The organism is Blautia sp. HCP3S3_D9 (assembly GCF_052063845.1).
In the GTDB taxonomy this organism is placed as follows: Bacteria; Bacillota; Clostridia; order Lachnospirales; family Lachnospiraceae; genus Blautia_A.
The window spans coordinates 1-57,671 of record NZ_JBQHWS010000006.1; the positions used below are offsets into that span (position 1 = coordinate 1).

At 41.2% G+C, this 57,671-nt stretch carries 51 protein-coding genes and 2 pseudogenes (1 of these 53 running past the window's edge); 38 read left to right on the plus strand and 15 right to left on the minus strand.

The genetic code is table 11. The features are described 5' to 3' along the window. Positions 1-646 precede the first annotated feature (646 nt). From ACTNES_RS02545 to ACTNES_RS02560, 4 genes are all read left to right on the plus strand, one after another. Positions 647-1,849 carry a TlpA family protein disulfide reductase gene (locus ACTNES_RS02545; RefSeq protein WP_441038462.1) on the plus strand — a complete coding sequence of 401 codons (1,203 nt, stop codon included), beginning with the start codon at positions 647-649 and terminating at the stop codon, positions 1,847-1,849. Beyond that, complete coding sequence (locus tag ACTNES_RS02550; protein ID WP_118408479.1) at positions 1,850-2,014, plus strand: CD1871A family CXXC motif-containing protein; 165 nt, start codon at positions 1,850-1,852, stop codon at positions 2,012-2,014. It abuts the gene before it with no gap. Further along, on the plus strand, positions 2,015-2,929 hold the full coding sequence (locus ACTNES_RS02555; protein ID WP_441038463.1) for a 4Fe-4S binding protein: 915 nt from the start codon (positions 2,015-2,017) through the stop codon (positions 2,927-2,929). A 136-nt stretch (positions 2,930-3,065) separates the two neighbouring features. Beyond that, positions 3,066-6,212 carry a response regulator gene (locus ACTNES_RS02560; RefSeq protein WP_441038464.1) on the plus strand — a complete coding sequence of 1,049 codons (3,147 nt, stop codon included), beginning with the start codon at positions 3,066-3,068 and terminating at the stop codon, positions 6,210-6,212. Between the two features lie 287 nt (positions 6,213-6,499). Here the strand turns inward: ACTNES_RS02560 and ACTNES_RS02565 are convergent, their stop codons facing one another. Next, on the minus strand, positions 6,500-7,543 hold the full coding sequence (locus ACTNES_RS02565; RefSeq protein WP_320813032.1) for a LacI family DNA-binding transcriptional regulator: 1,044 nt from the start codon (positions 7,541-7,543) through the stop codon (positions 6,500-6,502). Between the two features lie 319 nt (positions 7,544-7,862). Here ACTNES_RS02565 and ACTNES_RS02570 point away from each other — a divergent pair, with 319 nt between their 5' ends. The 8 genes from ACTNES_RS02570 to ACTNES_RS02605 all read left to right on the plus strand — a co-directional run bounded on the left by ACTNES_RS02570 (position 7,863) and on the right by ACTNES_RS02605 (position 16,067). Then, complete coding sequence (locus ACTNES_RS02570) at positions 7,863-8,657, plus strand: sulfite exporter TauE/SafE family protein (protein WP_291815067.1); 795 nt, start codon at positions 7,863-7,865, stop codon at positions 8,655-8,657. A gap of 384 nt (positions 8,658-9,041) precedes the next feature. Beyond that, positions 9,042-10,208 (plus strand): diphosphate--fructose-6-phosphate 1-phosphotransferase, encoded by a 1,167-nt coding sequence (locus ACTNES_RS02575; protein WP_055200301.1) that lies wholly within the window; start codon positions 9,042-9,044, stop codon positions 10,206-10,208. 54 nt (positions 10,209-10,262) lie between these two features. After that, complete coding sequence (locus tag ACTNES_RS02580) at positions 10,263-11,045, plus strand: ABC transporter permease (protein WP_118569765.1); 783 nt, start codon at positions 10,263-10,265, stop codon at positions 11,043-11,045. Further along, positions 11,024-11,815 (plus strand): ABC transporter ATP-binding protein, encoded by a 792-nt coding sequence (locus tag ACTNES_RS02585; protein WP_055152213.1) that lies wholly within the window; start codon positions 11,024-11,026, stop codon positions 11,813-11,815. Before ACTNES_RS02580 ends, ACTNES_RS02585 begins: the two co-directional genes overlap by 22 nt. Before the next feature lie 93 nt (positions 11,816-11,908). Continuing rightward, positions 11,909-12,919 carry an ABC transporter substrate-binding protein gene (locus ACTNES_RS02590; protein WP_291815084.1) on the plus strand — a complete coding sequence of 337 codons (1,011 nt, stop codon included), beginning with the start codon at positions 11,909-11,911 and terminating at the stop codon, positions 12,917-12,919. 96 nt (positions 12,920-13,015) lie between these two features. Beyond that, complete coding sequence (locus ACTNES_RS02595) at positions 13,016-14,041, plus strand: LacI family DNA-binding transcriptional regulator (RefSeq protein WP_173744768.1); 1,026 nt, start codon at positions 13,016-13,018, stop codon at positions 14,039-14,041. A gap of 52 nt (positions 14,042-14,093) precedes the next feature. Then, positions 14,094-14,945 carry a class II fructose-bisphosphate aldolase gene (locus ACTNES_RS02600; protein ID WP_025578020.1) on the plus strand — a complete coding sequence of 284 codons (852 nt, stop codon included), beginning with the start codon at positions 14,094-14,096 and terminating at the stop codon, positions 14,943-14,945. A gap of 60 nt (positions 14,946-15,005) precedes the next feature. Then, on the plus strand, positions 15,006-16,067 hold the full coding sequence (locus ACTNES_RS02605; protein ID WP_291815090.1) for an SIS domain-containing protein: 1,062 nt from the start codon (positions 15,006-15,008) through the stop codon (positions 16,065-16,067). Positions 16,068-16,182: 115 nt separating this feature from the next. On the opposite strand, the gene ACTNES_RS02610 is transcribed toward ACTNES_RS02605, so the two are convergent. Continuing rightward, positions 16,183-17,241, minus strand: coding sequence for a LacI family DNA-binding transcriptional regulator (locus ACTNES_RS02610; RefSeq protein ID WP_216460895.1), 1,059 nt, complete (start codon positions 17,239-17,241; stop codon positions 16,183-16,185). A gap of 210 nt (positions 17,242-17,451) precedes the next feature. Here ACTNES_RS02610 and ACTNES_RS02615 point away from each other — a divergent pair. From ACTNES_RS02615 to ACTNES_RS02655, 9 genes and pseudogenes are all read left to right on the plus strand, one after another. Further along, a pseudogene (locus ACTNES_RS02615) lies at positions 17,452-18,309 on the plus strand (LarC family nickel insertion protein); the annotation flags it as partial. A 132-nt stretch (positions 18,310-18,441) separates the two neighbouring features. Further along, positions 18,442-19,263, plus strand: coding sequence for a glucosamine-6-phosphate isomerase (locus tag ACTNES_RS02620; RefSeq protein ID WP_118566950.1), 822 nt, complete (start codon positions 18,442-18,444; stop codon positions 19,261-19,263). A gap of 36 nt (positions 19,264-19,299) precedes the next feature. Continuing rightward, on the plus strand, positions 19,300-20,448 hold the full coding sequence (gene nagA / locus ACTNES_RS02625) for an N-acetylglucosamine-6-phosphate deacetylase (protein ID WP_118566949.1): 1,149 nt from the start codon (positions 19,300-19,302) through the stop codon (positions 20,446-20,448). A gap of 12 nt (positions 20,449-20,460) precedes the next feature. Beyond that, entirely contained in the window at positions 20,461-21,615 is a 1,155-nt protein-coding gene (locus ACTNES_RS02630; protein WP_055200284.1) for a class II fructose-bisphosphate aldolase, read from the plus strand. Between the two features lie 17 nt (positions 21,616-21,632). Then, positions 21,633-22,346, plus strand: coding sequence for a sulfite exporter TauE/SafE family protein (locus ACTNES_RS02635; protein ID WP_118566948.1), 714 nt, complete (start codon positions 21,633-21,635; stop codon positions 22,344-22,346). A gap of 86 nt (positions 22,347-22,432) precedes the next feature. Further along, positions 22,433-23,281, plus strand: a complete 849-nt coding sequence (locus ACTNES_RS02640; RefSeq protein ID WP_055200325.1) for a triose-phosphate isomerase family protein — start codon at positions 22,433-22,435, stop codon at positions 23,279-23,281. A 26-nt stretch (positions 23,282-23,307) separates the two neighbouring features. Then, the gene (locus ACTNES_RS02645; protein WP_320813049.1) at positions 23,308-24,795 is read left to right on the plus strand and encodes a lactate racemase domain-containing protein; all 1,488 of its coding nucleotides are present in this window, start codon (positions 23,308-23,310) and stop codon (positions 24,793-24,795) included. A 128-nt stretch (positions 24,796-24,923) separates the two neighbouring features. Then, a complete protein-coding gene (locus tag ACTNES_RS02650; protein ID WP_291815101.1) occupies positions 24,924-25,463 on the plus strand; it encodes an ECF transporter S component in 540 nt (179 codons plus the stop codon). Then, entirely contained in the window at positions 25,454-26,068 is a 615-nt protein-coding gene (locus tag ACTNES_RS02655) for a shikimate kinase (protein WP_291815103.1), read from the plus strand. Before ACTNES_RS02650 ends, ACTNES_RS02655 begins: the two co-directional genes overlap by 10 nt. 4 nt (positions 26,069-26,072) lie before the next feature. Here ACTNES_RS02655 and ACTNES_RS02660 read toward each other — a convergent pair whose 3' ends face one another. Next, positions 26,073-26,957 carry an aldose 1-epimerase family protein gene (locus ACTNES_RS02660; RefSeq protein ID WP_291815105.1) on the minus strand — a complete coding sequence of 295 codons (885 nt, stop codon included), beginning with the start codon at positions 26,955-26,957 and terminating at the stop codon, positions 26,073-26,075. A 279-nt stretch (positions 26,958-27,236) separates the two neighbouring features. Here ACTNES_RS02660 and ACTNES_RS02665 point away from each other — a divergent pair, with 279 nt between their 5' ends. Both ACTNES_RS02665 and ACTNES_RS02670 read left to right on the plus strand, forming a co-directional pair. After that, positions 27,237-28,955, plus strand: a complete 1,719-nt coding sequence (locus ACTNES_RS02665; RefSeq protein ID WP_300334964.1) for a purple acid phosphatase family protein — start codon at positions 27,237-27,239, stop codon at positions 28,953-28,955. A gap of 25 nt (positions 28,956-28,980) precedes the next feature. Beyond that, positions 28,981-30,126 (plus strand): YibE/F family protein, encoded by a 1,146-nt coding sequence (locus ACTNES_RS02670; protein ID WP_320813048.1) that lies wholly within the window; start codon positions 28,981-28,983, stop codon positions 30,124-30,126. Between the two features lie 265 nt (positions 30,127-30,391). On the opposite strand, the gene ACTNES_RS02675 is transcribed toward ACTNES_RS02670, so the two are convergent. From ACTNES_RS02675 to ACTNES_RS02685, 3 genes are all read right to left on the minus strand, one after another. Then, positions 30,392-30,937 carry a biotin transporter BioY gene (locus ACTNES_RS02675; protein ID WP_300334963.1) on the minus strand — a complete coding sequence of 182 codons (546 nt, stop codon included), beginning with the start codon at positions 30,935-30,937 and terminating at the stop codon, positions 30,392-30,394. Positions 30,938-31,017: 80 nt separating this feature from the next. After that, on the minus strand, positions 31,018-31,989 hold the full coding sequence (bioB, locus tag ACTNES_RS02680) for a biotin synthase BioB (protein WP_291815116.1): 972 nt from the start codon (positions 31,987-31,989) through the stop codon (positions 31,018-31,020). Between the two features lie 177 nt (positions 31,990-32,166). Beyond that, entirely contained in the window at positions 32,167-32,352 is a 186-nt protein-coding gene (locus ACTNES_RS02685) for a DUF5684 domain-containing protein (RefSeq protein WP_291815119.1), read from the minus strand. Between the two features lie 278 nt (positions 32,353-32,630). On the opposite strand from ACTNES_RS02685, the gene ACTNES_RS02690 reads away from it, so the two are divergent. Both ACTNES_RS02690 and ACTNES_RS02695 read left to right on the plus strand, forming a co-directional pair. Next, positions 32,631-33,095, plus strand: a complete 465-nt coding sequence (locus ACTNES_RS02690; protein ID WP_441038465.1) for an Hsp20/alpha crystallin family protein — start codon at positions 32,631-32,633, stop codon at positions 33,093-33,095. Positions 33,096-33,161: 66 nt separating this feature from the next. Then, positions 33,162-34,310 carry a DnaJ C-terminal domain-containing protein gene (locus tag ACTNES_RS02695; RefSeq protein WP_330636045.1) on the plus strand — a complete coding sequence of 383 codons (1,149 nt, stop codon included), beginning with the start codon at positions 33,162-33,164 and terminating at the stop codon, positions 34,308-34,310. Between the two features lie 116 nt (positions 34,311-34,426). Here the strand turns inward: ACTNES_RS02695 and nudC are convergent, their stop codons facing one another. Beyond that, complete coding sequence (gene nudC, locus ACTNES_RS02700; protein WP_291807397.1) at positions 34,427-35,275, minus strand: NAD(+) diphosphatase; 849 nt, start codon at positions 35,273-35,275, stop codon at positions 34,427-34,429. Positions 35,276-35,332: 57 nt separating this feature from the next. On the opposite strand from nudC, the pseudogene ACTNES_RS02705 reads away from it, so the two are divergent. After that, positions 35,333-35,422: pseudogene (locus ACTNES_RS02705) on the plus strand (DUF6783 domain-containing protein); the annotation flags it as partial. Between the two features lie 552 nt (positions 35,423-35,974). On the opposite strand, the gene ACTNES_RS02710 reads toward ACTNES_RS02705, so the two are convergent. Next, positions 35,975-36,316 carry a cupin domain-containing protein gene (locus ACTNES_RS02710; RefSeq protein ID WP_291807394.1) on the minus strand — a complete coding sequence of 114 codons (342 nt, stop codon included), beginning with the start codon at positions 36,314-36,316 and terminating at the stop codon, positions 35,975-35,977. A gap of 318 nt (positions 36,317-36,634) precedes the next feature. Here ACTNES_RS02710 and ACTNES_RS02715 point away from each other — a divergent pair, with 318 nt between their 5' ends. Beyond that, the gene (locus ACTNES_RS02715) at positions 36,635-37,765 is read left to right on the plus strand and encodes an Ldh family oxidoreductase (protein WP_291807391.1); all 1,131 of its coding nucleotides are present in this window, start codon (positions 36,635-36,637) and stop codon (positions 37,763-37,765) included. Between the two features lie 233 nt (positions 37,766-37,998). Here ACTNES_RS02715 and ACTNES_RS02720 read toward each other — a convergent pair whose 3' ends face one another. The 3 genes from ACTNES_RS02720 to ACTNES_RS02730 all read right to left on the minus strand — a co-directional run bounded on the left by ACTNES_RS02720 (position 37,999) and on the right by ACTNES_RS02730 (position 40,543). After that, positions 37,999-38,442, minus strand: coding sequence for a transporter (locus ACTNES_RS02720; protein ID WP_216460903.1), 444 nt, complete (start codon positions 38,440-38,442; stop codon positions 37,999-38,001). Between the two features lie 17 nt (positions 38,443-38,459). Beyond that, positions 38,460-39,440 (minus strand): SH3 domain-containing protein, encoded by a 981-nt coding sequence (locus tag ACTNES_RS02725; RefSeq protein ID WP_253292559.1) that lies wholly within the window; start codon positions 39,438-39,440, stop codon positions 38,460-38,462. 110 nt (positions 39,441-39,550) lie between these two features. Continuing rightward, the gene (locus ACTNES_RS02730) at positions 39,551-40,543 is read right to left on the minus strand and encodes a serine hydrolase (RefSeq protein ID WP_291816950.1); all 993 of its coding nucleotides are present in this window, start codon (positions 40,541-40,543) and stop codon (positions 39,551-39,553) included. Positions 40,544-41,057: 514 nt separating this feature from the next. On the opposite strand from ACTNES_RS02730, the gene ACTNES_RS02735 reads away from it, so the two are divergent. From ACTNES_RS02735 to ACTNES_RS02770, 8 genes are all read left to right on the plus strand, one after another. Continuing rightward, positions 41,058-42,092: a uroporphyrinogen decarboxylase family protein gene (locus ACTNES_RS02735; protein WP_216460905.1), complete on the plus strand. Its 1,035-nt coding sequence runs from the start codon at positions 41,058-41,060 to the stop codon at positions 42,090-42,092. Between the two features lie 100 nt (positions 42,093-42,192). After that, entirely contained in the window at positions 42,193-43,011 is an 819-nt protein-coding gene (locus ACTNES_RS02740) for a methyltetrahydrofolate cobalamin methyltransferase (RefSeq protein WP_441038466.1), read from the plus strand. A gap of 120 nt (positions 43,012-43,131) precedes the next feature. Further along, positions 43,132-43,770 carry a corrinoid protein gene (locus tag ACTNES_RS02745; protein ID WP_291807377.1) on the plus strand — a complete coding sequence of 213 codons (639 nt, stop codon included), beginning with the start codon at positions 43,132-43,134 and terminating at the stop codon, positions 43,768-43,770. A gap of 320 nt (positions 43,771-44,090) precedes the next feature. Beyond that, positions 44,091-45,824 carry an ASKHA domain-containing protein gene (locus tag ACTNES_RS02750; RefSeq protein ID WP_300335644.1) on the plus strand — a complete coding sequence of 578 codons (1,734 nt, stop codon included), beginning with the start codon at positions 44,091-44,093 and terminating at the stop codon, positions 45,822-45,824. 124 nt (positions 45,825-45,948) lie between these two features. Continuing rightward, positions 45,949-46,485: a DUF2284 domain-containing protein gene (locus ACTNES_RS02755; protein ID WP_291805689.1), complete on the plus strand. Its 537-nt coding sequence runs from the start codon at positions 45,949-45,951 to the stop codon at positions 46,483-46,485. 256 nt (positions 46,486-46,741) lie between these two features. Beyond that, positions 46,742-47,377 (plus strand): cobalamin B12-binding domain-containing protein, encoded by a 636-nt coding sequence (locus tag ACTNES_RS02760; protein WP_291805686.1) that lies wholly within the window; start codon positions 46,742-46,744, stop codon positions 47,375-47,377. Positions 47,378-47,553: 176 nt separating this feature from the next. Next, positions 47,554-49,134: a PucR family transcriptional regulator gene (locus tag ACTNES_RS02765; RefSeq protein ID WP_441038467.1), complete on the plus strand. Its 1,581-nt coding sequence runs from the start codon at positions 47,554-47,556 to the stop codon at positions 49,132-49,134. A gap of 267 nt (positions 49,135-49,401) precedes the next feature. Beyond that, positions 49,402-49,956, plus strand: coding sequence for a histidine phosphatase family protein (locus tag ACTNES_RS02770; protein WP_216460911.1), 555 nt, complete (start codon positions 49,402-49,404; stop codon positions 49,954-49,956). 59 nt (positions 49,957-50,015) lie between these two features. On the opposite strand, the gene mscL is transcribed toward ACTNES_RS02770, so the two are convergent. From mscL to ACTNES_RS02790, 4 genes are all read right to left on the minus strand, one after another. Continuing rightward, a complete protein-coding gene (mscL, locus tag ACTNES_RS02775) occupies positions 50,016-50,417 on the minus strand; it encodes a large conductance mechanosensitive channel protein MscL (RefSeq protein ID WP_291805674.1) in 402 nt (133 codons plus the stop codon). A 494-nt stretch (positions 50,418-50,911) separates the two neighbouring features. Further along, positions 50,912-51,505: a 50S ribosomal protein L25 gene (locus ACTNES_RS02780; protein WP_291805672.1), complete on the minus strand. Its 594-nt coding sequence runs from the start codon at positions 51,503-51,505 to the stop codon at positions 50,912-50,914. Positions 51,506-52,172: 667 nt separating this feature from the next. Beyond that, on the minus strand, positions 52,173-53,288 hold the full coding sequence (gene glgD, locus ACTNES_RS02785) for a glucose-1-phosphate adenylyltransferase subunit GlgD (protein ID WP_320813205.1): 1,116 nt from the start codon (positions 53,286-53,288) through the stop codon (positions 52,173-52,175). A gap of 1 nt (position 53,289) precedes the next feature. Further along, complete coding sequence (locus ACTNES_RS02790) at positions 53,290-54,429, minus strand: glucose-1-phosphate adenylyltransferase (RefSeq protein ID WP_291805668.1); 1,140 nt, start codon at positions 54,427-54,429, stop codon at positions 53,290-53,292. 459 nt (positions 54,430-54,888) lie between these two features. Between ACTNES_RS02790 and ACTNES_RS02795 the strand changes: the two genes are divergently transcribed. From ACTNES_RS02795 to ACTNES_RS02805, 3 genes are all read left to right on the plus strand, one after another. Next, positions 54,889-56,289: a sugar transferase gene (locus ACTNES_RS02795; protein WP_216460753.1), complete on the plus strand. Its 1,401-nt coding sequence runs from the start codon at positions 54,889-54,891 to the stop codon at positions 56,287-56,289. A 2-nt stretch (positions 56,290-56,291) separates the two neighbouring features. Further along, positions 56,292-57,041 carry a glycosyltransferase family 2 protein gene (locus tag ACTNES_RS02800; protein ID WP_320813206.1) on the plus strand — a complete coding sequence of 250 codons (750 nt, stop codon included), beginning with the start codon at positions 56,292-56,294 and terminating at the stop codon, positions 57,039-57,041. A 317-nt stretch (positions 57,042-57,358) separates the two neighbouring features. After that, positions 57,359-57,671, plus strand: partial view of an acyltransferase family protein gene (locus ACTNES_RS02805; RefSeq protein WP_300334298.1) — the 5' end (the start) only. The gene runs 1,193 nt beyond the window's last position; the window shows 313 of its 1,506 coding nt (coding positions 1-313); it begins with the start codon at positions 57,359-57,361; its stop codon lies off the right edge, out of view.

Here is a 57,671-nt window from a genome sequence, read left to right on the forward strand (position 1 = left end):
TCGGAGATGTGTATAAGAGACAGGCCTGTAACAGTACAGTCACCTTCTGTCTGAATAAGCCGGATCTGATGCTTGTCTGCAACCGGATCCAGATCGCAGAAAACTTCTTCTGTGAGTGCTGCAAGAGAAATAGTGTCAGAACGCTCTACAGTCTGAAGGCCTGTCATGTCCAGCAGGATTTCCGCAAGATGGGAAAGCCGTCCGGTCTGTTCAGGGGACTTACTTGATTCGGTTAAAATTTTGACTCTGATATATTATCAATTTTATCATAGCACACGAAGTATAAAATTCGTGTAAAAAAAAGAAAATGTTTCATATTATAGCAATCCTCTAAAATATCCGATTACAAAGTTCTTTTAACAAGTTTCAGATTTGTCTGTGATTGGCCATGAAATAAAATTTTGAAAAGTTATTTTCTTAACACAGATTTTATTTCTCAGATGCTATAATGTGTGCATATCAATAAAACAGTGTCTGTCATGCGGGGATGAAATCCAGATCTGCAGACAGACATAAGGAATTAACCAATTAAACTGTGAAGCAGTTATTTGGTTAGGAGCAGGTAGAGAAGTGTATGTTTTTATCGGCTTGGCTTAAAAGTAATATAAAAATCATAGCAGTAAAAAATGAAGGGAGCTTACTTATAATGAAAAACAGAAGAATGAGATTAATGGCGATTTTTGCAGCAGGTGTATTAAGTGTGACATCTATGGGAGGTATTGTAACTGCACATGCAGAGGAAACTCTTTCAGTGCCTGCAGAGGAAGCCGGTGCAGGTGCGGTTCAGATGGATGGAAAGGATGCTCAGGCAGTAGAAGATGCCAGTGTGGCAGCTTCCGAAGGTCTGATCGCAGGATCTTTCAAACCGTCAGAGATTGCTCAGCCGGCACAGGATACTTATGAATATCCATTCCTTGGAATGAAATTAGGGATTTCCAAAGATCTGAAAGAGCAGATGGAGAAGAAGAACATTTCCATGTTTACAGATGAGAGATGGAATGACAATGCAGATGCAGTCACATATGCCATAGCAAGCTGGTGCACCCTGACAGATGAGCAGAAGGATGCAGAGGTGGACAAGATGGGCACCGGATATGACGACTGGCTGAAAAGTCTCAGCAGAGTAGGTGTGATCGGAATGTATGATGAGGAATCCCAGAAAGATCTGGATAGGATTACCGGCTGCACAGAGCATAAAGAACTGTGCACCAGCAGTGATGGCAAATATAAATATTATCTCAGCACAAACAAGGATGCGGATGCAGATCTGTTAAAGGATGTGGAGGGGATTGAGGTAACACTTACAGAAATGACCCCGTTCCAGATGCTTTCTGCATTTGATCAGCCGCAGGATACTTCTGACAGTACAGAGGCAGCTGAAGGAACAAATGTAGGAAAATTTGAAACAACAGGAGTTGATGGAAAAACTTACACACAGGATATCTTCAGCAAATATGATCTGACTATGGTAAATATTTTCACCACCTGGTGTTCTCCATGTGTCAATGAGATTCCTGATCTGGAGAAGCTTTATCAGGAGATGAAGGATAAAGGAGTAGGAGTAGTAGGCGTGACACTGGATACAGTAGGCAGTGATGGAAAGCAGGATGAGGAAGCAGTGAAAAAGGCTCAGGTACTTCAGGAGAAAACAAAGGCATCCTATCCATTCCTGATCCCGGATTCCGGAATGATGAACGGACGTCTCAATGGAATCTCTGCTTTCCCGGAAACCTTCTTTGTTGACAAAAACGGAAATATTGTAGGTGAGACCTACTCCGGAAGCCACAGTCTGGACGAGTGGAAAGAGATCGTGGAAAAAGAGCTGGAGAATGTCACAGAGGGAAAATAAATGAATAAATTAAAAACCAGCAAAATATGGAACAGTAAATGGCCGGCTGTGATTCTTATGCTTGTGGGAGTCTGCTTTATGGGATATGGGATTTTCCGCGGAGAGCTGGCAGTGGTGTTTACAAAAGCCATTAATATCTGTATGGAATGTGTAGGAATAGGATAAATGAGTAATCAAAAGAACAGCGATAACAAAAGTAATAAGAAACAAAACACAAAAAATATGAAGATCAATGAGTGGCCCCGCCACGGAATCCAGGCACTGTGGGCGTTTATTACAAACAGTCATGTTACCGGCTTTGTCACAGGCAAAATTTACACAGGCAAATTGAAAAATGCCTGTGTTCCGGGCCTGAACTGCTATTCCTGCCCCGGTGCTGTTGGCGCCTGTCCTATCGGTTCTCTTCAGGCTGTGATAGGGAGCTGGAATTTCAAGATGGCTTATTATGTGGTGGGATTTCTTATCTTCATCGGAGCTATGGTGGGAAGACTGATCTGCGGTTTTCTCTGTCCCTTTGGATTGATCCAGGATCTGCTGAATAAGATTCCATTTCCTAAGAAAATCCGCACATTCAAGGGAGATAAACTGCTTCGTAAGCTGAAATATGTGATTTTTGCAGTATTTGTGATCGTGCTTCCATTGTTTGTGGTGGATATTATGGGACAGGGGGCACCCTATTTCTGCAAACTGATCTGCCCGGCAGGAACACTGGAGGGCGGACTGCCACTGGTACTTCTGAATAAATCCATGCGCAGTGCACTGGGCTGGCTGTACATATGGAAGAATGTGATCCTTGTCATAACGATCATTCTCTCTATTTTGATCTACCGTCCGTTTTGCAAATATATCTGTCCCCTGGGAGCACTTTATTCCGTATTTAATCCCATTTCCCTGTATAAATACAGAGTGGATAAGGATAAGTGTATAAAATGCGGAAAATGTGCAAAGGCATGCCAGATGATCGTAGACCCTGTGGAAAACTCCAACAGTCCGGAATGTATCCGCTGCGGCAGGTGCAAGAAAGTTTGCCCGACAGATGCAATCCAGTGTGGAATCAGAAGAACACCTGACAGACTATAAAAAGTAGTCTGCCAGGTGTTTTTGCCTGTTTATAAATAAATACATTCAAATTTTAGTAGGCATAACGAAAAAAGTACGGTAAAATAGTTAGAGTGCAGAAAGTATTTTTCCAAAATAAAACAAAAGGGGGAGGGCCATGTCCGAAGTAAAGAATAAGAAAAAGAAATCAAGTATTATTCAGGTCAGTATTGGTGTTCTGGCAGTTATTCTGGCTATCCTTATTATCATAATGATGGGAATTGTCTCAGATATTCAGGGAACGGCCCGTATTGTAAATTATACCGGTTTAGTCAGGGGAGAGACACAGAGACTCATAAAACTGGAGCTTTCCACGCAGCAGGAAAATGAGATGATGCATGAGATAAGAACTTTTATTGACGGTTTGCGAAATGGAAATGATGAATTAAATCTTGTACGTCTCAATGATGTTGATTTTCAGAATAAAATGCAGGAACTGGATGATAAATTCTCTGACCTGTATAAGAAAATTTATCTTGTGAGGTTCAAAGGAGCCAGAAACACAGATATTATTCCGGAAAGTGAGGAGTTTTTTGTGATCTGCGATGAAGCAACAGGCCTGGCTGAAAAATATTCGCAGAAAAAAGCCACATCCTTATCATTGCTTGAGAAATATATCGCAGCAGATATTGTTGTGCTGATGCTGTTGATCGGATATGAATTCATCAAAGCAATACAATATGCTGCAATGAATCGTTTACTGCAGCGAAAGGTATATCTGGATGATGCGACAGGGCTTCCGAACAAAAATAAATGTGAAGAATTACTGAGTGAGGAAGAACCGGGTGCAGATACCGGTGTCTGCAGTTTTGATCTTAATAATCTCCGGCGTATTAATGACAGCAGAGGTCATGAAGCCGGTGATGCCTATATTCGTAGATTTGCCATCTGCCTGCGGGCTTCCATGCCGGCAGAGCAGTTTGTGGGAAGAGCAGGTGGAGATGAGTTTCTTGCAGTTACCCATGGACTGGACAGGGAACAGCTTACACAGTGCCTTGAAAAGGTGCGCAGGGATATGACAGAGGAATCCAGAGTGTATCCGGATACTCCCCTAAGCTATGCGGTGGGATTTGCACTGGCCGGCGATTTTCCCGGAAGTACAATGAGAGAGCTGTTTAATTGCGCAGACAAGAACATGTATATTAATAAAAATCATGTGAAATGGGAAGAAGCTGCTGCAGAAAAACATCAGGGATATCAGCTGTTAAAGCTGCTTAATCAGCATGGCAGTAATTTCTCGGATTGTCTGTACTGTGATGCCAGGATGGATACTTATCGGGCAATCCGTTCCAGTGAAAATTTTTTCCTGGCCTCTGATGGTGCATATTCCGGAGCAGTGGAACAGATCATAGAGGAACAGGTTGAAAAATCCAGTCAGGCAGATATCCGCGAAGGACTGCAGATTTCGGAACTTCAAAAGAAGATGCATACGAAGAAAGATGTGCTGGAATATGAGTATAATGTCGGGAAACAGGAGGCATATAACCGTCTGACACTGATTCCGGTGGACTGGGATGAGGACAAAAAGCTGCATCATTTTCTTCTGGCATTTGAAACCATCCGAAAGACTTCTGAAGGTCAGACAGGTGCAAAAGAGCAGCTTCAGCTCTATTATGAACAACTGAAACAGTCAATCCTGGAAAATGACAGCTATGTGGATGCACTTCTGGAATTGTCAGATGTGATCTATACAGTAAATCTGACAAAGGATGTTCTGGAAAGAAGAATCGCACTGAATGGAAAAGAACAGAAGAGCCGGGAACTTTTTATGGACTACCCGCTTCCATGTTCTTATCAGGATTATTGCTGGGAATATGAGAAAAAAATCACTCAGGAAACAATTGCCGGTTACTGTATGACAGATAATTGTGAAAAGCTTCGTAAGAGATTTGAGAACGGAGAAACAAATATGTCTGTGGAATATTGTGCCCGCGAAGACGATGGAAGTATCCGCTGGGTACAGAAAACAGTTCTGATGACCAGAATGGTGGTGTTTGATACAGAAATTCTTGCTGAGGTACCCATGATCTATGCGATCATTCTGCTGCAGGATACCACACAGAGACATGAACGGGATGAGCAGGAACAGGCGCGCCTTCAGGCAGCATTCAATGAGATGCGTGCCGAGAGCAGGGCAAAAACCAATTTCCTCAGCTGCATGAGCCATGATATCAGGACACCTTTGAATGGTATTATTGGTCTGTTAAAGATTGATGAGACTCATATTGAGGATAAAGCACTGATACGGGAAAATCATAAAAAGATGAAGATAGCAGCGGATTACCTGCTTTCCCTTATCAATGATGTTCTGCAGATGAGCAAAATAGAGGAGGGTCATATTGTTCTGACACATGAATATATCTGCCTCAAAGACCTGATCTATGAGATTGAGAGCATTATCACGCACAGGGCAGCAGATGGGGATATTCAGTGGATTTATGAGAAAAATAAGGAGGATATTCCTTATCCGTATGTCTATGGAAGCTCACTGCATCTTCGTCAGATTTTTCTGAATATCTATGGAAACTGTATTAAGTATAACCGACCGGGAGGAAAGATTACTACGGTAATGGAGGCAGCAGATGTACATGATGGAATCTGTACATACAGATGGACGATTTCTGATACAGGTATAGGGATGAGTGCAGAGTTCCTGAGTCATATTTTTGATCCGTTCTCACAGGAAAAAACAGATGCCCGTAGTGTTTATCAGGGAACCGGTCTGGGAATGGCGATCACTAAAGGCTTGATTGAGCAGATGAATGGAAGTATTGAAGTGACAAGTCAGGTGGGAGTTGGATCTGTGTTTGTCATTACCATTCCCTTTGAGATTGCCCAGGAACAGAAAAAGGATGAGGAAATTGCTGAGAAATATGATATTCGTGGATTGCATCTGCTGGCAGCCGAGGATAATGAGCTTAATGCTGAAATCATAGAAATGCTGCTGACAGATGACGGTGCGAAGGTTACAGTTGCAAAAAACGGCAGACAGGCGGTGGAGCACTTCGAAAATAATCCTCCGGGAACCTTTGATGCCATATTGATGGATGTCATGATGCCTGTTATGGATGGTATTGCAGCAACAAAAGCCATACGTGCCATGGACAGGGCAGATGCAAAAACAATTCCGATCATTGCAATGACTGCAAATGCATTTGAGGAAGATGCCAAAAGATGTCTCGCAGCCGGCATGACTGCACATCTGGCAAAACCTTTCCAGATAGAAGATGTGGAGAAAACCATTGTGGAGTGCTGTGGAAAGTGATGTTATCTGTAAGGTTTGTTGCCATGAGTAAATTACATAATCAGAGTTAATAGTCTGGATGATGAAAATATGAGCAGAGAAAGGCGTGAGTCACAGAACTGACAGTCATCACAGGAAGGCTGATAAGACTGATTGCTGAAAGAGTTTTCTCTGAGATTGAACTACTGACATAGAATAAGAGAAGGTGCAAATCATAGAAATGTGGTTTGCACCTTCTTTTTTGCGTTCATCTACTGCAGAATTAATTGGATTAAGATACATTATTTACGAGGATTGCTATAAGCAAATTATTTTTGAGGGTTGCCATGGATTTTACGGAAGGCAGCAGTACTCTTACGTTCGATGATATCATAAGGAAATAATATTTTTAAATGCTTTTCATGACCGCCCTCAATACGGTCAATCAGTATTTTGGCTGCCATTTTTCCCATTTCATCAAGAGGAATGTGTGCTGTTGTTAATGAGGGAGTCAGATATTGTGCTGTATCGATATCATCAATGCTGGCAACAGATACGTCTTCCGGAATGCGAAGCCCGTGCTCCTTGATAGCTTTCATTGCACCAATCGCAGTAATATCATCAGCACAGAAGAAGGCGGTTGCGTCACAATCATTGTCAAGAAGCTGATTAACTGCCTTATATCCTTCTTCTGTAGAATGTATAATGCTTATAATATGTTTTGAATCAACAGAAATACCGGCATCTGCCAGGGCAGAACAATATCCGGTATAGCGGTTTTCGTTCTGTGTTTCGCCGATATAGGCAATTTTGGTGTGTCCTTGTTCTATAAAACGAGTTGTTATATCATAACTGATCTGTTCTCCGTCACATATAATCTGATCATATTTTGCGTTTAGATTATTCAGCCCGGAATAAACAACATACTGAAAATGTTCTTTAAGAAATTTAAGAAGTTCTTTGTCACAACGTCCCAGAACAGCAATACCGTCAATATTATTAGTTGCAATCAATTGTAAAGTAAGAGGATCATCAATATCAAAGGCAGAAAAGGTGTATCTTAAAATGTAGTTATGGCGAAATGCTTCCTGCTCAATACTTTTGGCCAATGTAGAGAAAAAATAATCAGATGCTCCATCTGGAACTCTTGCAAAGAGGCAGGCAATGGAATGAAGCTGTTCTGTAGAAGACAGGTCAGATGATTTTGAAATATGCTTTTTTGAGTGTTTTGGAACATAATGAGTACGTTTGGCTATTTCCCATATGCGATCCCGGACCTCCTTGCTTACAGTACTGTTTGTATTCTGATTGATTACACGTGAGACTGTTGAAATCGATACACCTGCTTCTACTGCGATTTCTTTTAGAGTCATAAAAAACTCCTTTCTTAGTAGTGTTTTAATCCTAACATCTTTAGAAATATTATGTTGAACTCAGGTTGCTATGTTATATTATCATATTGCAGCGGAAGGGAAGTATGCCGAAAAAGTAATTCGCTGCAGGAAAAGAATACAGATGATAGAATTTTTTCTAACATAAGTATAGCGAATTTGGGAGCAAAAATACAGATATAATAAAAAATTGTAATAAATATAGAGCAAACGTTTGCTGATAAATGGAATGATTTTTTATGAATACATGATAAGATAAAAATAGAATTTTAAAAGTGTATCAAAAAATGGGGGAAACAAAATGAATGCATATTTGTATGTGATTTTTCTGGGAGTTAGTTTCTGTGCTTCTGTTGTGGGGGCAATCTGCGGAATTGGAGGAGGGGTATTGATAAAACCGCTTCTGGATGCATTTGGCGTTTTGAGCGTTGCATCTATCAGTTTTTTGTCGGGTTGTACTGTTCTGGCAATGTCTTGCTATTCTGTCATTAAAGCGAAAAAAAGCGGCGACTCTCTGGTAGATATGAAAACGGGAACACCGCTTGCTATAGGTGCTGCGCTGGGAGGTGTGGCAGGAAAGATGGTGTTCCAGTTTCTTTCAGATTTTTCAGGTAACAAAGACAAGGTGGGGGCTATTCAAGGAATCTGTCTTCTTATTATTACTTTTGGAACTATGGTTTATACATTAAAGAAGGACAAAATAAAAACACATCATGTACAGAATGCCATTGCCTGTATCCTGATTGGTGTTGTGTTGGGAATCTGCTCTTCTTTTCTTGGAATAGGTGGAGGTCCTATTAACTTGGTTGTTCTGTTTTTCTTTTTTTCCATGGACACCAAGACTGCAGCGCAGAATTCACTGTATATTATTCTGTTTTCACAGATTACCAGTCTTATTAATACAATAGTGACAGGAACGGTTCCGGAATTTACAGCAGAGCTTTTGATATTAATGGTAGCCGGCGGAATTTTAGGGGGTATGGTTGGCCGGAAGATTAATAAAAAGATTGATGGTGAAACAGTAAATAAATTGTTTATTGGGTTAATGGCGATCATTATGCTGATCTGTGTATATAACATTTATCGTTTATGGTAAATCAAACGTTTGCGTAATATTGATTTGCAAATATATCAAAATTACTATATTATTGAGTTAAATTGATAAAGCAAAAAAATAATCGGAAAACAAAGAGGTTGAAAAGATTAGTATCTTTTTGACCTCTTTGTTTTTTATACGAAAGCAAAAATCAGTGGAAATCCTGTGAAAGAGAAAAAAATGGAAAAAAACACAAAAAAATACACAAAAATTGAAATGACAAATTATACAAAATATCCAGATAACGTTTTCATTAATTGTGCTTTTGTTTTTGTGAAAATATGTTAAGATAAGAGTACAAAGTGAAATTGAATAAAACACATTCAAGAAAAATAAAAAGTTTATTGTAAGATGCACAATAAACAGTAGAAAGGAAAGCGGAATATGTCACAAAATGTATTAGTGGTACATGGAGGTGGGCCTACAGCAGTCATCAATGCATCCCTTTACGGTGTGATCGAAGAAGCAAAACGAAATCCGGAGGTTGGAAAAGTTTACGGAGCGATTGGTGGAACCGGAGCAATTTTTTCAGAAACTTTCATAGATTTGACTTCGTTTGATGATGAAAAATTGAAACTTCTTTTGCATACACCTGCTTCGGCAATTGGATCTTCCAGATATCCTCTATATGAAAAAGATTATGAAAAAATGGTGGATATCTTTAAAAAACATGATATTAAATATGTTCTTCTGAATGGCGGAAACGGAACTATGGATGCATGCGGACATATTTATGAGGTCTGTAAGGATCAGGATATCAAAGTTGTTGGAATTCCAAAAACGATTGACAATGATATCGCAATGACAGATCACTCACCAGGATATGGAAGTGCGGCAAGATTTATTGCAGCTTCTACCCAGGAAGTTGGTGAAGATGTAAAATCTCTTCCCATTCATGTATGTATTATGGAAGCCATGGGAAGAAATGCAGGATGGATCACAGCAGCTTCCGCACTTGCAAGAAGGAAACAGGGAGATGCTCCTCACCTGATCTATCTGCCGGAACGAAACTTTAATGAAGATGAGTTTCTTGAGGATGTATCCAGACTTCAGAAAAAACAGGGTGGAGTAGTGGTTCTGGTAAGTGAGGGACTTCATGATGCAAATGGAGAATCTATTGTTCCTCCGATCTTTAAATCAGAAAGAGCTGTTTATTATGGAGATGTAAGTTCACATCTTGCGAATCTGGTAGTTAAGAAACTTGGCGTAAAAGCAAGAAGCGAAAAACCCGGACTTTGCGGAAGAGCTTCTGTAGCACTTCAGTCACCGGTGGACAGAGAAGAAGCAAGACAGGCTGGCACAGTTGCACTGAGGAGTGCTGTTGAAGGAAACAGCGGAGTGATGGTAGGTTTTGAACGGGTCCCGGGAACGGTGTATCAGATGAAAACAAAGCTTGTTCCTATCAAAGAAGTTATGCTTTATGAACGGAAGATGCCTGACAATTTTATAAATGAAAGAGGTAACGATGTAACACAGGAATTTGTTGACTGGTGTCGCCCGCTGATCGGAGATCCACTTCCGGAATTCCTGAATTTCAAGGATTATCTTTAAAATGAAAAATATACAAAACAAAAATGAAAATGTTCCATTGAAAGGAGAGTAACTATGGAAAAAAAGAAAAAAGGAGTAATGCAGTCTATCCCGGGATGGGCATGGGTACTGATTTCCCTTGCAGCAGCAATCCTGTTATGGTATGCATTATCCATTAATCCAAAAACAGCACGAAGCTTCCCATTTATTCCGGCTATTCTTGAGGCAGCCAAACGAATGATTGATAATGGGGCACTGGGACAGGATTTTTGTAGTTCAATGATTTCAATCCTGGCCGGATTTGCACTCGGCTTTATAACCGCAGTACCGGTTGCATTTCTTATGGCATGGTACCTGCCGGTCAGAGGAGTTCTGGAACCATGGATTCAGTTTATTCGTAACATCCCACCTCTGGCATATGTACCGTTGGTAGTTATTACAGCTGGTGTTGGTAGAAAACCACAGATCATCGTTATCTGGATCGCAACATTCCTGATCATGACAGTTACAATCTATCAGGGTGTAAGAAACATTGATAATACTTTAGTAAAAGCAGCCAGAGTTCTTGGCGCAAAAGACAGAGATATATTTGTAAAAGTTATTTTCCCGGCAACAACCCCGTTTATTTTAACAGCTGTTCGACTTGGTATTTCCGTTGCACTGACAACATTGATCGCAGCAGAAACAACAGGAGCTACTGCCGGACTTGGAATGAGAATCCGTTCTCTGGCAAACAGTTTTGAAACAGCAGGCATGCTGATGTATATCATCATCATTGGTATCATCGGACTGGTAATGGAAAAAATCATTAAATTCTTAGAAGGAAGGTTAACAGGATGGCAGGAGAAGAGAGAGTGACAAAACTTAAGATTGATAACGTTAAAAAGATTTATCAGACCCGTAAGGGCGAGATGACTGCATTAAACGGAGTTAATCTTGATATTAAAGAAAATGAATTTATCTGTGTGGTAGGACCTTCCGGATGCGGTAAATCTACATTGCTGAATATTATCGCAGGACTGGATACTCCAACCAGTGGAGCTGTATACATTGACGGCAAAAAGATCGAGGGAACAGGTACAGAGAGAGGCGTTGTATTCCAGCAGTATGCATTGTTCCCATGGCTGACAGTTCTGAAAAATGTTATGTTTGGATTGAAACTGCAGGGCAAGAGCGATGCTGAAGCAAAAGAAATCGCAATGAAATATATCAAGATGGTACAGCTTGAAGATTTCGTAAATCATTATCCGAAGGAACTTTCCGGTGGTATGAAACAGCGTGTTGCAATTGCAAGAGCCTATGCTGTAAAACCTGAAGTTCTTCTTATGGATGAGCCATTCGGAGCTCTGGATGCCCAGACAAGAACCCAGCTGCAGACAGAACTTCTGAAAACATGGGAAAGTGAAAGAAAAACATGTTTCTTCATCACACATGATGTAGATGAGGCGATCATTCTGGCTCAGAGAGTTATCGTTATGAGTGCCAGACCTGGACGTATCAAAGATATCGTAGATATCGATATTCCGTATCCACGTGATCAGGAAACTAAGATGAGTCCGAGATTTATGGAGTTGAAAAATCATATCTGGAGTCAGGTATATCAGGAGTATCTGGAAGTAAGAAAATAATGAATTTTGGCTGTTGCCGGTATGGAACGGTTCAGAATAAAGAGAAAATATTAAATACTACCCTAAAAAATGGAAAAGAAAGGAAGTAGAACTATGAGAAAAACATGGAAAAAGTTAGCAGCAATGGCAGTAACCGCATCTATGGTCATTTGTGGCGGAGCAATGGGCGTAAGTGCAGCAACAGAGGAAGAATCGGAAAAAGTAACTGTAAATGTAGCTTATATGCCTGATTATGCAAGTTTAAATGGTCTTATCTCTGCAATTGAACTTGGATATTTTGATGATGAGAATATTGATGTACAGCTTACAGAGTTCTCCGATGGACCAACAATCATTCAGGCTATGGAATCTGGATCTATTGATGTTGGATACATCGGACAGGGAGCCCACAAACTTTGCATCAACGGTAAAGCTGATATTTTTGCACTTGCACATGTATCTAATGGTGATGCTGTAATCGGAAGTAAGGAAAAAGGAACAGATACAATTGAAGGATTAAAAGGAAAAACAATTGCTTATTCTTCAGGAACATCCAGTGAAGATATCCTGAATAAAACCCTTGCAAAAGGAGGTATGACAATGGATGATATCACAGCAATGGATATGGATGCAACAAACATTGTAACAGCAATGCTTTCTGGCAGTGTTGATGCGTGTGCAACATGGGTACCGAACTCTTTGAAAGTTCTTGAGGAACTTGGAGATGATGGTGTACAGCTGACAGATAACAAAACATTTATTGATCAAACTGTATCTCTTGCAAGTTGGATTGCAATGCCGAAATATGCTGAAGAAAATCATGACGTACTTGTAAGATTTGCAAGAGCTCTTTACAAAGGATTTGACTATCGTGCAGACCACAGCCATGATGATGAAGTGTGCGGCTGGATTGCTGACAAGATTAAACTTGAAAAAAATTCCCTTCTTGATCAGGTAGAAGTAGCAGACTGGACAACAAGTGAATTCATCAGGGATCATATGGATGATGTCAAAGGCTATTATGAACTGCAGCAGAAATCATTTGTTGAGAGCGGTGACTGTGAAGAAACACCAGTTGATAATTATGTTCTTTTCGATGTAATGGAAGAAGCTTGCGCAGAATAATAAGAAAGATTACACAGGCAGAGATGTCTGTGTAATCTTTGAAAAAATATACACTCGTGTGTATATTAAGAAAGTCATTCGGAAAGGAACAGAACAGTGGAGAGTGGACGACAGAAAGTAACAAGAAAAGATGTTGCAAGAGAAGCAGGAGTGTCGGAAACAATAGTTTCTTATGTACTTAACAAAAATCGTTATGTGAAAGAGGAAAAAAGGCAGCGTGTTCTTGAGGTTGTGGAAAAACTTCAGTATCATCCCAACAATATTGCAAGGGCTCTTCATGGAAAAGGCAGCTTGCAGATTCTTTTTATTGCGGAAGAACTGAGCAGCGGTTATTTTTCCGAGCTGGTAAGCCAGATGAGCAGGGATGCTTACAGACGGGGATATATGATCTCTCTTTGTGAGAGCCAGGAGGAAGATGAGTTTGTAAGTCAGATTCTAAGCAGACAGTTTGATGGTTTATTTGTCAGTGCTTCCGGTGTAACGGACAGGGAACTGAAGCTTCTGGTGAAGTCAGGGATCCCTATGGTACTGTTTTTAAACAGAGAGATCAGCTGTGATCTTCGGGATACGGTTGTGGTAGATACAGGGCTTTATGAAGGCAGCAGAGAATGTGTCAAACATCTTGTGAAAAACGGATGCCGAAATTTTGTTTATCTTGATAAAACAGGAAAACAATGTGACAGGGATATTCACTGGAAGGGATTTTTTGATCAGATAAAAGAATCAGAAATTACTTTTGCACAGGAGCAGAGGATTTCCGGATGTGAGGATATAAAAAAACTGGAAAAGAGGCTGCAGTTACTGCTGGAAAAAAATCCTTCTGTTGATGCAATAGTGGCAAGATATGATAATCTGGCTGCAGTGGCACTTTCTGTGGCAGGAAGAACCGGGAGAAAAGTCCCGGATGATCTGATGGTGACTGGATTTGATAATGATTTTATAAGTAATTATGTAAGCCCGGCTCTTACTACAGTGGAGATACAGAAAGAAGAAGTGGCAAAATCTGCAATGGAAGCACTTCTGTCACTGATCCGTCATGATGGGGTGGATAAAAAAATAAGCTTTACAGCCAGACTGGTCATCAGGGAAAGCACAGGGAAAAAATGTTATTGTAAACAGTAATGAAAAGATAAATAAATATAACCTGCCGGGAGCAGGGGAAAGAAGTGAAAATATGTTAGTTACAAGTAAGGAAATGCTTGAAAAGGCACGAAGAGAACATTATGCAGTGCCTGCAATGAACACGCAGGGTGGAAACTATGATATTATCTGGGCGATCTGCAGAGCAGCGGAAGAAATGCATTCACCTGCGATCCTGGCTCATTATGTAGCTACAGGAGCATATTCCGGAGATGACTGGTTTGTAGAAGTATGTAAATGGTGTGCAAATAAAGTAAGTGTACCGATCGCGATCCATCTGGACCATGGTGACAGCTTTGATATCTGCATGAAATCATTAAAGAATGGATTTACGTCCCTGATGATCGATGGTTCCACAAAACCGATCGAAGAAAATGCCAGACTTACAAATGAAGTGATCAAAGTGGCAAAATGTTTCGACGTTCCTGTAGAAGCAGAAATCGGAGAACTTTTAAGATTAGATGAAGCCGGTGCTCAGATGGAGAATAAAAATGTAGCAAATCCGGAGCAGGTCCGTCAGTTCCTGGATCTGTGCCAGCCGGATTCCCTGGCTATCGGAATCGGAAATGCTCATGGATATTATAAGGGTGAACCGGATATTAAACTGGAAGTTCTGGAAGAAGTAAGGAAATTTACAGATATTCCATTTGTTCTTCATGGATGTACAGGTATGAGAGAAGATATCATCAAAGAAGCTATTAAGCTTGGTGTTGCGAAGATTAACTTTGGTACAGAAATCCGTTATAAATATGTAGAACATTATGAAGAAGCATTGAAGACAAATCATCAGGGACATTCATGGAAACTGTCACAGCTTGCAAATGATGCTCTGACAGAAGACATCAAAAAGATCATCCGTCTTGCAGGTTCAGAAGGAAAGGCCTGAGAAGATAAAAGCAATTAAAATAAAATCACAAGGGAAAATTAAATTCAGGAGGAAATATAAATGAAAAAAAACAGTGAACTGACCTATAAAGAAATGTACCGGCAGCCGGCTTCTTTTCAGGCTGTCAATGATACTCTGGAGGATATTTTCAAAACTCTGGACAAGGTATTTTTCAGTGAGAAAAAATATGATGAGCTGATCTTTACAGGATGTGGAACTTCTCTTTATCTGGCACAGGCTTCAGCAGCAGCATTTTCCACTTATACAGGAATTCCGTCAAAGGGAGTTCCATGCTCTGAGCTGTATTATTTCCCGGAAACTTATGTAAAAGAAGGAAGAAATGTGCTGATCCTTCCGATCACCAGAAAAAGCTATACTACAGAAGTAAGAATGGCTATTGATAAAGTTCGTACTTATCCTCAGGTTACTACACTGGCTATTACCTGTGACAAAGACAGTGAAAAATATAATGACTATTACATTCTTTCACCGGATACAGCTGAAGACAGTGTTATCATGACACGTTCTTTTACAAGTATGTTATATATGGCTGTTATCATGGCTATGTATGTAGGCGGTAAGAAAGATGAAATTGCTGCAATGAAAGATTATGCTCCATATTCTGAAAAGGTTCTGAAAGAAATGGATGAACTTTCTACAAAAATCATGAATGAGCATAAAAACCTGAATCTCTACATTATTCTTGGACAGGGTATTTATTATGGTGTCGCCAATGAATGTATGAATAAGATGAAAGAAATGGGACTCAGCAATTCTGAAGGATATTATGATCTGGAATACCGTCATGGACCAATGAGTCTTGTAGATGAAAATACACTGATCGTGTGCTTAAGCAATAAAGCCTGCAGAGATGGTGACAAAGCACTTATGGAGCAGATGAAGAGTTACGGTGCAACAGTTGCAGTTCTTGGCGGAGAACTGGGAGATACCTTTGATCAGATCGCTGATTATGTATATTCCATGGATAAAGGCTGGAATGATATACAGTACAGTGCGATCATCGGATTTATCGGACAGCTTCTGGGATATTATATTGCAGACAGCAAGAATCTGGATGCAGATTCACCGAGACACCTGACACAGGCTATTGTATTGAAATAATTTAAGAAAACTGAGGAGCAGATTGCGAATATCTGCATGATTCAAACTGCAAAGCAGTTATAGTATTAAAGAAAAGACTCCCGGCAGGAAGAAGTGCTGCCGGGAGTCTTTTCTATTACTGAGGAGGAAGACTTGCAAAAGTCTTACGTCTTCTGTTAAGTTTTCCGCAACTGTCTCTTTTGGCAATGTAAAATGGAAGAGAGATACGCATGGGAAGGCGATGTCCGCCGTTAATACGATCGATCAGGGTTTTGGCAGTTATTCTTCCAAGTTCCTCCAGAGGAATATGTACTGTGGTCAGCATGGGAGAAAGATACTGAGCTGTCTCTATATCATCTACGCTGATAACAGAAATATCTTCCGGTATTCGAAAATTTTTTTCCTTTAATGCGTGAATGACTCCGATAGCAGTGGTATCGTTTGCACAGAAAATTGCAGAGATATCTGCCTTATTGTGCATCAGGATATTAGCACCTTTGTAACCGCCATCTGCAGAAAGATGTACATTACTGGTATTTTTCTGCAAAAACGGAAGCCCAAGTTTGGCAAGTGCATCTTTATAACCGCTGAAACGTACTTCATTATTCTGTTCACCTACATAACCGATTTTCGTATGTCCGAGCTCCACAAGATAGGAAAGAGCACTATAGGAAATATCACTTCCGTCACAAACTACCTGGTCATATTGGGTTCCCATTGGATTCAGACCTGTATAAATCACATTTTTATAATTTTGAGTAAAGAAGCGTAACAGCTGTTTCTCATATCGTCCCAGAATTACGATTCCGTCTACAGGAAATTGAGCAAGCTGTCGTGCCATATCGGGATTTGCAATATCCATGGCTGTAAATGACTGACGGATAAAATAGTTGCTCTTGAAGGCCTCCTGTTCAATCGCTTTTGCAATCTGTGAGAAGAATGGATCGGAAACAGCGGAATTACTTCTTGCATAAATACAGGCAATGGATTTGGGCGTTGTATTCTGAATTTGAGCTTTTTGTCCTAATTTGAGGCTTCGGGCTGTTGCATTGGGAGTATAACCGCTTTTGCGTACGATTTCCCATATACGTTCCTGAACTTCCGGACTTGCCGCTTTTGTATTTTTCTGGTTTATTACTCTGGAAACCGTAGAAACAGAGACATTTGCCTGCCTGGCAATTTCTTTTAATGTCATAATAACTCCCCGCAATCTTTTATACGACTATTTTCTAAAACTATGTGCAAAACATAATTATACAGTAAATTTATAAAAAAAAACAATAAAAAGAAGGAAAACGTTTGCGTACTTTGAATGCAAAATCAACTCAAAGTTATTGATAAAAAAGTAAAAACTTATATAATTTTTGATAGAGTACATAAAACTAAAGTGGAGGTGCTTAAATTTATGGGGAAAACATTGTATTTAGAGTGCTATTCAGGGATTAGTGGTGATATGACTGTCGGTGCACTTCTTGATCTGGGGGCGGATAAGGCAGTTTTGGACAGGGTACTGCAAAGTCTTCCTGTATCAGGGTTTCAGATAAAAACCGGCAAAGTGGTAAAATCCGGAATTGAAGCCTGTGATTTTGACGTTATGTTAGATAAAGATCATGAAAACCATGATCATGATATGAAGTATCTGCATGGTCATAATGAGAATACTGAGGGAGAGTCTGAGATTCATACACATGAACATGTTATTGCAGACCATGCATGTGCACATGAGAGAGAAACTGCACATTGTCACCATCACCATGAACATAGAGGGGTGAAAGAAATTGCGCATATTATAGAACATAGTGCAATGACTGACAATGCAAAAAAGATTGCTTTGAGAATATTTGAGATTCTTGCAAAAGCAGAGAGCAAGGCACATGATGTGCCTGTGGAGCAGGTACATTTTCATGAAGTCGGGGCAGTTGATTCCATTGTAGATATTGTATCTGTGGCAGTCTGTCTGGATAATCTGGATATTACGGATGTAGTTGTACCTGTACTTTATGAAGGCTGCGGAACTGTCCGCTGTCAGCATGGAATTTTACCAATTCCTGTTCCTGCAGTTGCGAATGTGATAAGCGAAAATCATTTGTGTATAAAGGTGACAGCTGTTGAGGGGGAACTTGTAACACCTACAGGTGCTGCTATTGTGGCAGCAATAAGAACGAAAGATAAGCTTCCGGAGGAATTTGAAATAAAGAAAATAGGGATTGGAGCCGGAAAACGTCAGTATGAATGTCCCGGAATACTCAGAGCAATGATTATTTCTTAGAAAACGTTTGCGCAGATTCCAGGCAAATTTGCATGGAATTCGTTGATTAAAAAAATTTTATCTACTATAATAAATACAACAATAAAGGTAACGAGCTGGATAATAAATGAAAGGAAGTAAAGCAATATGGGACATAGTTATTATAGCTATACAAAGGAAGAGTTAGTGGGTAATGGACCGAAGCTTCCGGTAATTGTTATGGAAGACAATGCAGAAGTATTTCATTCTATGGCAGTTGAAATGGTGGATGAGATCAGAAAACATAACGAAAATGGAGAAAAAACAGTATTTATCTGTCCTGTAGGTCCTGTAGGACAGTATCCATATTTTGTAGATATGGTTAATGAGCAGAATATCAGCCTGAAAAATGTATGGTTTATTAACATGGATGAATATCTGGATGATGAGAAACAATGGATTTCAAAAGATCATCCGTTAAGCTTCAGAGGCTTCATGCAACGTACAGTTTATGATAAAGTTCGCCCGGAATTGGTAATGCCGGAAGATCAGAGAGTATTTCCGGATCCGAATCATCCGGAATATATTTCTGAACTGATTGAAAAACTGGGGGGCGTTGATATCTGTTTCGGTGGAATTGGAATTAATGGTCATGTAGCATTTAATGAAGCAGATCCATCCCTTACAAATGAAGAATTTCTTGCTCAGAAAACCCGTGTTCTTAAGATTACAAAAGAAACAAGAACAGCTAATGCGATTGGTGATTTTAATGGAGCTCTGGAAGACATGCCTCATTATTGTATTACCATTGGAATTAATGAGATTTCACATGCAAGGAAGATTCGTCTGGGATGTTTCAGAAACTGGCACCGGGCAGTAGTACGAAGAGCAGCATATGGAGAAGCAACTTCTGATTTCCCGGTATCTCTTCTTACATCACATCCGGACATCAATCTGAAGATCACAGAGTTTGTTGCAGCACTTGATTGATAAGATAAGTAACAGACAACAGAAAGAAGGAAGAACATGAGCGTTCGAATCATAAATGGAAAAGTATATAAAAATGGAGCTTTTTCAGAAGAAGAGCTTGTTCTGAAAGAGGGAAAAATCGTTTCTGCTCAAGATGGAGATGCAGAAGAAGTCTATGATGCAAAAGGAAACTATGTAGTACCGGGGTTTATAGATGTACATACTCATGGTGGCGCAGGGGTAGATGTGAATGCGGCTGATCAGCAGGGATTCGAAAAGATCGGACATTTTTTTGCCACACAGGGAACCACATCATGGCTTTCATCTATACTGACAGACACAAAAGAACAGACTTTGAAGACCATAAAAGAGGCTGTGAAACATCAGGAGGCACAGAAGAACGGACATGAAAATTGTGCAGATCTTCTTGGTATTCATCTGGAAGGACCATTCCTTTCACCGGAATATAAAGGGGCTATGCCGGAACATTTACTGATTTCTCCTGATCTGGATCTTCTGAAAGAATATCAGGAAGCAGCAGGTGGAAATATCCGTTATATTACTGTTTCACCAGAAGTAAAAGGAGTGCCGGAATCAATTAAAGGAATGATTGATCTTGGTATGAAAGTTGCGATCGGTCATTCTGGTGCGGATTATGAGACTGCATGGAAATGTATCAATGAGGGTGCCGTATCAGCTACGCATACATTTAATGCCATGAAACTTCTTCATCAGCATTTTCCGGCTATTATGGGAGCAGTTCTGGAATCTGATATCTATTGTGAAGCCATCTGCGATGGACGCCATCTGCATCCGGGAACCGTTCGTTTCCTTCTGAAGATGAAAGGCCTGGATAAAGTGATCGCCATAACAGATTCTATTATGGCAGCTGGACTTCCGGATGGAGAATACATGCTGGGAGTCAATCCGGTTATTGTAAAAGATGGAGACGCAAAACTGAAATATGGAGATTCCAGAGCAGGAAGTACACTTACGACAGGATGTGCACTTAAGAATCTGATTAAATTTACAGGAAGACCTCTTGAAGAGATATTACCGCTTCTTACATGCAATCCGGCTAAGATGCTGGATGTATATGACAGGATTGGAAGTCTTGATACCGGAAAAGATGCGGATGTGGTTATTCTGGATAAAGAGTATTCCGTCGTTGATACATTTGTAAAAGGTAGAAAAATAGAATTATAAGGAGAAAAGATTATGCCATTAATACCATTAAGACCATTACTGGAAACTGTAGATAAATATCACTTTGCTCAGGGCGCTTTTAATGTAAATGCAGTAGCTCAGGCAAAAGCAGCGATTGAAGTTCATGAGATGTTCCGTTCCGCAGCGATTCTTCAGGGTGCAGACCTTGCAAATGGATTTATGGGCGGAAGAACAGATTTCCAGAATGCTACTTTGGAAGATAAAAAAGTCGGTGCAAAAAATATTGCAGATGCTGTAAAGAAATATGCAGAAAATTCTCCGATTCCGGTTGTTCTTCATCTGGATCATGGTAAAAATTTTGATTCTTGCAAAGCGGCTATTGAAGGTGGTTATACTTCTGTTATGATTGATGGATCCAGTCTTCCATTTGATGAAAACGTGGAACTGACCCGTGAAGTTGTTAAATATGCACATGAGAGAGGTGTTTCCGTAGAAGGTGAACTCGGTGTTCTGGCCGGCGTGGAAGATCATGTATTTTCAACTACTTCTACTTATACCAATCCTCTGAAAGCTATCGAGTTCTTTAAGAAAACAGGTGTTGATGCACTTGCAATTTCTTATGGAACCATGCATGGTGCATCCAAAGGAAAAAATGTCAAATTACGAAAAGAGATCGCTATTGCCATCAAGGAATGTATGATGCATGAAGGCATTTTCGGGGTACTGGTATCTCATGGATCTTCAACTGTACCAAAATATATTGTAGATGAGATCAATGCACTGGGTGGAAATATCCAGAATGCTTACGGAATTTCTATTGACGAACTGAAAGCTGCAATTCCATGCGGAATCGGCAAGATCAATGTAGATACAGATATCCGTCTTGCTGTTACAAGAAATATGAAAGAATTCTTTGCAAATCATCCTGAAAAGAGAGAAAGCCAGTCTATTGGCGAGGTATATCGTCTTCTGGAAGCAAAGAAAGAGCAGTTTGATCCACGTGCATTCCTGACACCTATCATGGACACTGTTATGTACGGTATTATTCCGGATGAGGATGTTGCTGCTCTTATGGCTGTAGTTGAAAAGGGGGTAAAAGAAGCGATTGGTACTCTGATCGTAGAATTTGGCTCTTATGGAAAGGCTCCTCTGGTAGAGATGGCAAGCCTGGATGAAATGGCAGAACGCTATCGTAAGGGACTTTGATCAAAAAGGGTATGTAAATGTATATATTGACTGCACTGGTGGCCTTTGCGGGAAGTTTTGTACAGAGCAGCAGTGGATTCGGTTATGCGATCATCTGTATGGCTATATGGCCCATGTTCATGCCTTTTTATACAGCCTCCATACTGGAAGCCATTGCTGCTTTCTTTATGGTAATTTACATTGCTGTAAGGCTGTGGAAGTTTATTGACTGGAAACTCCTTCTGCCGCCTGTGATCATGGCTACAGTAACCAGTTTTCTGGGTGTGAACACGCTGATGGCTCTGGATGAAGATGTTCTGTCGAAAATCATGGGAACAGTACTTCTGATTCTGGCTGTATATTTTATCTTCTTCAGCAGTAAAGTTCATCTGAAGGCCAGCCTTGTTTCCGGTCTGGCTGCCGGTGCGATCAGTGGTTTTTGTGGAGGACTTTTTAACATCGGAGGTCCGCCCATGGTAGCATATTTTCTTTCTGTGACAGATGATAAAGAAAAATATAATGCTACACTTCAGATGTTTTTTACAATCAATACGATCAGTATTTTTCTGATTCATGTATTTCAGGGTCATGTATCGGGATCTATGCTGCCTTTAGTTGGAGCAGCACTGGCAGGAACAGCGGTTGGGACAGCAGGCGGAATGTTTTTGTTTCGACGACTTACTATGGCCGGAATCAAAAAAACAGTATATATTTTTATGATATGTGCTGGAAGCTATCTCCTTTTGTCGTGAGTTTTTATGGAGAGTATGAGCAGACAGCGAAAGCGGATGGCAGATATTCGCTTGTTAATATTGTTAAAGAGAAAGGTAAGAATCTTATGAAACATATTTATCTGAATTTAAAAAGATTTGATGTCCCAGTGGAATTCGGAGGTGTAAACCGTCTGGCTCCAGTTGCTGACTGGGCATCCTGTATCGTAAAAAATACACAGGAGGAATTAAAAACATATGATCCTACTGAAGTAGAATTTGGTATGTATTTTCCAGAGGTGCATCTTCTGAATGCAGTGGCTGCAAAAACAGAAGGAAGCCCTGTTCAGATTGGATGCCAGAGTGTATTCAGAGCAGATACTGCAGTTGGTGGAAATTTTGGTGCATTTACTACAAACAGACCGGCTTCAGCTATGGTTGCTGCGGGATGTGAGACTACTATTATCGGACATTGCGAAGAAAGAAATGACAAAGCAGGAATTCTCGCAGAAGCAGGTGTTACAGATACAGATGCTGTAAATCGTCTTCTGAATCAGGAAATCAAATGTGCGATTGAAAGAGGAATGAAAGTTCTTTACTGCATTGGTGAAAAGAGTGAGGAACAGGAGCAGTGGCAGGAAGTTCTTGGAAAACAGCTTGAAATTGGTCTCAAAGATGTAGATACTTCAAAAGTTGTGATTGCATATGAACCAATCTGGTCCATAGGACCGGGAAAAACACCGGCAGGTAAAGAATACATTACCAAAATTGCAAAATTTGTAAAAGAAAAGACAAATGGTATGGACATTGTATATGGCGGTGGTCTGAAACAGGATAACGCAGAAATGCTTGCTTCCATTGATGAGATTGATGGTGGTCTGATCGCACTGACAAGATTCCAGGGTGAGATTGGATACTATCCGGAAGAGTACCTTGAAATTATCCGTCTCTATATGGGTAGAGAAAATAATAAATAAGCATATATAATGAAGGGAGATTTACTATGAAACTTAATTTTGAGTATGGACAGGGAACCATGGCGGCTGAGCTGCCGGACAATACTGATGTATTTATTCCAGGAGAGACTGTAAAAGATCCGGCTTACATTCCGGAAGATCAGCTTGAGGCTGCTTATCTGGAAAGCCTGGCTCATCCTATTGGAATGCCTACTTTAACAGAACTGGCAGGACCTGGAAAAACAGTTACTATCGTTGTTCCGGACCGTGTAAAAGGCGGAGAGCAGGCTACCAGCCACAGAAAATTAAGTATTAAATATATTTTAAAAGAATTATATGCTGCAGGTATTGAAAAGAAAGATATTCTTTTTATTATTTCCAATGGACTTCATCCAAGAAGTACAGAAGCAGATGCAAAAGCTATCTTTGGCGAAGAATTATTCAATGAATTCTGGCATACAGGACAGATTATCAGCCATGACAGTGAAGATCAGGAACATATGATATATCTTGGAACCACTCACAGAGGTGATCCGGTGTACATGAATAAATATGTATTTGAATGTGATATTCCAATTCTTATCGGTCATGTACAGGGAAATCCTTATGGCGGATATTCAGGTGGATACAAACACAGTGCAACAGGTATCACTAACTGGAGATGTATCGCAAGTCATCATGTACCGTCTGTTATGCACAGAGATGATTTTACACCGGTTAATGGTGGAAGTCTGATGCGTAACAAGTTTGATGAGATCAGTATGCATATGGAAGAAAAAATGGGACATCCTTTCTTCTGCTGTGATGCAGTACTGGACACACAGTCCAGACAGATCGCAATCTACTCAGGCTATGCAAAGGAAATGATGCCGATCAGCTGGAAACTTGCTGATAAGAGAACTTACGTACACTGGGCAGAAAAGAAATATGATGTACTTGTATTTGGTATGCCACAGAAATTCCATTATGGTGATGGAATGGGAACCAACCCAATTATGATGATGCAGGCTTTAAGTGCACAGGTACTTCGATTTAAGAGAGTTATGAGCGATAACTGTGTAATTATCTGTGCATCTACTTGCAATGGATATTTTCATGATGAGCGCTGGCCATACTTAAGAGAATTATATGATCTGTTCCAGCACGATCATATGAATATTCTGCCGGATATGAACCGCCTTGGTGAGTACTTTGCTACAAATGAGGAGTATATCCGCAAATATCGTTATACAAATGCGTTCCATCCATTCCATGGTTTCTCCATGATGTCCTGCGGACACATTGCAGAAATGAACACCAGTGCTATTTATATTGTAGGCGCTGAGGAACCGGGATATGCAAGAGGAATGGGATTAAAAACAAGAGCTACATTTGAAGAAGCACTGGAAGATGCCAAGAAGAAATATGTTGGTCAGGAACCAAATATTCTGGCACTGCCAATGACATTCAAAAAAGCAGCTGTACATCTTTGCATGAAAGATCCTGCACAGGATTGTATGGATGAATATGGACATCGTCATCCATGTTGCTGTTAATGGGCGGAACATCATATTATTATTGTAGGGTATAGTATTTATAATATAAAGCATCCCTGTCCAGATCCAGTTCCATGTTTCGGACAGGGATGCTTTTCTATAATATCAACAGAGGGAGAAACTGGATTATGAAAGAAAATACAGCTTTAAGAAAAAGAATTTTGGCAGCATTGTTTCTTGCAATCGGACTGATTCTTCCGTTTATTACAATGCAGATACCGGCAGTGGGAAAGATGCTTTGCCCGATGCATATACCGGTATTGTTATGTGGATATATCTGCGGATGGCCGTATGGCCTACTTATCGGAATCATTACACCTCTTTTGCGTGGCATTTTGTTTGGGATGCCAGCGATCTTTCCCAATGCGGTATGTATGGCATTTGAGCTTGCTACTTATGGATTTGTAGTGGGAATTTTGTCAGAAAAGATGAACAGGGATATAAAATCACTGTATATCTCGCTCATAACAGCGATGCTGTGCGGAAGGATTGTATGGGGACTGGTTTCTGCTGTGGTATATGCGCTTACAGGTGGAATTTTTACATGGAAATTGTTTTTAATGGGTGCATTTATAAATGCATTGCCGGGAATTGTTATTCAGCTTGTTCTGATTCCGGCACTGGTTGAACGCTTATGTTATATGGAAGGAGCGTTAGAATGGAATTAAAAGCACACTGTAAGGAAAGGTTTGAACCAGTGGTTCAGGCAGTCAGACAACTGCTGGAAGAAAAGAGCGGATCAGAGGAGACACTGCTTGTTGCAATTGATGGAAGATGCGGCAGTGGAAAAACTACGCTGGGAAAATATCTGAAACAGATATTTGACTGTAATTTGTTTCAAATGGATGATTTTTTTCTGCGTATGGAACAGCGTACACCGGAGAGACTGAAAGAACCTGGAGGAAATGTAGATTATGAACGTTTTGAAGAAACGGTACTCAGACCGGTTCTTCAGAAACAGACGGTTTGGTATCAGCCGTTTAGTTGTCAGAAATGGGGGCTGTTGGAAGCATATCCTGTTTCTTACAAAAAACTTAATATTATAGAGGGTTCCTATAGTATGCATCCATACTTTAAGAACCCTTATCATATTCGTGTCTTTTTAAATATTTCTCCGGAAGACCAGATTGAAAATATAAAAAAACGTAATGGTCTGGAAAAGGCAAAACAGTTTCAGAATATGTGGATTCCGAAAGAAGAGGCCTATTTTGAAAAATTTCATGTGATAGATGATGCAATACAAATTATGTGGGACCTGAAATCTGAAAAATAAAATCCTATTCTATCAGAGAAACTTCAAGCTGGTATGTTTTCTCCTTTCCAGGTGCCAGCGAGAGGATACCGTGTTTGTGTGCCAGAATATCATCATCCTGATGGAAAATGGCAGAACCGTTCCAAGGCTCCAGACAGAGAAATGGAGCCTTTCCTCCGATTGGTGTCCAGATCGCAAGGGATTCAAAATCAGGATAGTACATAGATACACCTTTTCCTGTGGATGAATTTAAGAAAGAAACGCGGTGTGAATTCGTGCATTCAAAGAAAACAGCATCCTGATCAAACATTGAAATTGTAAGCGGAAGTGTATTGCCGACTGCTTTTTGGGATACTTTATGGTTCATATCAAATTCTAAATTTTTCAGATTATATTCATAAGAAGTAAACGCTTCTTCTTTTTCAAATCTAAGAATACAATTCTCGATATTTTCTCCATCACTGACAGGAAGCATAAATCCAGGATGTGCACCAATGTGATAGTACATAAATTCGGAATCGTTGTTTATGATTTTATAATTCATAGACAGAGTGCTGCCGTTCAGAGTATAAGTCAGATACAGTTCAAAAGAATAAGGATAATGTTTTAAGGTTTCATCATTTGCTTTTAATAGAAAAGTGGCGGAGTTTTCGGTCTGTTCAGTTACTTCAAATTCAGATTCTTTACAGAAACCATGTTTGGGCATCTGGTAAATATGATCTTTGATAACAGTTTCTCCATTACGGACATTTCCAACAACAGGAAAAAGAAGGGGAGAAGACCGAAGCCAGTAAGCCGGATCAGAATTCCATATATATTCCTTTCCGGCCGGATTGGAATAGGACTTTAATTCGGCTCCAAGCGTGTTCAAAAGTACATGATAATCGTTGGACTGTAATTCAATTTGCATAGTAAAACCCTCCATAATAAATAGAAATAGTATATTGCTGCCGGTAAAGAAAAAATAGCTAAGATAAGCGTATCATAAAAAAACGGCAATGGAATCAAAATTTAGACAAACGTTTGTTTTTTTGTTGTCAGAAACGACTACAGATACTTTGTTAAATAATGGAAAAGTGTCTGTTAAACGTCTGGAAACTCTATTGTTTTTTGAAAATTCGGGTGTTATACTGCACGCGACGACTGAAAAAACAAGAATATCTTATGATTGAAAAGGAGTCTAATTATTATGAAAAGAAAATTAATAGCAGGTCTTTTAACAGCACTTTCAATGACTATGGTTTGTCCGTTGGCTTATGCGTCTACAGATCATTATATGGACAGCAGCGTGGTTGGTGCTGATTCCGGATGGTCTGACTGGGATGCTGCCTGGGAAGAAACAGCGACAGATTTTACAAAGGTATCTCTTACACCGGGTGCTGATGCTACCCAGTTGAACTTTGCATGGTACAGCGAAAAAGGTGACAGTGATGCAACACCTGTAGTTCATTTTGGAACAGATAAAGATAATCTTGAAACATTCGAAGGAACCGCAGGTGATGTAGATCAGAGCCTTACCGGAGATACTGCGTATGAATATAATCATGTAACAGTTACCGGTCTGGAACCAAATACAACATATTACTATACAGTTGAGAAGAATGGTGAACAGACAGAGGTATGTGAATATAAAACACAGGGTACAGATTCTGTAAAGATTCTCTATGTAGGTGACCCGCAGATCGGTGCTTCCAAAGGTCAGACACAGAATGGAGCAGAGCTTACCAATGAGTCAGGTGCGGCAAACAAAGCAGCAGAGAATGATGGTTTTTCATGGAATCGTACTTTGAATACAGCACTTACAGAAAATCCGGATATCAACTTTGTGATCTCTGCAGGTGACCAGGTTAACAAAACAGGTGAAGCAAAAGAGGAAGAGTATGCTTCTTACTTAAGTGCGGATGCTCTGAAGGGACTTGCAGTGGCAACTACAATTGGTAACCACGATTCTCTGAATGAGGATTATATGTATCACTTTAATAATCCGAATAATACAGATAATGGTAAAACTCAGGCTGGTGGAGATTATTATTACAGTTATGGAGAGGGACTCTTCATTGTTTTAAATACCAACAATTATAATGTAGCAGAGCATCAGAAAACAATTGAAGAAGCTGTCAAAGCTTATCCGGATGCAAAATGGAGAATTGTAACGATTCATCAGGATATTTACGGATCAGGTCTTGACCATTCTGATACAGATGGTATGATTCTCCGTACACAGCTTACTCCGGTATTTGATGAAAATGATATTGATGTTGTTCTTCAGGGACATGATCATACATACAGCCGTTCCAAAATGCTCTATGGTGACGGACAGACTCATGGAAAATATGAGTTCAGTCTGAATGAAGATGGAACAGATTATGACTGGGATCATGCTACAAATGTAGATACACAGGAACAGATCGCACTTGCTCCGGAAGAAGGAGATACAGATGCACAGGCGGCACTGGATGCATTCCATCAGGACAACGACTGCTATACAATCGAGGATGTTGACGGAGATACAGTTACAGACCCAAAAGGAATCCTGTATATGACAGCAAACTCCGCTTCCGGTTCCAAATATTATGAGCTTCTTTCTACTCAGCAGGATTATGTGGCAGCCCGCAGCCAGAACTGGCTTCCAAGCTATTCTGTTATTACCATGACTGCAGATACATTCTCTATTGAGACTTATCAGATTACAGATGATGGTAAAGTTGAATCAATTGATGATGCATTTACAATCCAGAAAACAGATGCAGGTGCAGATTCATCTGATGCATCCACAGACACCACAGACACTTCTGCAGACACCACAGACAGTGTTTCTGAAGAAACAGCTTCCTCAGATAATACAGATGCATCCACAGATAATGCAGACGCTTCCGCAGATGCAGCAGCTGAAACATCTGAGAATTAAAAGCAGGGTCTGAGAAATCAACTCCATGAAAAATACAAAATTTACCGGGCTGCTTACTAAAAAGAAAACAGTCCGGTATCTTATTTATCTTTTACTTGTCTGTGTGTTCGCTGTTTTCGTCATTAAATTGAATCAGGTGGAAAAAACAGAACTGGTGGTCCGGACAGGACAGACATTTGAGAAAGCAAAAGTAGTGAAAGTACTTGAGGATAATCTTCAGGAAAACGGAACCCGTGTAGGGGAACAGAAGGTACGGGTTCATATGTTCACAGGTGAACGAAAAGGACAGGACCTTGATATTACAAGCAGTTCCGGATATCTTTTTGGTGCAGCATGTAAACCGGGAATGAGAGTCATTGTTATGCAGAGCGTTGCGGGTGATTCTACAGTTGCCAGTGTTTATACCCAGGACAGAGAAGGCGTTATTTATATATTTGCTCTTATCTATCTGCTGGCGCTTTGTCTGATAGGCGGAAAACAGGGAATCAAGGGATGCCTTGGGCTGATTTTTACATTTTTCTGTGTGATTTTTGTTTATCTTCCGCTGGTATATCTGAAATTTTCACTGTTCTGGACGGCAGTATTTGTATGTTTTATTACTACACTGGTTACCATGTATCTGATCGGAGGTCCGACGAGGAAAACATGTGCAGCGACATTGGGAACTCTTGCCGGAGTTGTCCTTGCTGGGATTTCTGCATGGTGTTTCAGCAAAGCTTCCGGGATTTCCGGTTTCAATGTTTCGGATATTGAGATTCTGATGACTCTCTGGAATACAAATCGTATTCAGGTTGGAGGATTGCTTTTATCCGGATTGCTGATCTCATGTCTGGGGGCAGTTATGGATGTAGCCATGTCCATCAGCAGTGCTATTGATGAGATTTACAGACAGAATACTTCTTTGACTCGAAAAGAACTCTTTAAAGCCGGGCTGCGTGTAGGCAGAGATATGATGGGAACGGACAGCAATACGCTTATCCTGGCATTTGCAGGAAGCAGTGTAAGTACGCTTCTTCTTGATTATTCCTATGATCTTCCGTATCAGCAGATCATTAATTCAAATAATATTGGCATAGCGATCATGCAGGGGCTGGCGGGAAGTTTTGGGATTGTACTTTCTGTACCGTTTACGGTGCTGATCTGTACAGTGCTTTTTCATAAGAGTAAATAATCAGTAATTATTCAGCAGTCCACTATTTCGGAGATTTTTTTGCGTCTGCATACTCGAATCTGCATTCTACGCGATTTGTACATTGTTTTCGAAATAACTATACCACTCACTTGGCTGCGAATTCGATTGCACAGATAAAAAAGCCTCAGCGTAGCTAGTTTACGGGAAAAAGTACTGATAAGGGAAGAAAACAAGATATGTATAACAAACAGGTGCAGGTCACATATTTATGACCTGCACCTGTTTGTGTATATATTGGTAAATATTACCGTATTCTTTTCTTTATCATTGGTCCGATGATCATGGCGATTACCATTTTTACCAGGTCGGCCGGGATAAATGGGATTACGCAGACTGCAAGAGCTGCTTTGAAGGTGTAATCTGCAACTATGCAGAACCATATGGTTCCGAAAAGGTAGCATACAATCGTTCCGACGATCATACCGATAAGTTGTACCCAAGGTTTATGGCAGTTATCTATTACCAGTCCGGCAATGACAGCCATGACGATAAAACCGATGATATATCCGCCTGTAGGACCTGCCAGTTTTGCAGGACCGCCTGTGAAACCGGAAAATACCGGAAGACCAACGAGTCCAAGCAGAAGATAGATCAGATAACTGATTGTTCCTCTTTTCCATCCGAGAAGATACAGGGACAGGTAGATTGCCAGGTTCGTAAATGAGATAGGAACCGGACCGATCGGAATGGACAGTGGGGCAAGAATGCAGGTAACCGCAGCCATCAGTGCGGTCATGGTTATTTCGTAGGTTTTGCTGCGAGGTGCAGTAATGCTTTGTGTCTGGTTCATGTCAGAGAGTTCTCCTTTTGAAATTTTTTAGTCGGGCGGATAAAATCATCCGCACTTGGTTAAATATGGTTTGTGTATGATCATGCGGACTCGATTTCATAAGTAAATCCTGCATCCGTGATAGTTTTCAGAGTATCTTCGATGCCCTGACCGCCTTCTGTCAGATAACCTGAGGCGAAGATGGAGTCAACAACACTGAGCAGTTTCTTTTCTTCACCTTTAAAATAAACTTCTCTTCCGGCAGCACAGCGGATATCTGCTTTTGGTACAAGAAGTCTTGCAAGGCAGAGGACTTTCATGCAGTATTCTGTTGTCAGAATGGAGATATCAGCATCTCCCAGAGGAGTTCCTTTGATTGGCAGGAGGAAGTTGATCGGTAATGCTTCCGGCTGGATTTCGCGCAGTTCGAGAAGCATATCAACTACATCTTCTTTGCTTTCACCCATACCAATGATACCGCCGCTGCAGATTTCAAATCCCAGTCCCTGAAGCATGTGGATATTCTGTACACGCTGTTCAAAAGTATGTGTACTGCAGATGTTGTGGTAATAGGACCGGCTGCTGTTCAGATTGTGTTTTATTCGGTCAAGACCAGCTTCTTTTAGCATTTTAGCCTGTTTCTCTGTCAGAAATCCGATGGAGCAGCAGAGATGTGTTCCGTGCTCTTTCATCTTACGAATCCGGCGGGCAAGTTCTTCGATTTCTTTATCTGTAAATTTCATACCGCTCAGGCCGATACAGTGTCTGGATAAATGATAATCATTTACGAAATCATTATCCTGATACAGTTTATCTTCATCTACCCATTTGTATTTATCAATATCTGCAGTAGAACGACAGGACTGTGCGCAGTAAGCGCAATCCTGAGAACAGTTTCCGCTGCGTGCGTTGGTAAGAATATGAATGCTTACACGATTTCCCTTATATTTATATCGTAAACTCTTTGCACGATCGATCAGTGCATCGATTTCCTCATTCGGAGTATTTAAAATAGCAATTGCATCCTCTCTGGAAAGAACAGGTGCCTCTTTTTCATATAATTCGGAATTCATAGTAGTACCTTCCTGTGATTTTTTGTACGGGTATCACTTTAACATATAAAAGTGTGAATTGTTAACTTAAATTTGAAACTGGTTTACAATTAATATCTGGCGGGAAGATAGAAAAAACAGCGGATTGCTTATCAGATAAGCAGTCTGCTGTTTTTTTGAATTCTTTGTATTGACTTTTTATTTCTGTGCGCCGTGGTAAGTAGAATCACCTAATCCGAGGATCAGTATGAAGATTGGTGATAAGAAAATAAGACCGATTGCAAATCCGGTTCCTTTTCCAAAAGCTTTAGCCAATTTTACGCTGTACATGATGCTGATGATTTCTGCAATGATACGAAGCAGGGAAACAATAGCAAGGATCATTGTGTTGTTGCCATTCGGAGTAGCAAGACCGCTTACACAAGAAGCAACGATCCTAAAATAAAAGGAAAATGTGAAGAAATTGTGAAATTAGCACTCGTCTCTTGACAGTGCTAATAATGCGTGTTATATTACATACAGAACAAAGGAAGGGGAACAAAAAGAGAACAAAGAAATAAGTTCTATGAGATTCCTGATCACCTAAGTTCCAAAGAAACAAGGTAAAGATGCATAATTAAAAGCTCAGAAGATGAGCGGTATGAAAAAAGGAGAGATGACTTATGTTGATGCCTAGTATTTTTGGAGAAAATTTATTTGATGACTTTTTTGGAGATTTCCCATTTTATTATGATAAAGGTATGAAAGATGTAGAGAAGAAACTCTACGGACGTAGAGCCAGCCACGTAATGAAAACAGATATCAAGGAAACTGATAAAGGTTACGAACTGGTTGTAGATCTTCCGGGATTCACGAAAGATGAGGTTAAGGCTGATCTGGAGAATGGTTATTTGACCATCAGTGCAGAGAAAGGTCTGGACAAAGATGAGCAGGAGAAAGAAACCGGACGTTATATCCGCAGAGAACGTTATGCAGGTGCCTGCAGCCGTAGCTTCTATGTAGGTAAAGAAGTACATCAGGACGACATCAAAGCAGAATTCAAACATGGTATCCTGACATTATTCGTTCCGAAGAAGGAAGCAAAACCAGCAGTGGAACAGAAGCACAGCATCTCCATTGAAGGATAATAGATTAAATTACAGCAACGGGAGGTCAATCTTTTGGCTTCCCGTTGTTTTTAAAAGAAGGTGATGATATTGAAAAGAGACTATTATGAAGTTCTGGGCGTGAGCAGAAACGCAGATGCAGCAGCAATCAAAAAAGCATACAGAAAACTGGCCAAGAAATATCATCCGGACAGCAATGAGGGAAATGCTACAGCCGCAGAACGGTTTAAGGAAGTAAATGAAGCCTATGATGTTCTGAGTGATGAAAAGAAACGTAAATTGTATGATCAGTTTGGTCATGCTGCTTTTGAAGAAGGCGCCGGCAATTACGGCGGAGCTCAGGGAAATCCGTTCGGCAGCGGATTTGGCGGCAGCCAGGGAAATCCGTTTGGCGGCGGTTTCCAGGGATCATATAGTGACGGAAACGGATATCATGAATTCCATTTTGAGAATGGCGAAGACATGGATGATATTCTGAAGAACATCTTTGGCGGTGGATTTAAGAAGAGTAAATCATCCGGTGGATTTGGAGGAAGCGGATTCGGTACTGGTGGTTTCCATGGAAGTGGCTTTGGCGGTTTTGGCAGCGGAAGCAATGGTTTCGGCAGTGGATTTGGCAGTGGCGGAAGTGATTTCCACAGTCAAGGATTTGGAGGCCCTTATAGCAGTAAGGGTGAGGATCTTCATGCAGATGTTACTGTAAGTTTTGATGAAGCAGCTTTCGGCGGAAAGAAGGTTATCCGTCTGCAGAGCAGCAACGGTGGTGTCCAGAATTATGAAGTCAATATTCCAGCAGGTATTGAATCTGGTAAATCTATCAGGCTTAAGGGAAAAGGACACCCTGGAATCGGCGGCGGAGAAGCTGGTGATCTGCTTCTGAAAGTTAATGTCCAGGATAAACCGGGATATAGACGTGAGGGCAGAGATGTTTATACAACAGTAAATATTCCATTTACGACAGCAGTATTTGGCGGTGAAGCGAAAGTTCATACGATTTATGGAGATGTTCTTTGTAATATCAAACCTGGAACACAGTCCGGAACTAAGATCCGTCTGAGAGGTAAGGGTATTGTTGCAATGAACAATCCATCTGTACATGGCGATGAATATGCAACAGTACAGATTGAGGTTCCGACAAACCTGACACCAGATGCAAGACGGAAACTGAAAGAATTCGAACAGGAATGTAATGGAAGCCGCAGGAGCCGTGGATTTGGCAGCGGGAGTGCGGCGTGAAGAATAATAAGGAATGCTTTTGAGCATATAGTGAAAAAGTTTTATATAGAGACGAAAAGGATACATGCATAATAAAATGAGATGCATGTATCCTTTTGTTGTATTGGGGAAAATATTTATCTGGGTTCCTTACCATCTCGGAAGAGCATCATCATTTCCTTCGTTAAACTGATATTATTACCCTGATCCGGAATTTTGTCACGTTCTATCCACTGAGCCATGGAAAGTTCTTCGTGGTCTACGGTGAGTGTGTCGTCACCGTCTACATCGCAGAAGAATCCAAACAGCAGAGAGCCGCTGAAGGACCATGGCTGACTCTTGTAATAGCGAAGATTCTTAACTTTTAATCCGACTTCTTCCATTACTTCCCGGTGTACAGTTTCTTCAATTGTTTCTCCAATTTCTGCGAAACCTGCGATCAGAGCGTAACGTTTGAATCTGCGTCCTTCATATTTGGAAAGAATAATCTTATCTCCGTTTGTGATTCCCACGATAACAGCAGGGCACAGAACCGGGTATTCGTGATTGCCGCAGGATGGGCATTCCATCATACGTTCCTTCTGGCTGTGGACCATTGGCTTTCCACAGCAGCCGCAGTACTGGCGTTTGTTGTACCATTGAAATAATTGATGCCCGGTGATTCCTGCGAATGCCAGATGCTGCGGATGAGCGGTACGCAGGACACGTACATCCTGAAATTCATAATCCGGAAGCAATGAGGTATCAAGATCTGGAATCAGATAGAAGCGTTGCTCATCGACGGAGAAGAGGTAAATATAATTGGTATAAAGATCATCAATTTTTCCCTCTAATTCCTGGAAATGTGGAAACGTGATCGCTTCTTCACGTTTCTGTTGTGGAAGAAGGATACGGCCTTTTTCGTAAGCGAGAATGAAACTGTTTTTGTCCGGTGCAGATGGTTTATATTCATTATGGTAAGTGTGGGGTGCGATATCCTGAATCATAGTGTAGATGTCCTTTTCTTTAAAATTAGAAATATATTAGAGCATATTTGAAAAAGGCTTTCTGCAAAATCTTCCATAAAGTGGGGCGTGCAGATTGCAGGAATGATTTTCAAACACACTCTAGTGTACCGACAAGTTGATTCTTGAAATAATCTTGCAGGATAAATTTTTTATTTCAAGGCGGAGGAAGGAGGCGTAGCGGTGGCTACGGCGACTGACGACAACGCGGAAATAAAAAACTTAGACGCGAGATTGTTCAAGAAATCAACTTGTTGGTACACTAGGAAGAGCAACTGGTTATATCCTGATCATGCAGATAAGTTGGCCCTTAATTTATCTGGTGATATATGAAGCTTTTGTAACAGCTTAACCAAAATATGAGCAGATAATAAGAAGATGGGTATCAACTTATTATCTGCTCATAGTATATGCCAGTGATTTTATAAAAGCAAGGGACAAAAATGTCTTGCAGAATGTTATCAATAAATAAAGGCATAATGATCCTAGTACATCGAATATTAAGTAACCGCCATATTGACTTGTCTGATTTTTCATATGCCGCGTTGTCGTCAATCGCCGTAGCCACCGCTACGCCTCATTCCTCCGCCTTGCATATGAGAAAATCATCCTGCGTCAATATAGCAGATACTTAATATTCGATGTACTAGAAACAGATGCTGATAAAAAAGGTTCAGCAAATTATTTCTCGATCGGGAAAACAACTGTAAGCAACATCTTGAAATCTTCCTGTGCATATACAGCGTGCGGGATAGTAGCAGGCATGATCAAGGTTTCACCAGCATTTACCAGGTGTTCTTTTCCACCTACAGTGAATTTACCTGTTCCTTCCAGAACGTAAACCATAGCATCACCTTTGGAATCATGGGTGCTGATCTCTTCGCCTTTGGAGAAAGCGAATAAGGTAAGGCTTACGTATGGATTCTGAGCCAGAGTTTTGCTCACGATCTGACCGTCCTGTGCAGATACCTGGGATGCGAGATTTAATACTTCTTCGTGTTTAATATTCTTAATAAACTCCATGGTTAAATTCCTCCTGTGATTACTTAACTTTCTGCCATAAAGTATATCACAGCATGCCAGAAAAATGCGTTATTATAACAACATATTTTAGAAAATATCTGGATTTTTACTTCTGTGTCCGGCACAGGGAGATTCCTGCTTTGGGTATTGAGAGGTGTATGCTGAGAACCAAGGGGACAGTAATTACAAAAATAATAAGTTACCAAAAAAATAAAAAAGCATATTGTACTCTGGAAAGATGAATGGTATAATCAGTTATAAAGATTGGTAATACCAAAAAGGGAAATGAGTAATACTTCAAGGAGGGCTTTTACAGTTATGGGATATGTGAAATGGAGTTATGACACATTAAATACTTTTTGCCATGATGTATTTCGTAAGTTTGGTTTCAATGAGGAACAGACCAATATTATCAAAGATGTTTTACTTACTGCAGATCTGTATGGGATTGAGAGTCACGGTATGCAGAGAATGGTGAGATATGATAAAGGAATTGAGAAAGGTACGATCCATCCGGATGCGGAACCGGAGATTGTATTTGAGACACCTGTATCGGCAGTAATTGACGGACATGATGGAATGGGACAGCTGATCAGTTATTTTGCAATGGAGAAAGCCATAGAAAAGGCGAAGAAAACAGGTGTTGGATTTGTTTCAGTAAGAAATTCCAATCATTTTGGTATTGCTGGATATTATGCAGAAATGGCTTCTAAACAGGGGCTGCTTGGTATGGCATGTACCAATTCAGAAGCCATTATGGTGCCTACTTTTGGACGAAAAGCAATGCTGGGTTCTAATCCGATCGCAGTAGCAATGCCGGCTGAACCGTATCCTTTCCTTTTTGACTGTTCCACAACAGTGGTGACCAGAGGAAAACTGGAAATGTACAATAAATCGGGCAAACCGCTTCCGAAAGGCTGGGCTCTTGGTGCTGACGGAAAGGAGAGCACAGACGCACCGGATGTTCTGGCAAATATTGTCGGTAAGAAGGGCGGCGGAATTATGCCGCTGGGTGGAAATAAAGAAGCAACTGGCAGCCATAAAGGTTATGGATATGGAATGCTCTGTGAAATTTTCAGTTCTATTTTTTCTATGGGTGTTACTTCTGATAAATGCTGTACCTTTAAGGATAGAAACGGTACCTGCCATGGATTTGCAGCAATTGATCCTGCGATTTTTGGAAATGCTGAGGATATCAAAGCGCACTTTTCAGAATTTCTGGAAACACTTCGCCAGAGTCCGAAGGCGGAAGGGGCAGAGCAGATTTATACTCATGGTGAGAAGGAAATTCTGGCAGAGAAAGAACGCAGGGAGAATGGTATACCGGTAAATGATAATACTATGGTTGAGCTTGCAAATCTCTGCGATTATCTGAAGATAGATTTTGGTTCTTATTTCAAAGATTATGAGCTGCCGAAAGACAGTAAGTTTTTCAGTGGAAATTATTGATGAAACCATCATGCTGATAACCATTAACTATAGAATATAAAATTTATAAAATAACTTTTTTTGAGACGCCCGCTTATCAGTATGTGGAGATAAAAAAGAGACTGCATGATTCAGAGGTTGTTTGTAAGAGTAATGAGTTACAGACAGAATCTGATGTGCAGTCTCTTTATTTTTTGACCACAGGAGAGTATTCTGCAGTGTTCACGAAAAAGTCCTTCGGGAAGAAAAGGATATTAATGTTCGCTCTCTTCTTTGTGCTTTCGCGAGTTCATATCATCATTATCGGTCATGAGATATTTGCGGATGGCAAAGAGAACTGCAATACTCAGCACGCCGATCAGGGTTTCGACTGATCCAAGATGTTCGACTACCATTTGTCTGGCTGTTGCGAACATTAAGACTTCTACAACTGTCTGTGCGGAATGCTGGCAGAGCATTTTTACAAACTCGACACCGACTACCAGAGATAATGCCTGAGAGAGGAAACTGGTGAAGAATTCTGTATCCATAGAGGAAACAGAAGTGCCTGCAATTTCCATGATCAGACGGACACCTGCCAATGCAATTACTACCAGGATGACGATAGAGAGTGCGATTTCTACGTAGCGTGAAATATTGTAAATAATACCGTTAAAATGTTTACGGATGTTGTGGTTTACCTGTCTTTTGGGGCTCATAGATAGTGAGTCCTTTCTTAATATAAGTAATCTTTGTTTACATAGCCGTATCTGCCAAGTTTTGTTGAATAAACATACCAGTACTGTGCATCAGTTGAATCAATAACCTGAACAGTTTCACCGGAATACAATTCACCAATTTCATTGGAAGTATCATAAGCTTTTGCGGAACGCAGAGCCAGATATCCGGTAGCAACACTGACTGTTTTGGTAGGATATGTGTTGGAATATGTGGCAGTTCCTCCTGACAGATAATCTTTGTTTACATAACCATATTTATTCAGTTTTGGAGAATAAACATACCAGTACTGAGGGTCGCTACTGTCAGAAACAGTTACAGTGTCGCCAGTGTATAATTCTCCGATTTCATTGGAAGAATCATAAGCCTTTGCAGAACGCAGAGCCAGATAGCCTTTGCTTACGATGACAGTTCTTGTATCGCCGGAAGTGCTTTGAGTACTGGTTCCGCTGCCATTGTAATATAAATAGTCTTTATTTACGTAGCCGGACTTTCCAAGCTTTGGAGAATAAACATACCAGTATTGTGAGTCACTGCTGTCAGAAACAGTTACAGTGTCGCCGGTATATAACTCACCAATCTCGTTGGAAGAATCGTAAGCTTTTGCGGAACGCAGAGCCAGATAACCCTTGCTTACGCGGACAGTGTAGGATCCTGATGCAGGTGCTGCTGACTGACCGGAAAGGTAAATCAGATAATTATTATTTACATATCCGGACTTGCCAAGTTTTGGAGAATAAACGTACCAGTAATCGCTGGTAGTATAATCTGTGACTTCAACTGTATCACCGGAATAAAGTTCACCAATTTCATTAGAGGAATCATATGCCATAGCATTACGCAGGGCCAGATAACCTTTGCTTACGCTTACCTGATAGGTGTCAGAAGCCATGACATCCTGAGAACTGCCTGGTACGGATACAGCAGCAACTGCAGCTGCGAGCATCATTGGAATTACAATACTTTTTCTTTTCTTCATAAGTAAAACCTCCTTCTGTTATGAATAGATCTTTTTTGATATCTATAGATTGTTATTTCTTTTATATGATGTCAGGGTCAAAAAGTATACTGCCCCTGTTATCATTATATTTAATGAGCATCGGATTCCGAAGAGGTACCGTTATTATAATAATCATAAATTGTCCGGCTCAGAGAACCGATCGTGTTCTGAGCGGAACCTGCGCTGGAAAGATTCTGGGACATAAATACGATGACCAGATCATTAGGCGCATCATAGATGATTCCTGCATCATTTTCCACGTTATCAAGTTCACCTGTTTTGTTGGCAGTTTTAACTCCTGACGGAAGCTGAGACGGGATTTTGTTCTGGCGCGTCTGAGCTTTGAGCAGGTTGTACATGTCTGTGGCATGGGCGTAGGTGGATTCCTCTTCTTTATAGATTTCCATAAGAAAATGTCCGCAGTCTCCTACAGAGGTATAATTGTCATCCTGAGCATTGCTTGCCAGAAGCATACGTCCCATATGGGTTTTTGTATAACCATGTGCTTGACAGAAACCGTCCACTGCCTGTCTGCCTGCAGTGGAGTCGCCGCCTCCCAGGTAAGTGGTCAGGGTGTTGGCAGCGTCGTTGTCACTGACTGTGATCATGGAATACAGGTTGGAATCTACGGAATCTTTACCATATTGACTGATGATCTGGTCGTAATTTTCATAGATGGCACCCATGATGTAAAGTTTGATCAGACTGGCTGCCTGCATAGTCTGGTCATTGATGCTTCCCTCTGTTTCGTTGAGAAGATCAGAGATGAAAACTGCCCAGCTGCCATTGTCAGCTGGAAGCTGTCCCTGTACCTGATTCAGGATGGTCTGAAGTGCTTCATCAGTGACCGGTTCTGCAGATGTGGAAGTTCCACCAAATACGCTGTCAGAATTCTCGGAAGATGGAGAAAGAGTACCCTCTCCTGAAGTAGTCTGTTCCTGTTCCGGCGCTGGTTCTGCGGTCTGTTCCTGAGTCTGTCCTGGTGCTGGTTCCGGTCTGTTTTCAGCTGCATAACTGCTGGTTACAGGAGCCACAAGAAGGCTGGCAGAGAGCAGAGGAAGCAAAAGTTTTTTAAATTTCATTGTGTTCACCGCCTGTTAGATAATTGTAGATATTGGGTAATATTCAGCAGTCTGGTGTGAAGGTACTGAACGATTACGATATTAAAATTATACCGTGTTTGGACCGGGGTTACAAGTGTATCGAGACCAGTTCGTAAATTATTTTTCGTCATACAAGGGCTTTTTTGATGAAGAGTTTCCGGGTTTGGAGAATTGTTATAGTGTAGAGCTGCGTAGAGAAGTGGATGATTTTATTCCTTTGATTCAAATCAGGTAAGGCCTATGCTTCAATTTTGAGAAACAAGGAGCAATGGCTGGGGACTGTCCTGACTTAGAATCGAGAACTGTTGGAAAAATATGTATTCATACAAATTGTAGGAATACAGGTATAGAAATTCCGCATATCTGATTATATCTTTTGAAATATACAAATGATACAATAAAACCATCGAAAACAGGATAAAGAACGACATTTTAACTAAATAAATATGGAAATATGGGGGTATTTCCGAAACGATATGAGGAGGTAGATCATATGTTAACACCAAAACAGAATATGTTGGAAGTAATAAAAGGCGGTAATCCTGACAGATTTGTCAATCAGTATGAAGCAGTACAGCTTCTTTTCCATCCGTTTATGTTTGCGAATCCGCTGCTTCAGCCTGGACAGGAAAATGTAGTAAATGCATGGGGCGTAACCAACACTTTCCCGAAAGGGGTTCCTGGTTCTTTTCCGGTACATACTCCGGATAAAATCGTAGTTAAGGATATTGAGGACTGGAAAGATTATGTACATGCCCCGTCTCTGAAATTTACTCAGGATCAGTGGGATATGGTGAAAGCTCAGTATGATGCAGTTGACGGAGAACAGGCATTTAAGGCGGCTTTCGTTGCACCGGGATTATTTGAGCAGACCCATCATCTGTGTGAGATCAGTAATGCGCTGGTTTATTACATTACTAATCCGGATGAAATGCATGATCTGATCAAATATCTTACCGAGTGGGAATTGGAACTGGCAGAAGGCATCTGCTCTAATCTTCATCCTGATGCATTGTTCCATCATGATGACTGGGGCGGACTGGACAGCACATTTATGAGTCCGGCAATGTTTGATGAATTCTTACTTGAACCATATAAAGAAATTTATGGATATTATCACAGTCATGGTGTGGAATTGGTTATCCATCATTCAGACAGTTATGCAGCAACATTAGTTCCATCTATGATTGAGATGGGAATCGATGTATGGCAGGGATGTATGGAAACTAATAATCTGCCGGAACTGATTAAGAAATATGGTGGAAAGATCAGTTTTATGGGTGGTATTGAAAACCGGGCAGTTGACTTCGAAGGATGGACAGATGAGAACTGTGATGCAGTTGTTCGTCGTGTCTGCGAAGAATGTGGAAATAAATACTTTATTCCATGTATTGCTCAGGGTGGTCCTGGTTCTGTTTATCCGGGAGTTTATAAATCTCTCTGCGATTCTATTGACAAGTTGAATGAAGAGAAATTTGGTATTAAAGCATCTGAGTCTACAAGACTTCCGTGGCAGATTATGTTCTGATTTTTCATTGCCAGTGGAAAGCAGGAAGTTAAATATCTGTTTGATGTGTAGATGAGATTTTGAGTGCGGCAGAAGATGATGCTATGGAGGTGTTTGAGAAATGATTATTATTGGGGAAAAAATTAATGGCTCTATTCCGATCGTTGCAGAAGCGATTGCGAAAAGAGATTCAGAATTTATTAAAGCGAGAGCAAAGCTTCAGGCAGACAGCGGAGCTACTTATATTGATTGTTGTGCTTCTGTTCCGGAAGCTGAGGAAATGGAAACTCTGAAATGGATGATCGACTGTATCCAGGAAGTTACGGATCTTCCGATTTCCATTGACAGCCCGAGTCCGGATGTTCTGGCACAGGCATACAAATTCTGCAAGAAACCTGGAATTTTTAACTCTGTATCAGGAGAGGGACATAAAATTGATACAATCTTCCCGATTATGGCAGAGCCGGGAAATGAAGGATGGCAGGTTATTGCTTTACTGAGTGATAATACAGGTATTCCGAAATGTGCAGCAGACCGTCTGAAAGTTTTTGACAAGATCATGGCGAAAGCAAAGGAGTATGGAATTGCTCCGAACAGAATTCATATTGATCCGCTGGTTGAGATGCTTTGTACTTCTGAGGATGGTATTGCAACGAATATTGAGACGATCACAAGTGTACGTGAGCAGTATCCGTCTATTCATATCACAGCGGCAATCAGTAATATTTCCTTTAATCTGCCGGTTCGTAAACTGATCAATTATGGTTTCCTGGTTCTGGCAATGAATGCAGGACTGGACAGTGGAATCATGGATCCGACAAATAAGGATATGCTTGGGCTTGTTTATGCAACAGAGGCACTGCTTGGTCTGGATGATTACTGTATGGAATATATCGGGGCTTACAGAGAGGGTTTGATCGGTACAGCAAAGAAAAAATAAGCTTCCTGTTTGTTGGTGATGTTCTGCAAAACGTATTGCAGGAGATTTGGTGAACAGTAATGAAGTCATTAGATAGAATATGAGAATAGAAATTCAGAAAAATGTTAGGAGGATTTGATTATGTCTAAGATAAATGAAGTTGCTGAATTAGTAGAAAAAGGAAAAGCGAAATTAGTAGGACCTGCAGTTCAGGAAGCGATTGATGAGGGTGATGATCCGGTTGCAATCCTGAATGATGGTATGATCAGTGCGATGTCTATTGTTGGTGATAAATTTAAAAATGGTGAGATTTTTGTTCCGGAGATGCTGGTTGCAGCTCGTGCCATGAAGAAAGGTGTTGAAGTTCTGAAACCGCATCTGGCAACTGGTTCTACTGGTGCACTGGGTAAAGTTATCATTGCGACTGTTTCAGGTGACCTTCATGATATTGGTAAGAACCTGGTTGCTATGATGATCGAGAGTGCTGGTTTTGAGGTTATTGACCTTGGAGTTGATGTTCCGGCGGCTAAGATCATTGAGTGCTATAAAGAAAATCCGGATGTTAAGATCATTGCACTTTCTGCTTTGCTGACAACTACTATGCCGGCTCTGAAAGAAACTGTTGAGGCTTTGAATGCGGCTGATTTCAGAGGTAATATTAAAGTTATGGTTGGCGGTGCACCGATCACTGAGGCATTTGCTGAAGAAATAGGAGCTGACGGATATTCTGATGATGCGGCTAGTGCGGCTTCACTGGCTAAGAAGCTGGCAGCGGCTTAAACCTGAGCGACGATTATTGTGGGTATAAGTATAACATGAAAATATAATGGGGAGGGACTGCTCTGTGGAGTGGTCCTTTTGCGTATTTTGGAATTTCTTTTCGGGTGGTATAATGGAGAAAGAGGGACGCTCAGAAAAATATTTTATTTCATGTGCGGTTTCGGGTCTAAGACCCCTGCAAATGCACATGAAATAAAATATTTTTCTGAGCTGGGTATTGGTTTCGCGAGTGGGTGAATGAGATGCGAAGCAGTTGTTGGATGTGAGCTAACAGATAGGTGAATGGAATTAATTATTGGGCAAGTGTGGGAGGTTTTTATATGGCTTGGGTGAAATTTGTTCGTGAGAATATTGAGATAGAGATGGAAGATGGGGCCTCGGTGTTGGAAGCGGAGATCAGGGCTGGACTGCGGCCAGATGCGCCTTGTGGTGGTCTGGGGAAATGTGGGAAGTGTCTGGTTAAGATTAATGGTGAAGTGGTTAAGGCGTGTCAGGTGCGGATCAGTGAAGGTGAGACTTGTGTAGTGGAGACATTGGACAGGGCTGGCAGTGAGAAGATTTTGACGGATGGATTTAACAGAGAAGTTGTGTTTGAACCGGGACTGCGGATGGTGCAGGTTAAGCTGGAGAAGGCGAGACCCGGGGAGAAGCGGTCGGACTGGCAGAGACTTCTGGATGAATTGGCGGAGATGGATAGTGATGTTGAGCCGGAGCGGATGGAAGTGGATCTGAAGCTGGCGGGAGAGTTGTATGGGATGCGCAGAGATTCTGATGACTGGTATGTGATCTACAGTGGACGACGGATTCTGGAAATGAGAAAGCAAGCTGGACGAAGATGCCTGGCGGCGTTTGATATTGGGACGACTACGATTGCGGGGTATTTGCTGGATAGTGAGGATGGCAGGATGCTGGCAGTGGAGAGTCGGATGAATCCGCAGGCACAGTATGGAGCGGATGTGATCATGAGAGCGAATTATGCGCTGGAGCATGGGACGGATGTGTTGAGTCGGTGTATTCGGGAAGCGGTTAATGAGATGCTGGGAGTTCTGGCCGGGGATGCCGGAATTTCCAGAGAGGATATTTTTCAGGTGTGTATTGTGGGAAATACCTGTATGCATCATCTGTTTCTGGGGATTTCCCCGGCTTCGCTGGTGCATGCGCCTTATACGCCTGCTGTAAGTGAGAGGCTGGTTCTGAATGCAGGGGATTATGGTCTGGATGTGCAGAGGAAAGCGGAGTTAATTATGCTGCCGGATATTGCGGGTTATGTGGGAGCGGATACCTGTGGATGTCTGTTGGCGCTGAGGCAAGATCAGAAAGACGAGATTTCGCTGATGATAGATATTGGAACGAATGGTGAGATGGTTCTGGGAAACAGGAATCGTCTGGTAACTTGTTCTACTGCGGCGGGACCTGCTTTTGAAGGTGCGAAGATTGAGTGTGGAATGCGTGGTGCAGCAGGTGCTGTGGATCATGTGAAGTATGAGAATGGGAAGTGGGATTATACGACTGTGGGAAATCAACCGGCGGTTGGTTTGTGTGGTTCGGGATTGATCGATCTGGTGGCAGGGCTTCTGGATGCAGGAATGTTGGATGAGAATGGAGCGTTGAGCAGTGGACAGGAGAAGCAGGGTGTGTTTATGCTGGTGCCGCTGGAGCAGGCAGGGAATGAGAGAGGCGTTTATCTGACGCAGAAAGATATCGGAGAGGTTCAGCTTGCGAAAGCTGCGATTGCGGCAGGGATTCAGATGCTTATGAAACGACTTGGGATTACAGAAGAGGAGATTTGTTCTGTATATATTGCGGGTGCTTTTGGCAACTATATGGATCCGGTCAGTGCAGGAAAGATTGGGCTGCTTCCAGCGGCGCTTGTGAAGAAAGTGAAGCCTGTGGGAAATGCTGCTGGTGAGGGTGCGAAGATTGCGCTTGTGAATGAGAGAGAAATGCTGGAGATGGATGAACTGGTAGGAAAGATTGATTTTGTGGAATTAGCGGCTTCGGGTGATTTTCAGGATTATTTTATTGATGAGCTGGGGTTTGAAGCAAATGAATAGGCCAGCGAAAATGTGGAATTCTTGAGATTTACTAGAGTATGTTTGAAAAAGGCTTTTTGCAAGATGTTATAGAAGTATGGTAGATTTCAGATTATGTGAGAGATTAGTAAGGGGGGCTTAGATTATGGACATAAAGAAATTAGAGCAGATGGGAATAGAGCAGGGATTCTCGCATGTAGCACTGCTGGACTGTGATACGATTGAACTAAAGCCGGAAGTGCGGCAGATGTGTGCAGCAGATACATGCCATAAATATGACAAGTGTTGGAGCTGCCCTCCGGGATGCGGTTCTCTTGAGGAATGTGAAGCAAAAGTACACCAGTATAAATATGGAATTATTGTCCAGACGGTTGGTGAGCTGGAAGACGCTTTGGATGGTGAGGGTATGATGGAAACAGAGGCCAGGCATAAAGAGTATTTTGTAGAGTTTGAGAAGAAGCTGAGAGAACTTTATCCGGATATGCTGGCGATTGGTGCGGGATGTTGCACGAAGTGCAAAGTCTGTACTTATCCGGATGCACCATGCAGATTTCCGAAGCAGGCTTTTTCTTCTATGGAAGCTTATGGAATGCTGGTGACACAGGTTTGTCAGGCAAATGGACTGCAGTACTATTATGGGGACTGTACAATTGCCTATACAAGCTGTTATCTGTTGGAGTGAAAAGGTATGTCTCGGGTTTTCTGTGACCTTCGCTCACAAAAAACACCTCGCGGGATATTACCTGTGAACAGTAATGTAGAAAGTTCTGCAGATAAAAATGAAAGTGCTTTTACATTGTAAATGACGGCGTGCTATGATAGAATATATACTGAAAACGCAGTTATTGCAGTAATTGTGAGCGTGAATGGATAAAAAGATCCTTCGCCGTAAGGCGGGGGATTTTTTGTAGGAGAATGGTTAAGGGCGGGCTTGATATATGACAATACTTGAACAGTTACGAAAAGCAATTGAAGAGGGGCATCCGGGGGATACGGAGAAGCTAGTGAGAGAGGCATTGAAACAGCATATTTCTTCTGCAAAAATTGTGGAGGAGGCAATGACTCCTGCCATGAGGACAGTGGGCGAGAACTATAAGACAAACGGATCGGATATTATTAAGATCCTGGCAGCGGCTCGAAGTGTGCGTAAGAGTTTTGAACTGCTTGAGGAACAGGACGCACAGTTTAGCAGACGGAATATCGGGACTGTGATCCTTGGAACTGTGGAGGGAGATCTTCATGACGTTGGTAAGAATCTGGTTGCGATTATGTTCCGGAGTGCTGGATTTAAGGTGATCGATCTGGGTGTGGATATTTCAGAGAAGCAGTTTCTGCGTGCAGTGAAGCAGAATCCGGATGTGTCGATCGTGTGTATTTCTTCTCTTTTGAGCACTTCAATCCCAGAGATGGAGCAGGTGGTGAAGTCTTTGAAGCGAAGCAGCAGTAAGCATAAATTTAAGATCATGGTTGGCGGTGGTGCAGTGACTGAGCAGCTGGCTAAGAATATGGGAGCGGATGCTTATACGGAGAACTGTATTGAAGCTGTGGAAGTGGCGAAGACGTTTATTGTGTGAAAACCGTTTGTTTACTGAGAGTACTTGGGACAGCTGAAGATTTCAGTCAAATCTATAATGTATAAAGAGTCAAATGAATGGATGAAAAGCATAAAAGAATAAAAGCATAAAAGCAGATTATCTCATGTTGACTGGCAGAATCAGCATCGAGATTATGTAACAGGAGGACAAGAGACTTGCGGCTGTCATCAGTTTATTTATATGAGAAAATAAAAGAGAAATATGAAATTCAGGAAAAGGGAAATTTATCTGGTTCAGACGGATATCTGCGCCCTTTTTTGCGTTGTGGAATAAGTAAAGAGGGGAAAAAGTCAGAAGATGGATTTCGGACAGGACATGTATATGTGATTCAGGGATGTGATGCTGATGAGTGGGAGCCAGTAAGTTCGAAGGCGGAAGATATCTTCTGGATTTTCTGTAAACGAAAAGATGCTGACAGAGAAGAAGAGGAAGCGGTAGTTGGAAAAGGGGCTTATATTCAGGTAGCACTTGAGAGATTGGAAGAAATCGCAGAATTTATGAATGACATGCAGGAGATTTTTGATGCAGCTGATGAATGGGAACGAAAGATCCATGACCTGATGTTAGAGCATGCTGGAATGGATCGGCTCTTGCAGGTGACTTCAGAATTTCTGCAGAATCCGCTGACTGTAATGGGACTGGATTTTACTTTCGTGGCTGAAGCGGGAAATGAGTATCTGCCACATAGAGCGCGGCTGTACACAGATGATGGATTGAATATGGAGTATGTAAACGCGCTTTTGCAAAATGAAACTTACCGTGAGATGGCAGACACACATGAATATGTGATGTTTCCGGCTTATATCAGTGGATGCCGTTCCATGAACAGAAATATGTTTGTGGATGAGAAAGCAACTCACAGGCTGGTTCTGACAGAGTGCAGGGTGGAGATTACGCCGAGAGTTATCTGTGTGTTGGATATTCTGGTAGAGAAATTAGAGTATCTGCTTGCACATGAAGCAGAGGAAGAAGATCCGGACAGGGATATGGAGCAGATTTTTGTTAGGATTCTGTCGGACAGGACTGCGGATTATATGCAGGTGAGCAGAGAGCTGAGTGAACTGGGATGGAGTGGGAATCATGAATATATGTGTTTGATTTTGCAGATTACGTATCTGAACCAGCAGAATCTTTCAACGAAGGCCATTTGCCGATATATCAAGAAGAAACTGCAGGATTCATTAAGTTTTCTTTATCAGGATGAGATTGTGGCATTTTTTAATCTGACCAGACTGGGAATGGATCAGGAAGAAATTGCTGGTAAACTGATCTATTTTATTCGTGATACTTATCTGAAAGCTGGATACAGCAGAGTGATGGAGGGACATATGAATCTGCGCCGACAGTATGTGCAGGCGAAGACTGCTTTGGATGTAGGAAGTCGTAAGAAGCCTTATCTGTGGATCCATTATTTCAGTCAGGTGGCATTGACGTATATACTGGAGCAGTCTACCAGAAGACTGCCAGGGTCAATGATCTGTCATGAGGGACTGTTGGAACTGAAGAAACATGATGAAGAAAATCAGACACAATATATGGAAACACTGAGGGTGTATCTGGAAGAACATCTGAGTGCGACTCAGGCAGCGAGAGAGCTGTTTATTCATAGAAGTACATTTCTCTACAGACTGGACAGAATTAAGGAAATTCTGCAGTCTGATCTGGATGATCCGGAGGAGATTTTTTATCTGGAATTGTCATTCAGGCTGCTGGAGCAGGAAGAGGAGAAGGAATAGAAGAAAAAGATGAAACTGCAGGAATTGGCAGAATTGTTGGAATGCTATGAGAATAAGGATTACGCATAAGGTATAGGTATAAACGGATACCGTTATTGAAAAATGGAATATCCCAGAGTATTGAGTTTCTGAGTATGGGTTGGTAAAATGTCTGGTAAAAGGCAGGTTCAGAATAAAATGTATCTGCAGTGAACCAGAGAAATAGTGCTACATGATGCATCAATTGTATTAATGTAGCAGATCAGACAGGAAAGGAAATGAGATACGATGGGATATTTTTATTTTGCGAGACATGGACAGACTGTATGGAATGTAGAGAATAAGATCTGCGGTGCGACAGATATTGAGCTTACCGAAAAAGGACATGAGCAGGCGAAGGAACTTGGTGAGGAGATTCTGAAGCAGGAGATTCATATTGATGAGATTCTTTATTCTCCGCTGGTACGTGCGGCTGATACTGCAAAGCATGTATCTGAGATCACAGGCATTCCGGCAAGAATGGAGCCAAGACTGAAAGAACAGAATTTTGGAAAATATGAGTCTACTCCGAGAAATGGGGAGGAGTTTAAGAAAGCGAAGGAGAGTTTCGCTAATACTTATGAAGGTGGAGAATCCATGCTTCATCTTTGCCAGAGAATTTATAATCTGATCGATGATATTAAGAAAGAGGCAGATGATAAGGTTTATCTACTGGTTGCGCATAATGGGATTTCGAGGGCAATCCAATCTTATTTTACAGATATGACAAATGAGGAATTTGCGAAGTTTGGGATTAAGAATTGCGAAATTCGGAAGTTTGAGTTTCCCAAAGAGGACGCTTAAGCCGCGTCCCCTCTGGATACCCCTTGGCTTTTTGGATCGATTATTTGAATGTTTTGAAATTATTTTTCTGGTAATTCAGAAGTACAGTGTGGACAGCGTGTTGCTTTAATATCGATTTCACTCATGCAGAATGGACATTTCTTAGTTGTCGGAGCGGCAGGCTCTTCTTTCTTAGCACCGAGGGAGGTGACTTTGTTTACTGCTTTGAGCAGGCAGAAGAGGATGAACGCCATGATGAGGAAGTTCACCACGGATGCGATAAATGAGGATGCAAATCCGGATACATCCTGAAGTGTGTATGTAGCTCCACCTGTGAGTACATTAAGAATTGGGTTGATGAAGTTGTCGGTCAAAGAGGTTACGATTCCGGAAAAAGCACCTCCGATAATAACACCGACTGCCATGTCCATGACATTGCCGCGCAGGGCAAATGCCTTGAATTCTTCCATGAATTTTTTCATTGGAATTTCCTCCTTAAAAGTGTGATACCATTATGATAGCGTAGATGACTGGAAAGGTCAATTATTTGTGGGGGAAGTAAACATAAAAAGAAGCAATGTAACAATGTAGATAAGGTATTGTTACAATGCTTCTGGATGTACTATTCTTATGAAGTTAGAATTTATTTTTCTCTCGTCTTTTGGCAGCTTCTTTGTATACTGCTTCATCTGTTCGTGCTGAGATGATGATTATTTTCATAACATCATCTATATATTCCAGTTTGTAAACCACTCGTATACTCAAATCTTGAAATTTTATTTTCAGGAGACAGAATGATAGCTGATGGTTGATTGTTCTTTAGTACGATTAATTCTTTTTCGGAACGTAAACGGTCAAATATTTTTGAAGCCTGGCCTTTATTGAATTGTAAATGTCTGTTAGGAATAGTATATTCTGACAAAAAAATTCAGGTACGCATTAGCGTACCTGAATAGGTGTTAAAAGAGATATTATGTTATTTAGCTTCTTCTTCAGCAGCCTCTTCCTCAGCTTCCAGAGCCGGGTCTACGTGAACTGCGGCTACGGATACAACTGCGGCTTCGAGGTCTGTCTTTAAGTCTACATCTTTATCCTGAGCAATGGCGAGGTCTTTGACTTTGATCACGTCGCCGACTTTCATGTCACCGACATCTACCATAACTTTGTCTACCAGTGCTGATGGGAGAGCACGGAAGGAGATTTCTTCCAGATGCTGCTGTAATACACCAGCTGCCAGTTTGTCATGGTTTACAAGTACGATCTCTGCTACAGAATGTACTTTCTCATTGCTTACCAGTGCCTGGAAATCTATTTCATCCACCTGTCCTTTTAACGGATTGAACTGGATCTCTTTGATCAGTACGTCATAAGACTGACCATCTACATCCAGCATGATCTGGCTACCTTTGTTGCTTGTTTTGAGAAGTTTCTCGACTGCAGATTTCTCAATCTTAACAGGAATGGAACCTTCCATTTCTCTGCCAAATACGTTACCTGTAACGTAGCCTTCTCTTCTTAATCTTTTGGCCTTTGTGTCCATTGTTCTTTTTTCAGCTTTTAAAGTATTCATTTGACTTTTCCTCCATTTTACAGCTGAGGTGACACGCTTGACACTATCTTTACTTAATGAGCATCTATTATGCTCCAGGTGGTGTTAAGTATTTTTGAGTATTCAGTTGTTTGCTTGTTCTTTACCTTTGTTACAGCTGTATTATAACACGCAAGGGATGAAATGCAAGGGGGAAAGTGTGAAGAATTTGTGAAATCTTACAAATTTGGATGAAATAAATTGTGTATATCTGCCTAAAATGTTATCTGACCTGAAAAATTAGGCGTATTGCTTTTCGGAATAGCATATGTTATAATTGTAACGGATATGAAAGTAAGAAGTAATATTGACTGTATTCACAAAACAAAGAACCCCCAGAAGTGGCTGCTTCCGGGGGTTCACTCGATTTACGGTTGAGGTTCCGCTTATTTCTTATTGTCACGTTTATGTTCTGTCAGCTTATTATATATGTAATTACTAAGGATGCCTGCTAAGACAGAGAGCATAAAAGAAATAATATCTGTAATGAGGATATGAAGTAACATTGGCATGTACTCACCTCCCTCCTGTTGTCGGTGTGGGATGTGACAACAGAATAAGTGTATCATATCTTAGAACAAATTGGAACCTAAAAGATCCCCTGGAAGGTGCGACTTCCAGGGGATCTTTTCATCTAACTAATCATTAATTACAGAGTATCATCTCTCCTGATATAACCAGGCTGGTCAGCCGGAGATACGATTTCTTTCTTATGAATGAGTCGTGCCCATTTGTCAACGACTTCATTCTCTACGTGAACATCTTCACCGATTGTAACTTCAGCGAGTACAACACTATTCTTAACAACAGCACCCTTCTTGATCACGCATCCACGGCCGATTACGGAATTCTCAACAGTACCTTCAATTCGGCAGCCATTGGAGATTACGGAGTTCTTAACTTCTGCTGTATCGAAATACTGAGTCGGGCAGGAGTCGTTGGTACGTGTATAGATTGGCCAGTTCTCATGGAAGAGTTCCTGAGCTGCTTCGTAGTCAAGAAGATCCATGTTTGCTGCATAGTAGCTTGGGAAATCTGTAATGCTTGCAAAGTATCCCTTATGTGCAACGCCACGGATATCCAGAGTTTCACATTTGTCATTCAGGATATCTGTCAGAGTGTACATGGAGGAAAGCTTCTTAGCTTCTTTTACCAGGCTGATAAAGAGCTCAGTCTTCATGATGCAGGTATCCATGTAGATATTCTGGTTCTTTTTATTACCGTGGTTCGGTTCGATAGACTCAACACCTTTCTGGCGGTTCAGTTTCAGAACGTTACATGTCAGATAAGCTTCTCTTGCATTGTCAACAGAGTGATAAAGCAGAGTAACATCTGCACCGGAGTCAATATGTGTATGTATAAACTGGTTAAAATCAATGGAATAAACCATGTAGTTCGGAGCGATAACAACATATGGATGAGTCATTCGGCTCAGAGATTCCATATTGTCCATGTAGCAGGAGATATCTGTATTGTAGATATCATTGTCATTGTTGTGCTCTGAGAAGAGAAGCTGAAGTTTGCCGCTCTTGGAGTTGATGTTGTAATGACGTCCTGTTCCAACGTGTTCTACAACGGAACGTGGTTTATTGTTGATATAAACCTGGATACGGTCAATATTGCTGTTAGTCATATTGGAGATAGGGAAGTCGATGACTCTGTATCTTCCAAGGAAGGAAAACGCGCCGATCGGGCGATAATCCTGCATACCATCTACATAAATATTTCTCCCGGAGGAGTTTACGATACCAAATGCCTTATACATATTATTCTGCCCCCTTTACACGTTTCGCTACAAGCTCGATGTGCTCGCTGTCTGCACTGCCTACGACAGCACCCTTACCGATGCGGATACCATCAGCTACAAGTGCACGCTGAACAACAGCACCCTCTTCTACAATAGCACCTGGCATCAGTACACTGTCGATAACTTTCGCACCGGCACCAATCTTAACGCCTGTAAAAAGAACGGAATGTTTCACTTCACCTGCAACAACACAGCCCTGTGTAATGTATGCATCTTTAACATCTGCCTCTGCACTGATATACTGTGGAAGAGCAGTAACGTCTTCTGTATAAATCTTCCATGCCGGGTCGCCCAGATCCAGTTCGTTCTTAGAACTTAACAGATCCATGTTTGCTTCCCAGAGAGAGTCGATGGTACCAACATCTTTCCAGTAGCCTTTGAATTTATATGCATAAAGAGTCTTGTTATCGTTAAGCATAGTAGGGATGATATCTTTACCAAAGTCATGGTTGGAATCTGGATTCTTGATATCGGCCATCAGCATCTTGCGGAGAAGCTTCCATGTGAAGATATAGATACCCATGGATGCAAGATTGCTCTTCGGATGTTCCGGTTTTTCTTCGAATTCAACAATACGGCCTGTTTCATCGGTGTTCATGATACCGAAACGGCTTGCTTCTTTCATCGGGACTTCGATAACTGCGATAGTAGCATCTGCATTAGCTGCTTTGTGGGCTGCAAGCATCTCATCATAATTCATCTTATAAATATGGTCACCGGAAAGAACGAGAACATATTCAGGATCAAATTTGTCGATAAAGTCGATATTCTGGGAGATCGCATCTGCGGTTCCACGATATACATTCAGATTCTCATCAGCTTTCTCACGCGGAGGAAGAACGTAAACACCGCTGTCTTTGGCATCAAGTCCCCAGCGTCCGCCGGCTGCAACATAGCTGTTCAGCTGAATGGATTCATACTGTGTAAGAACACCAACTACGTTAACACCGCTGTTGGCACAGTTACTTAAAGGAAAGTCTACGATACGATATTTACCGCCGTATGAAACGGCTGGCTTTGCCACTTTATTGGTAAGATCATGCAGACGGCTGCCACGACCGCCGGCCAGGATCATGGCCAACATACTATTTTGTTTCATAATAGTGAACCCTCGCTTTCATTTATTACACAATATTATACAATTTTTTTTTGCATATTTCCATAGGTTTCTGAAAAAAATATGTAAAATTTTCGCTACAAACCACGTTAAATCGACGAAAAATTATACATTATACACAAAATAATGGGGAAAATGGAAGAAGTGTGATACGTAAATATACACAAATTTAAGGAAAACAGGTGGACGTATAATACTTCTTACGTTATAATAGGTAAGACTTTATGGTATCTGACTAAAAGAAGACAGTGTATCGATGGTGCAGGTCTGATGCAGATATTCTTTTTGAAGATGTAGTTACTGTTCGTATGATGCTGTTGTTGCAGAGAACAGAGTAAACAGTAACGATATTCAGCCAGACTGCGAAGCAGGTATCTGGTTATGAACAAACAACAGAGCGGATGATCTATCCGCCGGACTTAAAGAAGCAGAGGTTATCACGTGAGTAAGAGAGAAGATTATAAACGATTTATCGTGTTCTGTCTGGCGAGTCTGGTTGTACTGGCACAGATGGCTGTCTTTGCCTATGTGTGGTACACAGTCTACAGAGGACAGATCGATGAACCATTCTGGCGAAAAGGTAACTGGGTACTGATCGCGATTTACGGTCTGATGTTTGCCATGTTTGCAAAGCTGTACGGTGGACTGAAAGTCGGATATCTTAAGAGGATAGACGTATTTTATTCCCTGACACTGGCACTCTTGTGTACGAATGCAGTGGAATATCTGGAGATCACTCTGATCAACAGATGGTTTCTGAGCATATGGCCGATGATCGAGATGACGATGATCCAGTTGATACTGATCATTATCTGGATTTTTGGCTCCAGATATATTTATTCCAAATTATATCGTGCACGTAAATTGCTGGTTATTTACGGCGACCGTGATCCGGGAGATGACCTGATCCACAAGATGAATTCCAGAAAGGATAAATACGATATCAGTGGTAAGGTTCATGTCAGCAAGGGAGAGAAAGAAATTCACAGAATGATGCGGGATTATGATGGAGTGATCATATGGGATCTGCCGTCAACAGAGAGAAACCGCTATCTGAAGTTTTGCTTTGCGCATTCGATTCGATGCTATGTCAGTCCGAAGATTTCAGATATCATTTTGATGGGAAGTGAACGTATCCATCTTTTTGACACTCCGCTTCTGATGTCTCGAAACATGGGGCTGTCAGTAGATCAGCGTGTTGCAAAGAGAGTACTGGATATTCTGGTTTCCGGAATTGGCATTATCATAACTTCACCAATCATGCTGATCATAGCGATTGCGGTAAAAGCATACGACAAAGGTCCTGTATTTTATTTTCAGGATCGTCTCACCATAGGAGGTACTCCGTTTAAGATCTGCAAATTCCGCAGCATGTGCGTGGACTCTGAGAAAAACGGAGCTAGACTGGCATCCAAGCATGATTCCCGTATCACTCCGGTTGGAAGAGTGCTGAGAAATCTTCATCTGGATGAACTGCCGCAGCTTTTCAATGTATTTAAGGGAGATATGTCTCTGGTTGGACCGCGTCCGGAGCGTAAGATGATCATGCACGAGTATGAAAAAGAACTGCCGGAGTTTTATTATCGTCTGAAAGTAAAAGCCGGACTGACTGGATATGCGCAGGTTTACGGCAAGTATAACACCACTCCTTATGACAAATTAAAACTGGACCTGTTTTATATTGAGAACTATTCTTTCCTGTTGGATATTAAGCTGATCTTTATGACAGTTAAGATCTTTTTCCAGAAAGAGGTATCCGAGGGAGTAGACGACAAGCAGGTAAATGCGCTGAAGGATTCCGGCAGAACCGCTGAAGCTTCAGAGAATAAAACGGAGGAATGACCATGAATAAACCGCTGGTATCTGTGATCATGCCGGTTTACAACGGAGAGAAGTATATTAAACAGGCTGTGGATTCTGTTTATGAGCAGGAAGTTTCTGTGGAACTCCTTGTGATCGATGACGGTTCCACGGACCATACACAGGAAGTCCTGTCTGCCTATGAGGGTAGAGAGGACTTTCGGTATATTAAGAACAAACAGAATATGGGTGCGGCAGGCTCCAGAAACAAAGGCGTGAAGCTTGCACAGGGAATTTATATTGCCTTTCTGGATGCGGATGACTGGTGGGAGAAGGGAAAATTGAAAGAACAGCTGCATTGTCTCGAGGAGACAGGATATGTGCTGTGCTCTACGGGCCGTGAATTGATGAGGGCAGACGGAAACAGTACAGGCCGTACCATTCCGGTGAAGGAAAAGATCACCTACAGAGAACTTCTGAAGCATAACAGTATTAACTGTTCTTCGGTGATGCTGAGAACAGATGTGGCACGGGAATTTCCAATGGAGCACGATGACAGTCATGAGGATTATATTACCTGGCTGAAGGTTCTACGTAAATATGGCTATGCTGCAGGGGTTAATAAGCCGTATCTGAAATATCGCTTAAGTGAGGGCGGTAAGTCCAGAAATAAGCTGAAATCGGCGGCTATGACTTATAATGTTTACAGGTACGCAGGCTATGGCAGGATTAAGAGTTGTATTTTTTTCTGCTCATATGCAGTGCATGGGATTTGGAAATATTGTCATAAATAATATTGAATTTATGAATCTACAGCGTGGTTTGTACAGATGATACAATCTGGCAGACCGCGCTGTGCTGCGTATAGCATAAATTCGCACGGCATGTCTCGGGATTTTGGCATATTCATGCCAAAACACCTCGCGGGATAGTAGCGTGTGAATAGTAACAATGGAAATACTTTCATTAAACAGATTATTAAGTTCCTATTCCATAAATCGTAAAAATATGTTATCATTGGTGTAATAACTGTGACCTGCTTAAGAGGGAAAATAATATATTTCTTCGATTCATGTCAGGTTATGAATATGATTAAAGGATAGTATTTAATATGAGAATAAAGAAAGAGAGGCCGGCTGTGCCTTACTCCTACCTGATCGATAATTTCAAGGTATTGCTTATCTTTCTGGTAGTATTTAACCATATTATTGCATTCAACCTCGTAAAGGTAGACACTGTGGTAAGATATGTGTGGTATGCGATCACTATTTTCCACATGCCTGCGTTTATTTTTGTTTCGGGATATCTGTCCAAGAAGCCGCAGAATGCATTGAAGAATTTTAAGAATCTGCTGATCCCATATATTTTGGGCTACACTCTGACCTGGTATTCACAGATCTGGCTGGGAAGGTCTGTAGACTATG

What these genes read in the sequence shown, in the direction of transcription:
- ACTNES_RS02545 (WP_441038462.1), top strand. Translation starts at nt 647, where the DNA reads ATGAAAAACAGAAGAATGAGATTAATGGCGATTTTTGCAGCAGGTGTA.
- ACTNES_RS02550 (WP_118408479.1), top strand. Translation starts at nt 1,850, where the DNA reads ATGAATAAATTAAAAACCAGCAAAATATGGAACAGTAAATGGCCGGCT.
- ACTNES_RS02555 (WP_441038463.1), top strand. Translation starts at nt 2,015, where the DNA reads ATGAGTAATCAAAAGAACAGCGATAACAAAAGTAATAAGAAACAAAAC.
- ACTNES_RS02560 (WP_441038464.1), top strand. Translation starts at nt 3,066, where the DNA reads ATGTCCGAAGTAAAGAATAAGAAAAAGAAATCAAGTATTATTCAGGTC.
- ACTNES_RS02565 (WP_320813032.1), bottom strand. Translation starts at nt 7,543, where the DNA reads ATGACTCTAAAAGAAATCGCAGTAGAAGCAGGTGTATCGATTTCAACA.
- ACTNES_RS02570 (WP_291815067.1), top strand. Translation starts at nt 7,863, where the DNA reads ATGAATGCATATTTGTATGTGATTTTTCTGGGAGTTAGTTTCTGTGCT.
- ACTNES_RS02575 (WP_055200301.1), top strand. Translation starts at nt 9,042, where the DNA reads ATGTCACAAAATGTATTAGTGGTACATGGAGGTGGGCCTACAGCAGTC.
- ACTNES_RS02580 (WP_118569765.1), top strand. Translation starts at nt 10,263, where the DNA reads ATGGAAAAAAAGAAAAAAGGAGTAATGCAGTCTATCCCGGGATGGGCA.
- ACTNES_RS02585 (WP_055152213.1), top strand. Translation starts at nt 11,024, where the DNA reads ATGGCAGGAGAAGAGAGAGTGACAAAACTTAAGATTGATAACGTTAAA.
- ACTNES_RS02590 (WP_291815084.1), top strand. Translation starts at nt 11,909, where the DNA reads ATGAGAAAAACATGGAAAAAGTTAGCAGCAATGGCAGTAACCGCATCT.
- ACTNES_RS02600 (WP_025578020.1), top strand. Translation starts at nt 14,094, where the DNA reads ATGTTAGTTACAAGTAAGGAAATGCTTGAAAAGGCACGAAGAGAACAT.
- ACTNES_RS02605 (WP_291815090.1), top strand. Translation starts at nt 15,006, where the DNA reads ATGAAAAAAAACAGTGAACTGACCTATAAAGAAATGTACCGGCAGCCG.
- ACTNES_RS02610 (WP_216460895.1), bottom strand. Translation starts at nt 17,241, where the DNA reads ATGACATTAAAAGAAATTGCCAGGCAGGCAAATGTCTCTGTTTCTACG.
- ACTNES_RS02620 (WP_118566950.1), top strand. Translation starts at nt 18,442, where the DNA reads ATGGGACATAGTTATTATAGCTATACAAAGGAAGAGTTAGTGGGTAAT.
- nagA (WP_118566949.1), top strand. Translation starts at nt 19,300, where the DNA reads ATGAGCGTTCGAATCATAAATGGAAAAGTATATAAAAATGGAGCTTTT.
- ACTNES_RS02630 (WP_055200284.1), top strand. Translation starts at nt 20,461, where the DNA reads ATGCCATTAATACCATTAAGACCATTACTGGAAACTGTAGATAAATAT.
- ACTNES_RS02635 (WP_118566948.1), top strand. Translation starts at nt 21,633, where the DNA reads ATGTATATATTGACTGCACTGGTGGCCTTTGCGGGAAGTTTTGTACAG.
- ACTNES_RS02640 (WP_055200325.1), top strand. Translation starts at nt 22,433, where the DNA reads ATGAAACATATTTATCTGAATTTAAAAAGATTTGATGTCCCAGTGGAA.
- ACTNES_RS02645 (WP_320813049.1), top strand. Translation starts at nt 23,308, where the DNA reads ATGAAACTTAATTTTGAGTATGGACAGGGAACCATGGCGGCTGAGCTG.
- ACTNES_RS02650 (WP_291815101.1), top strand. Translation starts at nt 24,924, where the DNA reads ATGAAAGAAAATACAGCTTTAAGAAAAAGAATTTTGGCAGCATTGTTT.
- ACTNES_RS02655 (WP_291815103.1), top strand. Translation starts at nt 25,454, where the DNA reads ATGGAATTAAAAGCACACTGTAAGGAAAGGTTTGAACCAGTGGTTCAG.
- ACTNES_RS02660 (WP_291815105.1), bottom strand. Translation starts at nt 26,957, where the DNA reads ATGCAAATTGAATTACAGTCCAACGATTATCATGTACTTTTGAACACG.
- ACTNES_RS02665 (WP_300334964.1), top strand. Translation starts at nt 27,237, where the DNA reads ATGAAAAGAAAATTAATAGCAGGTCTTTTAACAGCACTTTCAATGACT.
- ACTNES_RS02670 (WP_320813048.1), top strand. Translation starts at nt 28,981, where the DNA reads ATGAAAAATACAAAATTTACCGGGCTGCTTACTAAAAAGAAAACAGTC.
- ACTNES_RS02675 (WP_300334963.1), bottom strand. Translation starts at nt 30,937, where the DNA reads ATGAACCAGACACAAAGCATTACTGCACCTCGCAGCAAAACCTACGAA.
- bioB (WP_291815116.1), bottom strand. Translation starts at nt 31,989, where the DNA reads ATGAATTCCGAATTATATGAAAAAGAGGCACCTGTTCTTTCCAGAGAG.
- ACTNES_RS02685 (WP_291815119.1), bottom strand. Translation starts at nt 32,352, where the DNA reads ATGATCCTTGCTATTGTTTCCCTGCTTCGTATCATTGCAGAAATCATC.
- ACTNES_RS02690 (WP_441038465.1), top strand. Translation starts at nt 32,631, where the DNA reads ATGTTGATGCCTAGTATTTTTGGAGAAAATTTATTTGATGACTTTTTT.
- nudC (WP_291807397.1), bottom strand. Translation starts at nt 35,275, where the DNA reads ATGATTCAGGATATCGCACCCCACACTTACCATAATGAATATAAACCA.
- ACTNES_RS02710 (WP_291807394.1), bottom strand. Translation starts at nt 36,316, where the DNA reads ATGGAGTTTATTAAGAATATTAAACACGAAGAAGTATTAAATCTCGCA.
- ACTNES_RS02715 (WP_291807391.1), top strand. Translation starts at nt 36,635, where the DNA reads ATGGGATATGTGAAATGGAGTTATGACACATTAAATACTTTTTGCCAT.
- ACTNES_RS02720 (WP_216460903.1), bottom strand. Translation starts at nt 38,442, where the DNA reads ATGAGCCCCAAAAGACAGGTAAACCACAACATCCGTAAACATTTTAAC.
- ACTNES_RS02725 (WP_253292559.1), bottom strand. Translation starts at nt 39,440, where the DNA reads ATGAAGAAAAGAAAAAGTATTGTAATTCCAATGATGCTCGCAGCTGCA.
- ACTNES_RS02730 (WP_291816950.1), bottom strand. Translation starts at nt 40,543, where the DNA reads ATGAAATTTAAAAAACTTTTGCTTCCTCTGCTCTCTGCCAGCCTTCTT.
- ACTNES_RS02735 (WP_216460905.1), top strand. Translation starts at nt 41,058, where the DNA reads ATGTTAACACCAAAACAGAATATGTTGGAAGTAATAAAAGGCGGTAAT.
- ACTNES_RS02740 (WP_441038466.1), top strand. Translation starts at nt 42,193, where the DNA reads ATGATTATTATTGGGGAAAAAATTAATGGCTCTATTCCGATCGTTGCA.
- ACTNES_RS02745 (WP_291807377.1), top strand. Translation starts at nt 43,132, where the DNA reads ATGTCTAAGATAAATGAAGTTGCTGAATTAGTAGAAAAAGGAAAAGCG.
- ACTNES_RS02750 (WP_300335644.1), top strand. Translation starts at nt 44,091, where the DNA reads ATGGCTTGGGTGAAATTTGTTCGTGAGAATATTGAGATAGAGATGGAA.
- ACTNES_RS02755 (WP_291805689.1), top strand. Translation starts at nt 45,949, where the DNA reads ATGGACATAAAGAAATTAGAGCAGATGGGAATAGAGCAGGGATTCTCG.
- ACTNES_RS02760 (WP_291805686.1), top strand. Translation starts at nt 46,742, where the DNA reads ATGACAATACTTGAACAGTTACGAAAAGCAATTGAAGAGGGGCATCCG.
- ACTNES_RS02770 (WP_216460911.1), top strand. Translation starts at nt 49,402, where the DNA reads ATGGGATATTTTTATTTTGCGAGACATGGACAGACTGTATGGAATGTA.
- mscL (WP_291805674.1), bottom strand. Translation starts at nt 50,417, where the DNA reads ATGAAAAAATTCATGGAAGAATTCAAGGCATTTGCCCTGCGCGGCAAT.
- ACTNES_RS02780 (WP_291805672.1), bottom strand. Translation starts at nt 51,505, where the DNA reads ATGAATACTTTAAAAGCTGAAAAAAGAACAATGGACACAAAGGCCAAA.
- glgD (WP_320813205.1), bottom strand. Translation starts at nt 53,288, where the DNA reads ATGTATAAGGCATTTGGTATCGTAAACTCCTCCGGGAGAAATATTTAT.
- ACTNES_RS02790 (WP_291805668.1), bottom strand. Translation starts at nt 54,429, where the DNA reads ATGAAACAAAATAGTATGTTGGCCATGATCCTGGCCGGCGGTCGTGGC.
- ACTNES_RS02800 (WP_320813206.1), top strand. Translation starts at nt 56,292, where the DNA reads ATGAATAAACCGCTGGTATCTGTGATCATGCCGGTTTACAACGGAGAG.